This is a genomic window from Cupriavidus sp. C1SS-2L, from assembly GCF_057073735.1.
In genome coordinates this window covers 114,623-172,293 of sequence record NZ_CP172710.1, presented here as the reverse complement: position 1 = coordinate 172,293, position 57,671 = coordinate 114,623, and the positions used below count along the sequence as shown (strand labels likewise).

General features: G+C 61.0%; 48 protein-coding genes and 9 pseudogenes (2 of these 57 running past the window's edge). 26 read left to right on the top strand and 31 right to left on the bottom strand.

All coding sequences use genetic code 11. The features are described from left to right. The 3 genes in view from ACIGJG_RS31495 to ACIGJG_RS31485 are tightly spaced (at most 53 nt apart) and all read left to right on the top strand, a layout consistent with a single transcriptional unit that may run on beyond the window. Nucleotides 1-443: the final stretch of a branched-chain amino acid ABC transporter permease gene (locus ACIGJG_RS31495; RefSeq protein ID WP_483674286.1), read on the top strand. It extends 445 nt beyond the left edge of the window; 443 of the gene's 888 nt are visible here — the last part of the coding sequence; the start codon falls outside the window, past its left edge; it ends in the stop codon at nt 441-443. Between the two features lie 11 nt (nt 444-454). Next, nucleotides 455-1,486, top strand: coding sequence for a branched-chain amino acid ABC transporter permease (locus ACIGJG_RS31490; RefSeq protein WP_011295735.1), 1,032 nt, complete (start codon nt 455-457; stop codon nt 1,484-1,486). Between the two features lie 53 nt (nt 1,487-1,539). After that, nucleotides 1,540-2,556: a zinc-dependent alcohol dehydrogenase family protein gene (locus tag ACIGJG_RS31485; RefSeq protein WP_483674285.1), complete on the top strand. Its 1,017-nt coding sequence runs from the start codon at nt 1,540-1,542 to the stop codon at nt 2,554-2,556. 32 nt (nt 2,557-2,588) lie between these two features. Here ACIGJG_RS31485 and ACIGJG_RS31480 read toward each other — a convergent pair. From ACIGJG_RS31480 to ACIGJG_RS31465, 4 genes and pseudogenes are all read right to left on the bottom strand, one after another. Beyond that, nucleotides 2,589-2,796, bottom strand: a pseudogene (locus ACIGJG_RS31480) (transposase); the annotation flags it as partial. A gap of 371 nt (nt 2,797-3,167) precedes the next feature. After that, on the bottom strand, nt 3,168-4,328 hold the full coding sequence (locus ACIGJG_RS31475) for a CaiB/BaiF CoA transferase family protein (protein ID WP_483674284.1): 1,161 nt from the start codon (nt 4,326-4,328) through the stop codon (nt 3,168-3,170). A gap of 16 nt (nt 4,329-4,344) precedes the next feature. Next, complete coding sequence (locus tag ACIGJG_RS31470; protein ID WP_483674283.1) at nt 4,345-5,319, bottom strand: tripartite tricarboxylate transporter substrate binding protein; 975 nt, start codon at nt 5,317-5,319, stop codon at nt 4,345-4,347. A gap of 28 nt (nt 5,320-5,347) precedes the next feature. Beyond that, on the bottom strand, nt 5,348-6,109 hold the full coding sequence (locus tag ACIGJG_RS31465) for an enoyl-CoA hydratase/isomerase family protein (RefSeq protein WP_011295731.1): 762 nt from the start codon (nt 6,107-6,109) through the stop codon (nt 5,348-5,350). A 22-nt stretch (nt 6,110-6,131) separates the two neighbouring features. Here ACIGJG_RS31465 and ACIGJG_RS31460 point away from each other — a divergent pair, with 22 nt between their 5' ends. Beyond that, entirely contained in the window at nt 6,132-6,845 is a 714-nt protein-coding gene (locus ACIGJG_RS31460) for a GntR family transcriptional regulator (protein WP_483674282.1), read from the top strand. Nucleotides 6,846-7,216: 371 nt separating this feature from the next. Here ACIGJG_RS31460 and ACIGJG_RS31455 read toward each other — a convergent pair whose 3' ends face one another. Then, nucleotides 7,217-7,567 carry a tannase/feruloyl esterase family alpha/beta hydrolase gene (locus tag ACIGJG_RS31455; RefSeq protein ID WP_483674281.1) on the bottom strand — a complete coding sequence of 117 codons (351 nt, stop codon included), beginning with the start codon at nt 7,565-7,567 and terminating at the stop codon, nt 7,217-7,219. A 367-nt stretch (nt 7,568-7,934) separates the two neighbouring features. Then, nucleotides 7,935-8,885: a tannase/feruloyl esterase family alpha/beta hydrolase gene (locus tag ACIGJG_RS31450; protein WP_483674366.1), complete on the bottom strand. Its 951-nt coding sequence runs from the start codon at nt 8,883-8,885 to the stop codon at nt 7,935-7,937. 379 nt (nt 8,886-9,264) lie between these two features. Between ACIGJG_RS31450 and ACIGJG_RS31445 the strand changes: the two genes are divergently transcribed. After that, the gene (locus ACIGJG_RS31445; protein ID WP_483674279.1) at nt 9,265-9,915 is read left to right on the top strand and encodes a TetR/AcrR family transcriptional regulator; all 651 of its coding nucleotides are present in this window, start codon (nt 9,265-9,267) and stop codon (nt 9,913-9,915) included. A 380-nt stretch (nt 9,916-10,295) separates the two neighbouring features. Beyond that, nucleotides 10,296-10,982, top strand: a complete 687-nt coding sequence (locus ACIGJG_RS31440; protein WP_483674278.1) for a Crp/Fnr family transcriptional regulator — start codon at nt 10,296-10,298, stop codon at nt 10,980-10,982. Nucleotides 10,983-11,040: 58 nt separating this feature from the next. Here the strand turns inward: ACIGJG_RS31440 and ACIGJG_RS31435 are convergent, their stop codons facing one another. The 4 genes from ACIGJG_RS31435 to ACIGJG_RS31420 are packed head-to-tail and all read right to left on the bottom strand — an operon-like array spanning nt 11,041 to nt 15,171. Beyond that, nucleotides 11,041-12,243 (bottom strand): acetyl-CoA C-acyltransferase, encoded by a 1,203-nt coding sequence (locus ACIGJG_RS31435; RefSeq protein WP_483674364.1) that lies wholly within the window; start codon nt 12,241-12,243, stop codon nt 11,041-11,043. Nucleotides 12,244-12,250: 7 nt separating this feature from the next. Further along, on the bottom strand, nt 12,251-13,009 hold the full coding sequence (locus ACIGJG_RS31430; RefSeq protein ID WP_483674277.1) for an SDR family NAD(P)-dependent oxidoreductase: 759 nt from the start codon (nt 13,007-13,009) through the stop codon (nt 12,251-12,253). 19 nt (nt 13,010-13,028) lie between these two features. Continuing rightward, complete coding sequence (locus ACIGJG_RS31425; protein WP_483674276.1) at nt 13,029-14,399, bottom strand: MFS transporter; 1,371 nt, start codon at nt 14,397-14,399, stop codon at nt 13,029-13,031. Nucleotides 14,400-14,442: 43 nt separating this feature from the next. Continuing rightward, nucleotides 14,443-15,171: a nitroreductase gene (locus ACIGJG_RS31420; protein ID WP_483674275.1), complete on the bottom strand. Its 729-nt coding sequence runs from the start codon at nt 15,169-15,171 to the stop codon at nt 14,443-14,445. 220 nt (nt 15,172-15,391) lie between these two features. On the opposite strand from ACIGJG_RS31420, the gene ACIGJG_RS31415 reads away from it, so the two are divergent. Further along, nucleotides 15,392-17,050, top strand: a complete 1,659-nt coding sequence (locus ACIGJG_RS31415) for an AMP-binding protein (RefSeq protein WP_483674273.1) — start codon at nt 15,392-15,394, stop codon at nt 17,048-17,050. 123 nt (nt 17,051-17,173) lie between these two features. On the opposite strand, the gene tnpC is transcribed toward ACIGJG_RS31415, so the two are convergent. The 3 genes and pseudogenes from tnpC to tnpA form a co-directional block, all read right to left on the bottom strand. Continuing rightward, the gene (gene tnpC / locus ACIGJG_RS31410) at nt 17,174-18,727 is read right to left on the bottom strand and encodes an IS66 family transposase (RefSeq protein ID WP_483674272.1); all 1,554 of its coding nucleotides are present in this window, start codon (nt 18,725-18,727) and stop codon (nt 17,174-17,176) included. Nucleotides 18,728-18,794: 67 nt separating this feature from the next. Continuing rightward, nucleotides 18,795-19,084 (bottom strand): annotated as a pseudogene (gene tnpB / locus ACIGJG_RS31405) (IS66 family insertion sequence element accessory protein TnpB). Between the two features lie 41 nt (nt 19,085-19,125). Next, complete coding sequence (tnpA, locus tag ACIGJG_RS31400) at nt 19,126-19,497, bottom strand: IS66-like element accessory protein TnpA (protein ID WP_483674363.1); 372 nt, start codon at nt 19,495-19,497, stop codon at nt 19,126-19,128. Between the two features lie 47 nt (nt 19,498-19,544). Here tnpA and ACIGJG_RS31395 point away from each other — a divergent pair. After that, nucleotides 19,545-20,710, top strand: a protein-coding gene (locus tag ACIGJG_RS31395) for an IS3 family transposase (RefSeq protein ID WP_483673311.1) whose coding sequence is annotated in 2 segments (ribosomal slippage) — nt 19,545-19,809 and nt 19,809-20,710 — 1,167 coding nt in all. Because the reading frame shifts where the segments join, the coding sequence is not laid out codon by codon here. Nucleotides 20,711-21,035: 325 nt separating this feature from the next. Here the strand turns inward: ACIGJG_RS31395 and ACIGJG_RS31390 are convergent. Next, nucleotides 21,036-21,227: a cold-shock protein gene (locus ACIGJG_RS31390; protein WP_483674362.1), complete on the bottom strand. Its 192-nt coding sequence runs from the start codon at nt 21,225-21,227 to the stop codon at nt 21,036-21,038. Between ACIGJG_RS31390 and ACIGJG_RS31385 the strand changes: the two are divergent. From ACIGJG_RS31385 to ACIGJG_RS31355, 7 genes and pseudogenes are all read left to right on the top strand, one after another. Beyond that, a pseudogene (locus ACIGJG_RS31385) lies at nt 21,202-21,788 on the top strand (S1 family peptidase); the annotation flags it as partial. The gene ACIGJG_RS31390 and the pseudogene ACIGJG_RS31385 overlap by 26 nt on opposite strands. Before the next feature lie 482 nt (nt 21,789-22,270). Further along, nucleotides 22,271-22,534: an isochorismatase gene (locus ACIGJG_RS31380; RefSeq protein WP_483674271.1), complete on the top strand. Its 264-nt coding sequence runs from the start codon at nt 22,271-22,273 to the stop codon at nt 22,532-22,534. Next, the gene (gene infA / locus ACIGJG_RS31375; RefSeq protein WP_483674361.1) at nt 22,494-22,721 is read left to right on the top strand and encodes a translation initiation factor IF-1; all 228 of its coding nucleotides are present in this window, start codon (nt 22,494-22,496) and stop codon (nt 22,719-22,721) included. The genes ACIGJG_RS31380 and infA overlap by 41 nt, the downstream gene beginning before the upstream one ends. Nucleotides 22,722-22,959: 238 nt before the next feature. Next, nucleotides 22,960-23,229 carry a GTP cyclohydrolase gene (locus tag ACIGJG_RS31370; RefSeq protein WP_483674269.1) on the top strand — a complete coding sequence of 90 codons (270 nt, stop codon included), beginning with the start codon at nt 22,960-22,962 and terminating at the stop codon, nt 23,227-23,229. Between the two features lie 460 nt (nt 23,230-23,689). Next, nucleotides 23,690-23,935, top strand: a complete 246-nt coding sequence (locus ACIGJG_RS31365; RefSeq protein ID WP_483674268.1) for a hypothetical protein — start codon at nt 23,690-23,692, stop codon at nt 23,933-23,935. 532 nt (nt 23,936-24,467) lie between these two features. Continuing rightward, a complete protein-coding gene (locus ACIGJG_RS31360) occupies nt 24,468-24,824 on the top strand; it encodes a response regulator (protein WP_483674266.1) in 357 nt (118 codons plus the stop codon). A gap of 933 nt (nt 24,825-25,757) precedes the next feature. Next, nucleotides 25,758-26,555, top strand: a pseudogene (locus ACIGJG_RS31355) (Fic family protein); the annotation flags it as partial. Between the two features lie 148 nt (nt 26,556-26,703). On the opposite strand, the gene ACIGJG_RS31350 reads toward ACIGJG_RS31355, so the two are convergent. Next, nucleotides 26,704-27,678 (bottom strand): IS5 family transposase, encoded by a 975-nt coding sequence (locus ACIGJG_RS31350; RefSeq protein ID WP_483672899.1) that lies wholly within the window; start codon nt 27,676-27,678, stop codon nt 26,704-26,706. 62 nt (nt 27,679-27,740) lie between these two features. Between ACIGJG_RS31350 and ACIGJG_RS31345 the strand changes: the two are divergent. The 3 genes and pseudogenes from ACIGJG_RS31345 to ACIGJG_RS31335 form a co-directional block, all read left to right on the top strand. Next, nucleotides 27,741-28,328: pseudogene (locus ACIGJG_RS31345) on the top strand (Fic family protein); the annotation flags it as partial. A gap of 275 nt (nt 28,329-28,603) precedes the next feature. Further along, on the top strand, nt 28,604-29,167 hold the full coding sequence (locus tag ACIGJG_RS31340) for a hypothetical protein (RefSeq protein WP_483674265.1): 564 nt from the start codon (nt 28,604-28,606) through the stop codon (nt 29,165-29,167). Next, nucleotides 29,160-31,524 (top strand): annotated as a pseudogene (locus ACIGJG_RS31335) (TOTE conflict system archaeo-eukaryotic primase domain-containing protein). Before ACIGJG_RS31340 ends, ACIGJG_RS31335 begins: the two are co-directional and overlap by 8 nt. A gap of 175 nt (nt 31,525-31,699) precedes the next feature. On the opposite strand, the pseudogene ACIGJG_RS31330 reads toward ACIGJG_RS31335, so the two are convergent. The 3 genes and pseudogenes from ACIGJG_RS31330 to ACIGJG_RS31320 all read right to left on the bottom strand — a co-directional run. Next, a pseudogene (locus ACIGJG_RS31330) lies at nt 31,700-31,837 on the bottom strand (type VI secretion system baseplate subunit TssE); the annotation flags it as partial. A 580-nt stretch (nt 31,838-32,417) separates the two neighbouring features. Continuing rightward, entirely contained in the window at nt 32,418-34,109 is a 1,692-nt protein-coding gene (locus tag ACIGJG_RS31325; protein ID WP_483674264.1) for a methyl-accepting chemotaxis protein, read from the bottom strand. 170 nt (nt 34,110-34,279) lie between these two features. Further along, nucleotides 34,280-34,484: pseudogene (locus ACIGJG_RS31320) on the bottom strand (IS3-like element ISBvi3 family transposase); the annotation flags it as partial. A gap of 232 nt (nt 34,485-34,716) precedes the next feature. Here ACIGJG_RS31320 and ACIGJG_RS31315 point away from each other — a divergent pair. From ACIGJG_RS31315 to ACIGJG_RS31300, 4 genes and pseudogenes are all read left to right on the top strand, one after another. Continuing rightward, nucleotides 34,717-35,691, top strand: coding sequence for a MerR family transcriptional regulator (locus tag ACIGJG_RS31315; protein WP_483674263.1), 975 nt, complete (start codon nt 34,717-34,719; stop codon nt 35,689-35,691). A gap of 18 nt (nt 35,692-35,709) precedes the next feature. Continuing rightward, entirely contained in the window at nt 35,710-36,312 is a 603-nt protein-coding gene (locus tag ACIGJG_RS31310; protein WP_483674262.1) for a lipocalin family protein, read from the top strand. 250 nt (nt 36,313-36,562) lie between these two features. After that, the gene (locus tag ACIGJG_RS31305) at nt 36,563-37,489 is read left to right on the top strand and encodes a fasciclin domain-containing protein (RefSeq protein ID WP_011295986.1); all 927 of its coding nucleotides are present in this window, start codon (nt 36,563-36,565) and stop codon (nt 37,487-37,489) included. Between the two features lie 89 nt (nt 37,490-37,578). Next, nucleotides 37,579-38,190 (top strand): annotated as a pseudogene (locus ACIGJG_RS31300) (TIGR01777 family oxidoreductase); the annotation flags it as partial. A gap of 80 nt (nt 38,191-38,270) precedes the next feature. Here the strand turns inward: ACIGJG_RS31300 and ACIGJG_RS31295 are convergent. The 7 genes from ACIGJG_RS31295 to ACIGJG_RS31265 all read right to left on the bottom strand — a co-directional run bounded on the left by ACIGJG_RS31295 (nt 38,271) and on the right by ACIGJG_RS31265 (nt 46,549). Then, entirely contained in the window at nt 38,271-39,227 is a 957-nt protein-coding gene (locus ACIGJG_RS31295) for a VOC family protein (protein WP_220632059.1), read from the bottom strand. A 61-nt stretch (nt 39,228-39,288) separates the two neighbouring features. Beyond that, complete coding sequence (locus ACIGJG_RS31290) at nt 39,289-40,134, bottom strand: fumarylacetoacetate hydrolase family protein (RefSeq protein WP_483674261.1); 846 nt, start codon at nt 40,132-40,134, stop codon at nt 39,289-39,291. A 39-nt stretch (nt 40,135-40,173) separates the two neighbouring features. Next, nucleotides 40,174-41,163 carry an alpha/beta hydrolase gene (locus ACIGJG_RS31285; RefSeq protein WP_483674260.1) on the bottom strand — a complete coding sequence of 330 codons (990 nt, stop codon included), beginning with the start codon at nt 41,161-41,163 and terminating at the stop codon, nt 40,174-40,176. Then, nucleotides 41,160-42,497: an amidohydrolase family protein gene (locus ACIGJG_RS31280; RefSeq protein ID WP_483674259.1), complete on the bottom strand. Its 1,338-nt coding sequence runs from the start codon at nt 42,495-42,497 to the stop codon at nt 41,160-41,162. The genes ACIGJG_RS31285 and ACIGJG_RS31280 overlap by 4 nt, the downstream gene beginning before the upstream one ends. A 4-nt stretch (nt 42,498-42,501) precedes the next feature. Continuing rightward, nucleotides 42,502-44,001, bottom strand: coding sequence for an FAD-dependent monooxygenase (locus ACIGJG_RS31275; RefSeq protein WP_483674258.1), 1,500 nt, complete (start codon nt 43,999-44,001; stop codon nt 42,502-42,504). Nucleotides 44,002-44,058: 57 nt separating this feature from the next. After that, entirely contained in the window at nt 44,059-45,129 is a 1,071-nt protein-coding gene (locus ACIGJG_RS31270) for a porin (protein WP_011295980.1), read from the bottom strand. A gap of 103 nt (nt 45,130-45,232) precedes the next feature. Next, entirely contained in the window at nt 45,233-46,549 is a 1,317-nt protein-coding gene (locus ACIGJG_RS31265; protein ID WP_483674256.1) for an MFS transporter, read from the bottom strand. 169 nt (nt 46,550-46,718) lie between these two features. Here ACIGJG_RS31265 and ACIGJG_RS31260 point away from each other — a divergent pair, with 169 nt between their 5' ends. Further along, nucleotides 46,719-47,723, top strand: coding sequence for a LysR family transcriptional regulator (locus ACIGJG_RS31260; protein ID WP_011295978.1), 1,005 nt, complete (start codon nt 46,719-46,721; stop codon nt 47,721-47,723). Nucleotides 47,724-48,019: 296 nt separating this feature from the next. Here ACIGJG_RS31260 and ACIGJG_RS31255 read toward each other — a convergent pair whose 3' ends face one another. Genes ACIGJG_RS31255 through ACIGJG_RS31245 form a run of 3 tightly spaced genes read right to left on the bottom strand, consistent with a single transcriptional unit; the run spans nt 48,020 to nt 50,571 of the window. Continuing rightward, nucleotides 48,020-48,913: a beta-keto acid cleavage family enzyme gene (locus ACIGJG_RS31255; RefSeq protein WP_483674255.1), complete on the bottom strand. Its 894-nt coding sequence runs from the start codon at nt 48,911-48,913 to the stop codon at nt 48,020-48,022. Between the two features lie 2 nt (nt 48,914-48,915). Next, nucleotides 48,916-49,677: an SDR family oxidoreductase gene (locus ACIGJG_RS31250; protein ID WP_011295976.1), complete on the bottom strand. Its 762-nt coding sequence runs from the start codon at nt 49,675-49,677 to the stop codon at nt 48,916-48,918. A gap of 42 nt (nt 49,678-49,719) precedes the next feature. Further along, complete coding sequence (locus tag ACIGJG_RS31245) at nt 49,720-50,571, bottom strand: SDR family NAD(P)-dependent oxidoreductase (RefSeq protein WP_245002009.1); 852 nt, start codon at nt 50,569-50,571, stop codon at nt 49,720-49,722. Between the two features lie 190 nt (nt 50,572-50,761). On the opposite strand from ACIGJG_RS31245, the gene ACIGJG_RS31240 reads away from it, so the two are divergent. Genes ACIGJG_RS31240 through ACIGJG_RS31230 form a run of 3 tightly spaced genes read left to right on the top strand, consistent with a single transcriptional unit; the run spans nt 50,762 to nt 55,165 of the window. Next, nucleotides 50,762-52,834, top strand: coding sequence for a hydantoinase/oxoprolinase family protein (locus ACIGJG_RS31240; protein WP_483674253.1), 2,073 nt, complete (start codon nt 50,762-50,764; stop codon nt 52,832-52,834). Nucleotides 52,835-52,847: 13 nt separating this feature from the next. After that, nucleotides 52,848-54,644: a hydantoinase B/oxoprolinase family protein gene (locus tag ACIGJG_RS31235; RefSeq protein ID WP_011295973.1), complete on the top strand. Its 1,797-nt coding sequence runs from the start codon at nt 52,848-52,850 to the stop codon at nt 54,642-54,644. Further along, nucleotides 54,644-55,165, top strand: coding sequence for a gamma carbonic anhydrase family protein (locus tag ACIGJG_RS31230; RefSeq protein WP_483674360.1), 522 nt, complete (start codon nt 54,644-54,646; stop codon nt 55,163-55,165). Before ACIGJG_RS31235 ends, ACIGJG_RS31230 begins: the two co-directional genes overlap by 1 nt. A 244-nt stretch (nt 55,166-55,409) precedes the next feature. Here ACIGJG_RS31230 and ACIGJG_RS31225 read toward each other — a convergent pair whose 3' ends face one another. The 3 genes from ACIGJG_RS31225 to ACIGJG_RS31215 all read right to left on the bottom strand — a co-directional run. Next, on the bottom strand, nt 55,410-56,210 hold the full coding sequence (locus tag ACIGJG_RS31225) for a GntR family transcriptional regulator (protein ID WP_483674252.1): 801 nt from the start codon (nt 56,208-56,210) through the stop codon (nt 55,410-55,412). A gap of 140 nt (nt 56,211-56,350) precedes the next feature. Next, nucleotides 56,351-57,430 carry a Leu/Phe/Val dehydrogenase gene (locus tag ACIGJG_RS31220; RefSeq protein ID WP_011295970.1) on the bottom strand — a complete coding sequence of 360 codons (1,080 nt, stop codon included), beginning with the start codon at nt 57,428-57,430 and terminating at the stop codon, nt 56,351-56,353. 60 nt (nt 57,431-57,490) lie between these two features. Then, nucleotides 57,491-57,671: the final stretch of an indolepyruvate ferredoxin oxidoreductase family protein gene (locus tag ACIGJG_RS31215; RefSeq protein ID WP_483674251.1), read on the bottom strand. The gene runs 3,350 nt beyond the window's last position; the window shows 181 of its 3,531 coding nt (coding positions 3,351-3,531); its start codon lies beyond the right edge, outside the window; its stop codon occupies nt 57,491-57,493.

The window sequence follows — 57,671 nt, the reverse complement described above, 5'->3', positions numbered from 1 at the left end:
ACCGCGTCTGGGTCGTCGTCGCGTCCCTTGCAGCATGTTTCTCCACCTGGTACGTCATCGAACGTACCAAGTTGGGTGCCTACTTACGGGCAGGAACAGAAAACCCGAAACTCGTCGAAGCGTTTGGGGTGAATGTGCCCGTAATGGTGACGCTTACGTACGTGTTCGGGGTTGCGCTGGCAGCCTTGGCCGGTGTGCTCGCCGCTCCCATCATTCAGGTATCGCCATTGATGGGTTCAAACCTGATCATCACGGTGTTTGCTGTAGTAGTGATAGGGGGCATGGGATCGATCATTGGATCCATCGTCACCGGATTGGGACTCGGCGTTATTGAGGGATTCACCCGTGTCTTCTATCCGGAACTCTCAGCCACGGTGGTTTTCATTCTCATGGCTGTAATCCTTCTGGTCAGACCGTCTGGACTATTCGGAAAAGATAACTAACGGAGCGCTCCATGGCTAAGAAACTATTTATTGCAGCGGTCATCGGGATTGCTTTGGTCCTTCCAACTTTCTTTTACCCCGTCCTCCTGATGAAGGTCATGTGCTTCGCGCTCTTCGCTTGCGCATTCAACCTTCTGATGGGGTTCACCGGTCTTCTGTCGTTCGGTCACGCGGCTCTTTTCGGCTCGGCAGGCTACGTGACTGGATATGTGGCCCGCGACCTCGGTATCCCCGTGGAGGGAGCCATCTTGCTCGGCTCGCTAACTTCTGCCTTCCTGGGACTCCTCATGGCAAGTCTTGCGATCCGCCGAAAGGGGATCTACTTCACGATGATTACCCTTGCGCTGGCACAGATGATCTATTTCCTCTGCCTGCAAACGCCGGTTACCGGTGGCGAAGACGGGATGCAAGGTATTCCCCGGGGCAGGCTCCTCGGCATATTCGACCTTGCCAACGACATGACCATGTACTACTTCGTACTAGGAGTATTCGTCGCGGCTCTGGCGCTAATCGCCCGGATTGTCCATTCTCCGTTCGGCCAGATTCTGCGCGCAGTCAAAGAGAACGAGGCGCGAGCGATCTCGCTGGGCTACGATGCTGACCGATACAAGATTGTTGCCTTTGTCCTGTCCTCGGCCCTTACCGGCTTAGCTGGCTCCGTTAAGGCGCTCGTGCTTGGCTTCGAGACTCTCGTTGATGTGCATTGGGGCATGTCAGGCATGGTTGTCCTGATGACGTTGGTAGGCGGGGTCGGTACCCTCTCTGGGCCAGTAGTCGGCGCGGTCGTCATCATGGTCCTTGAAAATAAACTGGGAGAAATCGGCGAGGTACTCGCGAAGGTCACTCACATCGAATGGTTCCAGGCCCTCGGCGAGTCTGTCACGATCATCACTGGTTTGACTTTCATTGTTTGCGTACTGCTTTTTCGCAAGGGCATCACGGGCGAGTTCAACGCCATCATCGCGAGACGAGTTACGCGTCTCAGTAGTTCGAAGGTCCGCCGATCACTCGACACGGTTCAAGAGCCAATCCACACGAGGTAGCAACGGCGAATCTCGGTTTTTTTTCGAAACAAATGTCATGGAGAACTTGTGCGATGCGTGTATTTCAAGTCAGTCAGGACTGGTCCATCGAGAATCTGCAGATGGCTTCCATGCCGGATCGTTGGCCGTCCCCAGGGGAAGTCCGTGTCAAGATGCGGGCAGCCGCACTAAATTTTCGCGACTTGATTATTCCCACTCGGGGCTACGGGAAGCGAATGAAGGAACTCCCACTGGTCGTACTCAGCGATGGAGTAGGTATGATTGATGCCGTTGGCGAAGGGGTCAACCGAGTGCAGGTAGGAGATCGGGTGTGCCCGATTTTCTACCAAACCTGGCTCGACGGCGCACCAAATGCCGAACGAATGCAATCAAGCCTCGGTTGCGAGCAGGACGGGACCATGACTACTCAACTTGTGGTTCCACAGGAAGGAGTATCCCGTGTGCCGGCCTATCTGTCTGATTACGAAGCCGCAACATTGCCCACAGCGGGTGTCACGGCATGGCGATCCTTGGTCACAGAGGGCCGTCTGAAGCGAGGAGACACCGTCCTTTTGCAGGGAACCGGTGGGGTATCGCTGTTCGCACTGCAGATTGCGAAGTCATTTGGTGCCATCGTGATTATTACGTCCTCCAGCGACAAGAAGCTTGCGCGCGCGCGGGCGCTCGGGGCGGACTACCTAATCAACTACAAGACGGATCAGCAATGGTGGCGCACAGTAAGAGATTGTACTGGTGGCGTTGGCGTGGACCATATCGTCGAGGTTGGCGGCGCAGACACACTGGCCCAGTCCGTGCGCGCTGTTCGGACGGGAGGCACAATTAGCTTGATCGGTGTTCTATCAGGATCGGAACCCACAGTCCCGCTTGGACAAATTGTCACGCGACACATCAGACTCCATGGAATCACCGTAGGCAGTCGTGAGGACTTTGAAGCGATGGTGTCCCATTTTGATAGAACCAAACTCCAGCCTGTAGTCGATCGCATTTTTCCATTCGAGGCGCTTCATTCGGCGATGCACTACCTCGCCTCAGGAGAGCATTTCGGAAAGATCTGTCTTCGCATCGACTAGGCAAGATGGGAACACCGCGCATGACGATGGCGGACCAGGGCCTGCGAGAAGAACTTCAAATCGCGGCACAGAACTATGGAACGACGGTGGACATTGCGAATGCCCGTGCTGTTATCCCTGCGGAAGTCTGCAATCGTCTTGAAGTCCGGCGCCAGTCGGCCGGTCAACAACATCAGTTCATATTGCGTCGGCATTCGCGTTCCAAATGACGGCTGGACTGACCCGGTTGAGGTAGCCATAGGCATTCTGAAAGCAGCGTAGCTTCCTTGCGGTCTTCTCCCTCTATGATTCGCTTCATCCGGCCCCCCAAACTGAATGGGTTGATCCAGCTAGGCGATCGGGACGTTTTCCCACACCCTCGCTCGGCAAGAGACGACCGGGTTAGCGGCGGACCGAGATCCCTTCACCACCAGTTCCGACCGCGCCGGAGCCACTCGGAACCTTGACCCGCACCCACGACAAGATGGCCGGGACATGGTGAAAGCAAACAACATCACGGCCGACTGAGGCAGCGCAGGCCGCTCACGTGACTCCATAAGCCGACATGCGGTGCTTCGAGTTATGGCCGGCAGCCCCGCCACACGGAGGTATGACCCTGACTGCCGCGGCTGTCAGCCGGCGAACTCCGCCAGCAGCCGTTCCCGATCCTGATCCAGCGCCGGCGGATTGCGGACCCCCGACAGCACCGCCGCCGCTCCGATCTTGACGGGGTTGCCCGCGATTTGCAGCGCCTTGCCATCGCCAATGCCGATGTCGAGGATCATCCCGCGCGCCTGGACGTGCGGGTTACTGATCAGTTGCGGAACGCTGTTCATCGGGCCATGCGGGACACCGGCTGCTTCGAGGACTGTTTCCCACTCTGACGTGGTGGCATCAGCCAGCCGCGACTCCAGGCAAGCCTTGAGCGCGACATGATGTTCATTGCGCGACGGCACCGTAGCGAATCTTGTCTCCTGTGCCCATTCGCCGCGGCCGAGGGCGTTGCAGAGCTTGGTAAACAAGGCATCATTGCCAACTGCGATGACAATAAAGCCGTCTTTGGTGGCGAACATGTCAAACGGTGTAATCGAAGGATGGCGGGTGCCGAGCGGCTTTGGTACGCTCCCGGTCGCCGAGTAGCGCGCGATCGGATTCTCCAGCAGCGCAACCTGACAATCCAGCATGGAAATGTCGACGCGCTCGCCCAGGCCAGTATGCAGGCGCTTGAGCAGTGCGGACTGGATGCCGATCGTGGCGTACAAACCCGCCCCGATATCGCCAATCGAAACCCCGACGCGTGCCGGGTTGCCGCCCACCTCCCCCGTCACGCTCATCAGCCCCCCCATGGCCTGGACCACCATGTCATAGGCCGGGCGGTTGCGATACGGTCCGGTCTGGCCGAAGCCGGAGATAGATGCATACACGAGGCGCGGATAGCGGGCGTGCAGGTCCTCCCACGTGAAGCCCAGCTTTTCCATGACGCCAGCACGGAAGTTCTCCACCAGCACGTCGGCGGTGGCGAGCATGCGGTCGAGTACCTTGCGGTCGGCAGGGTTCTTGAGGTCCAGCGCGATCGATTCCTTGTTGCGGTTGATCGATGCGAAGTAGGCTGATTCACCATCGACAAACGGGCCAACCTGGCGCGAGTCATCGCCGCCGTCCGGGTTCTCAATCTTGATAACCCGAGCCCCGAGGTCGGCAAGCATCATCGTACAGTACGGGCCCGCAAGCACCCGCGTCAGATCAACCACGGTGATTCCCGCCAGTGGCAATTGGCCACATTCCTTTGTCATAACGTGCTCCGCTTCATTAGTCGATCTTTGCGCCGCTCGAGACCGCCAGGTCGACGCCCATCTTGCCTTCTCGCGCGGCGTATTCCTTGAATTCGGCGACTGAGCCGGACACCGAGACTTCATCACCCTGCGCCAGGAATTTCCGTTTCAGTTCCGGGTCGGCCATGACCTTTGCGGTGGCAGCGTACAGCTTGTCGATGATCGCTGGCGGTGTCTTCGCCGGTGCGAACAGCCCGTACCACGCGGACAGGTCGTAGCCCTTGACGCCGCCTTCGGCAATGGTCGGCAATTTTGGATGCGCCGGCGAACGCTCGCCGGACGTCACGGCGATGGCGATGGCCTTGCCGGTGTCGATCATCGGCTTGACCGACGGTGCCGTGCCGAAGGTCAGTTGCACCTCGCCGGCAGCGACCGCCTGCGCAGACGGAGCGCCGCCCTTGAAGGGCACATGGGTCATCTGCACGCCAGCCAGCTTAGTGAAATACACCCCCGCCAAATGTGTGATCACGCCATTACCGGAGGAAGAGTAATTGAGCATGCCTGGGTGCGCCTTGGCCTGTGCCACCAGGTCGTGCACGCTCTTGATACCGGTGTCCTTGTTAACGACCAGGATCATCGGCGCGGCCACCAGCCGGGTAATTGGCACGAAATCAGAGGGCTGGTACCTGATGTTCTTGTACAGCACCTTGTCGCCGCCCATCAAGCTGGCCGTGGCGATATAGAGCGTATAGCCATCCGCAGGCGCCTTCGATACGAATTCCGCGGCGATGGTGGTGCCTGCGCCCGGTTTGTTGTCGACGATCACCGGCTGTCCCAGTTCGCGGCTCAGTGCATCGCCATATAGACGAGCGGTGTTGTCGGCTCCGCCCCCTGCAGGGAAGCCGATCACCAGACGAATCGGCTTGGTCGGGTAGTCAATTGCGGCCGCATGGGCCGGTAAGGCCAGTACGGTTGCGGCTAACGCCGTCAGGCGGAATACGATCTTCTTCATTACGGTTGTCTCCTCTGTAGCTGTATTGCTACTTTCCTGTGAACCGCGGCTGGCGCTTCTCCTTCCACGCCGCCGCACCTTCCCGAAGATCCGCGGAGGTCTCCGAGCGATGCAGGTCTCGCTGGAGCGCTTCGGCATCAAGCGCGCCACGGGCAATCGCGTTCAGGTGGGTCTTCATGCCGAGCAGCGCGATCGGTGCCATGCCAGCCAGTTGGTGTGAGAGCGCGTCCACGCGGGATGCCAGCATCGACGCATCAACGATTTCCGTCAGAAAACCGATGCGCAACATGTCCTGCGCGTCGATTTTTTCGGTCGTGAGAAACAGGTGCTTGGCCGCGTTCAATCCAAGGCGGGAGACGTAGCGCTCCATGCCACCGCGATAGAAGTGCAAGCCGAGCCGGGCGGCCGGCATGAACATGTCGCAACCGGGTACGCCGATACGAAAATCGCAGGCCAGGCAAAGGTCGGTAGCACCGCCATAGACGCCGCCATTGACGGCGGCGATTGTGACCGGGCGCGCCATCTCGACTGCGTCCATGACTTCCCCGAAGTTCAGCGCGCCTTCGTCGGCCTTGCCAGCGAGCGACCCAATGTCATAACCGCTGCAGAAGTACTTGCCCGAACTGACAAAGCGCAGCACCAGTACGCGCTCCATCTCATTGACAGCCTCGATGTGGTCGCGCAGCGTTCGCAGGTCCCCTGGACTGAGACGATTGGCGACTTCGGGGCGGCGGAAGCCGATCGTCGCAATGGGGCCATCCAACGTCAGCCGAGGCGCGTTATCATCCATCTCACAATATCTCCGTGACCATTTGATATATCTACAAAGGCTACAGATATTTTATAAATGGAAAAACAAGGGTATACCCGTGCAGTCACTACAAGATCAGATTCGAGAACGTGTCGTTTCCGCCATCCAGTCCGGTGCCTTGCGCCCGGGTGCGCAGATCGATGAAAAAGCGTTGGCTGACGAATTCAACAGCTCGCGCACGCCGGTGCGGGAAGCACTGCTGATGCTCGCCGCACAGGGACTCGTTACCATCGTCCCGCGCGCCGGCATGTTCGTGTACAAGCCCAGTGCGGCCGAGCTGGTTGCCATGTTCGAGACGCTGGCGGAAATGGAGGGCGTGGTCGCGCGGCTTGCGACACAACGAATCTCAGCAGCGGGCAAGAAGGTTCTTGAGCAGGCACACAGGGCGGCCGGGCCATATGTAGAGCAACGCGACACGGCGAGCTATATCGAGGCCAACCGCAAGTTCCACGAGGTGCTTTACCAAGCCGCGGCAAACCCGTTCCTGACCGAGCAGATCGTCCAGCTACGGAGGCGGCTGGCGATCTACTGGCAACAGAAGGGCCTGATCAACGACGCGCGCGTGCCGAGTTCATATCGGGAACACGGCTTTGTCATCGAAGCCGTGCTCACTGGCAATCCAGATGGTGCGGCGGAAGCGATGCGCACGCATATCTCCGCCGGGGGAACGGCAATCGCCGACCTAGTGCTGCTGGCGGGCGCCGAAGCGGAATAAGCACATCAGGCACGATGTCCGTGCGACCGGCGCAACCCCCAGGGTTCGGCCGACGTTCGCATAGACTTTCCCAAACAGAAGCAGCGCGTTTCGCATGAGAGCCCCCATCTGATGTCGTTGCTCGCGAATCGACTACTGCAGACCGACGTCCCTTACCGGCCTCGGTCATTCATGTCTAGACGGGTGAATGGCGGACGTCAATCCTACTTTGGCCTTCAAGAACTGCGCCGCCGGGCTCTGTAGCGCATGGATTTGTGACTCCGCTCAGCGCGGAACAAGGGATGAAGTCGAATTACCACCAGATCCACGACATGCATTGGCCCGACGAAACGTCGGGCCAATGTGGTTGCTTTACCTGTGCATTCGATGGTTCAAGCAGTACAGACGTAACTTGTTGCACTGTTCGGGTCCCCCCCGACATACTTTGGCCACGCGGGATACTCGCATACCGGGCGCTTTCTACCGGCAGTTGACGGAGTCACATCGGTAACGATCAGATCATGGGGTTCCACCCCTTTTGTCACCCAATTGTCCAGGGCCGTCAGGCTGTCGTAACCTCCTTCAAATTGGCCGCCGAAGCCATGCGCTGCGCCCGGGAACAAATAGAACTTCAGGAACGATGACAGCTGGGACTGCCCATAGGCTGCAAGCAGGCGGTTGTACAAGTCGACGGACATTTGCGCAGGAATGAACTGGTCCGCCTGGCCATGTTGCAGGATCAACTTTCCGCCCTTGTTTTTGAAGGCATCGAAATTGACGCTCGTTCCCGTCTATCAACTGACTCACCGCTTGCGTCCGCGCGGTCAGGGCGCCGGGATTCGTGAACCCGAAGGTAAGGATGTTCAGGCTCGCGTCGCGAGCAATTGCATACTTCACCAGGGCGTTTGGGAAGGCATAGAAGAACGATGCCTTTGCCACATCAGCCGTGGCCGGATCCGCAACGGCGTCCGCTGATGAACCCAGGGGCGGAGACAGCGGCCCTCAGAAGTCGGCGCCAGCAAGTACTTTGTAGGCCGGGATGGTTCGAATACCATTCGCGAAATCGAAGCTGGTGGTGAGCGGCGTGGCAATTGTCGCCACGGTATTGAGTTATGCATCCGACAGACACGTGTCTCCAGTGTCTGCACCGCGTGGACAGCGCAGTGTGGCCGCGTCAAATCCGCACGCGCCTGGATTGCTAATGACGCCGACCGCTATCCCATCAAGGGTATCGCACTGCGACATGACCGCGTCTCGCAAGACCTTGCCCTTAGCGGCATTGATAAACCCGCCAGGTGAGAGGGAGGCTTGCGAAATTCGCCCCATCTGGAACGAGAGACCAAGCAGCCCGGACGCAGGGTAGCTGGCGATGACGCCATCGTAATCAGACGCATACTTTTGGGCGGCAACGAGTCCCATCCGACCTCCTCCAGATCCCCCAATGAAGTAGCTCTGGCTCGCGGATTGCCCATATCGCGCCTTCATCAGAAACGTCGCGACGTCGTGTGTCTTTTTTATGTGGTTTCCTGCATAGTTTGCTAGTGCCTCATCGTTTGACGCGAAGGTCCCGACGAAGTCATTGCCTGCCTGGTGGCCAGCATCGCTACCGTAGGTAACATAGCCTCGAGCCAGCGGGGCAAGGACACCGCTCGGCTCCCCATACGGCGAGAATCCCGATGCGGCGAAGCCAGTCGTGTCAGGAATGACTCCATCAAGTCCACCACCGCCAAAGTGGAGCGACTTCCCGTTCCATGCCGTCGGAAGGTCAACTTCGAATTGGATGTCCGGTGCAGAAGAGTCAACGGAATGAAAGCCGCCCAGTACTTTGCAGAACTCACCGCTCGTATTGCCGCTGTCGCTCGCGGCGACCAACGTTGCAGAAGTTATCGTTGCCCCCGTAGAGGCCAAGCCAATATTTCCGGCTGGAATGGCAATGCCCTTCAACTCGCCGCACAGTTCCGCCGGTGACTTTTGCGCAGTCGTTGGGCCAGGTGCACCGGTTGATGGGGCGCCCTCTTCACCCCCACATCCAGCCAGCGAGATCGTCAATGTTGAGATCACGGTCAAAGCCGCAACGCCACGCCAAACCTTATCGCGAGCATGACATGATTCATAGTTGTGTCTCCTTGCCATGTTGTACGCAGTGCTCCGCGATCCGATGCACTTCACTGACAACCCCGATCGGCCATCGTGCATCGACACTTCCATCTGGATTGCCTACTCCAGTGATCACAGAACCCACAGCAGGAACAGTAACGATCGTCGCGCGAAGATTGTCTTGCATAGGACAAAATTGTACGTGCGTCAGGAAGCAAAGCAGGATCAACAGGGACAACGGAGTCGCGTCGTGGGCATGGAGAGACAGTGCGTGGCATAATCGGCGTACCGCAATCGCGTGGACCGCGGTCCCACGCGGAAACAGAACTACGGCAGATTCGACATGCAAGATCTTCCGAATGGCCACCGGGTCCGGATCCGACGCCGTGGCGCCGACAAACATCCCCTTATTCTTAAAGCGGCACGCGAACTTGTGGCGCAATCAGGCTTCCGCGAAGCGCAGATGACTGCGATCGCGGATGCTGCCGGCATCGCGATAGGGACGCTTTACCGCTACTTTCCCTCCAAAACGGAGTTGATGGTCGAAGTCGTCAAATCGACGGCGCAACGCGAAGTCGAAGTGGTAGCGGGAATTGCGATGCGAGACGGCGCCGCCTGCGAAAAGCTTGGCGCGGCCGCCTGGACCTTTGCCAGCCGGGCGCTGCGCGGTCGACGACTGGCCCATGCGCTCGTCGCTGAACCTGTAGAACCCGACGTAGAGTCAGCGCGCCTGACTTATCATCGGGCCCTCTCCCGAGTCTTCAAGACAATCATCGAACAAGGCATCACCGAGAAGGCATTCCCCGCTCAGAACGCCGCTGCTTCAGCAGATTGCATCGTTGGCTGCCTGTTTGAAGGCCTCGTCGTGCCGCTAAGCAATGAGGCCGCTGAGGCGTCGACGTCCCTGAGTGCGCATGCCACCGCGATCATCACATTCTGCCTGCGCGGAGTTGCGGGGCAAATGCTGTCCTTCCTTCCCCCGAGCGCCGCGTAGTAACCCAGGGCCGCCCACCTGGTTTCCCGCAAATAGGAATCCACATTGCACTTAAGAGTGCCGCGCGGCCGATGACGAGCAGCGTAGCGCACTTTTAATAGTCTTAAAACCGGGAAATTTCCTGCCTCTACTGAGCATTAAGGCTTGACATGGGCCGTTGAGCCGCTTAGCCTTAAGTGGAATCATGATTCTCTTAAGCTCATCCTATCGGCGAATCGGCGCTCCGCAGCCGAACGCGACGCAAGGTTGACTTCTGTTCGTGCACACCGTACGCAGCGAAGAGCCTTCCCACGGGCAACCAAAGAGAACTCGCTATGCAATCGCTATCCCACGGCTTCGGGAGACAGATTTCTCGGCCGCCGCTGCCCGCTGAGACGACCATGCGCGCGACGCTCGCGTCATTCTTTGAGAATTCCGCTTGGTTCGATCGCCTGACGGACCAGGAAAAAGCGCGCGTCATGACGGACTCCTTTGAAAAGCACCTGATCGCCGGAGGCACGGCCTGTCACCGCGGCGCCCCGGCGGATCATTGGCTCGGCGTTGTCGAAGGTATTGTCAAAGTAGATACTGCATCCGCATGCGGAAGAGCCATTACTTTCGCCAGCGTGCCCGCGGGCGCATGGTTTGGCGAGGGTGCTGTCCTCAAGGACGAACCACGACAGTATTCGGTAGTGGCATTGAAAGACAGCCGGATCGCCTATGTACCGAAAGCGACGTTCCTCTGGCTGCTCGAACAGAATCACACATTCAGCCGATATGTTATCGATCAGCTCAACGCACGTTGTGGCTACTATGTCGGCCTGGTGCACAACCTGAGGCTCCACGAAGCAGCAGGTCGTGTGGCGTTCTGCCTCACCGAATTGTTTCACCGTCAACTCTACCCATCGACCGACCGGACCCTGGCGCTGTCCCAAGAAGAAATTGGACGGCTCACGGGACTGTCGCGCCAAAACACCAATCGAGCACTTCGCGAACTTGCTGATGCAGGCATGGTTGCAATGGAATACGGCGCGATCCATGTGATCGATCTTGAGGGACTTCGGCAATTCGCCCACATGGGCGACTAACACACGTTTGCGACAGCAGTAGTGCTGCATCGCGTCGGAGATGCAGCACTACCGATGATCAAGCCATCTCAATGGCGACGGCGGTCGCCTCACCACCGCCAATACACAGGCAGGCGATCCCTCTACGGCCGCCAGTTTTCTTAAGCGCTGCCAACAGCGTGACCAGGATCCGCGCACCCGAAGCGCCGATGGGGTGACCCAAGGCACAGGCGCCACCGTGGATGTTGACCTTGTCCCGGTCCAGCCGGAGATCGCGCACGGCCGCCATTGCGACAACCGCGAATGCTTCGTTGATCTCCCAAAGATCGACTTCCGATGCGGACCATTCCAGTTGCCCGAGCAGCTTCTGGATCGCCCCGATTGGCGCAGTGGTGAATGTCGCCGGAGTTTGCGCGTGTGTCGCGTGACCGACGATCCTCGCAATCGGTTGCAGCCCCATCGTCTCTGCGACGGATTGCCGTGCAAGAACCATTGCGGCAGCCCCATCCGAGATCGAACTCGAGTTTGCAGCCGTCACCGTCCCGTCTTTCCTGAAAGCAGGCTTCAGGGTGGAAATACGGTTCAGATCAGCCTTGCAGGGCTGCTCATCACTTCTTACCTGCACCCGCCCCTTGCGACCCTCCAACGTGAGTGGCACGGTCTCCCAGTCAAAGTCCCCGGCATCCATTGCGGCTTGCGCACGCAGCGTGGACGACACCGCCCATTCGTCTTGCGCATCTCTTGTGAATCCGTACGTAGCAGCACAGTCCTCCGCAAAGGTTCCCATCAAGCGCCCGCGCGTGTCTTCGCTGTAATGGTCTTCAAGGCCATCGAGGAACATATGGTCCAGGACCGTCCCGTGACCCAGTCGATACCCGCCTCGAGCCTTCGGCAACAGGTAGGGCGCATTGGACATTGACTCCATGCCGCCCGCGACCATGATGTCATTGGTCTTTGCCACAAGCAGGTCGTGCGCCAACATGACCGCCTTCATACCGGAACCGCATACCTTGCTGATCGTGGTGCACGGCACGGCGAGACTCAGGCCGCCGTGAATGCCGGCCTGCCGCGCCGGAGCCTGGCCGACACCAGCCGGGAGCACGCATCCCATGAGCAATTCCTGGACAGACGCTTCATTCAGGTTCGCGCGCTCCACGGCCGCACGAATGGCAGCGCCTCCCAACTCCGGGGCCGTCAATGGGGACAACTCTCCCTGAAAGCTGCCCAATGGCGTACGCGCTGCAGACAGGATAACGATGGGGTCGATGTTTGAGTTCAAAATGATTCCCTCACTTTGCTGCCATACGGATGGCACCGTCGAGTCGAATGACCTCACCATTGAGGTACGAGTTGCCAATCACATGCTTGACGAGATCCGCGAATTCCTCCGGCTTGCCCATCCGCGGAGGAAACGGTACGGACGCACCGAGCGACTTTTGCACTTCATCCGGCATGGCCAATAGCATTGGCGTAGCCATGATCCCCGGCGCAATCGTGACCACACGTATCCCGAAGCGCGCGAGTTCACGCGCCAGCGGAAGCGTCATTGCCACCACCGCGCCCTTTGAAGCTGCATAGGCGCTTTGTCCCACCTGTCCGTCAAAGGCGGCAACAGATGCCGTGTTGACGATCACGCCGCGCTCCCCATCGCCTGTTGCCTGCTGTTCCGACATCAGGGCGGCCGACAGCCTCAGCACATTGAACGTGCCGGCAACATTGATCTCCAGCACGCGCTGGAATGAGGCCAGCCCGTGCACGCCGCTCTTGCCAATCACCTTCTCAGCGGGCGCCACGCCCGCACAGTTGACGAGTCCTCGCAACGGTCCAAGCGACTTGGCATAGTCGAAGATTTGCTTGACGCTTTCCTCGTTCGTGACATCGGCCCGGACGAAGATGCCGCCCACTTGCCTGGCAACAGCCTGTCCTGAGTTCGCGTCGAGATCGGCCACCACCACTTTCGCCCCTGCCTCCGCCAGCGCCATTGCGGTGGCAGCCCCGAGGCCCGATCCGGCCCCCGTCACTACGAATACGTTGTCCTGAATATGCATGTCTGCGGAAATGCCCGGTTCATTGGTTCATGGAAGGTCGCGCGTCATGCGAAGACAGGGATGTCTCCTGCAATGGCCGCGTGGATGCGCTTTGCCTGTGGTCAATGAGAATGACCGCCAGCGTCCCGACCAGGCCGGCAAAGCCAATGGCCAGGAAGTTCTGCTCAAGTGGCAACTTCATTGCGACGAGCGCACCGATCAGCACAGGCGCGGCGACCGCGCCAAGCCGGCCGATGCCAGAAGCAAAGCCAACGCCGGTGGATCGGATGGATCCCGGATAAAACTCGCCCGCATAGGCATAGGCAAGCAACTGCGTGCCCAGCGTTGAAGCGCCGACGATGAACACGAGAACGAACAACAACTCGGTGGCCTTCGTGTAGCCCATCAGAGAAAGCGATACGGCCCCAGTGGCGTAGAACGCCACCAGCACGTTCTTGATGTTGAAGCGATCACCCAGCCAGCCGCCGCCCACTGCGCCGCACACAGCGCCAATGTTGAATACCAGGACAAAGTTCAATGCGGATCCAAGGCTGTATCCGGACATCGCCATCAGCTTTGTCAGCCAAGAGCTCAGCGAATAGACCATGAACAGCCCGGTAAAAAAGGCAACCCAGATCATGAGCGTGCTCAAAGCACGGCCGCGGGCAAAGAGTGCGGCCACAGGCGCATTGGAAGCCATGGCCGCCTGAGGCAATACCAGTCGGTCATCCGATGTGATCTGCAGATCGGGCGCGAGCTCCCGAACCACCGCGCAAAGGGACTCCTGCCGCTGCTTTCTCGCGAGGAATGCCATGGACTCCGGCATCGTCCACAAGATGAAGGGAATGAAGAACACAGGAAGGCCCGCGACGAAGAACACCGCCTGCCATCCATGGGCCTCAATCAGGCTCTTGCCTGTCAGCGCCACCAAGATTCCGCCAATCGAGTATCCGGCAAACACGATGGTTACGAGCCGCGCCCTCAGCTTGCCGGGGGCGAACTCTCCCATCTGAGCGGTGACTACAGGAAGTACCCCTCCAATGCCGAGGCCCGCCAGAAACCGGGTCACACTGAAGGTGATCGGGTCGCCCGTGAGCCCCGCTGCAGCAGTGAAGATGCTGAACAGGCCGATACACAGACACATGGACAGCTTTCGGCCGATCCTGTCGGCCAGCGTGCCCAGATAGATGGCACCGAACATCATGCCGAATAGCGCCGAACTCGCCATGAATCCGGCTTTCGTTGCTTCGACTCCCATCTCCTTCATGATGGAAGGTAGTGCAGCACCGACCACTGCAAGATCGTATCCATCCAAGACAAGTATCAGCACGCACCAGAAGAGGATTCTCCGGTGAAATCCCGATAACTTTGCGGTGTCCGCGACCCTCTGTACGTCAATCTCTTTTGTCATCGTCTCCTCCATTCGTGATGGTTAATTCATTCTCGAAAAGGCGTTATTTCTCGTGAAACGTGGTGAAGCTCGCAGCGGGCTCACGTTCCGAAGCCAGCGTGTTTTCAATACGCTCCTCATCGGCATATCCCAGACTCATCCCGACCACGAACTTTTCGTGCGCCTCAAGTCCCAGTTCCTGTTCGATGATCCGGTGATATTTCATGAACGCTGCCTGGGGACACGTGCTCAGCCCGTAGGTGCGGGCCACCACCATGATGTTTTGCAGGAACATGCCGTAGTCGAGCAGGCTTCCTTCGCTCATCAGTCTGTCGACCGTAAAAAAGAGACCCACAGGTGCGCCGAAGAACTGGTAATTGCGCCCGTGCTGCACCTGCATCCGCGACTTGTCGCCCTTTTCGATGCCCAACAAGCTATAGAGTCTCCAGCCCACTGCACGCCGGCGGTCGACGTACGGCGACGTCCACTCCTTTGGGTAGTACGCCCACTCATCGGCGTGCATGGCTGCCACTGCGGGATCGTCATCAATCTGCTTGATCGCCGCGCAGACGCGGTCCTTTGCGGCCCCCATCAGCACGTGCACTTTCCACGGCTGGATGTTCACGCCCGTTGCAGCGAACCGCGCGGTATTCAGGATCGCCTCCACGGTATCCGCCGTGACTGGCTTCGGGAGAAACGCGCGCACGCTACGGCGCGTCGTAATGGCCCATTCAACCGCCTGGCGCACGGCGAGAAGTTCATCGGGAGGGGGGGTCAATCTGTTCGGGTTCACGCTGACGCTCTCTGCTGAAGTCGGCCAGGTCGGCCATTCGAGTAGAGACTAGGTTTCCCGGTGAACGACTACTGTCACATAGCCGACAATTTCGGCTTATTTCGTCCCTGATGCCACGCGGCTCGGCACTGTCCTGTACAAGACAGTGTTGCGAGCGAAATTGCCCTACCGTTGAGATTCCGCGCTCAGCGCAGACTCATAGAACCGGTAGGAGATAGTCGTGAGCAAGAACATTTACGAAATCGGCCTGGAACGAACCAACGCAAACCACGTACCGTTGACACCGTTGCACTTTCTGGATCGGTGTGCAGAGCAATATCCGGACAGGGACGCCATCATTCACGGTCACTTGAGGCAGTCTTGGAGCACGACCAGGGAACGTTGTCGGCGTCTGGCTAGCGCGCTGGTCAAGCGGGGGATCGGCAAAGGTGACACCGTATCCATCCTGGCCCCCAACACTCCCGCGATGGTAGAGGCCCATCATGGTATTCCTCTCAGTGGCGCCGTCCTGAATGCCATCAATTGCCGGCTCGATGCGGACGGTGTGCGATTCATCCTCAGGCACGGCGAAGCCAAAGTCCTGTTTGTGGACCGCGAGTTTTCCGCGGTGGCGGCAGCAGCGATCGATGGACTGGATAGCCCTCCGCTGGTTATTGACATCCTCGACCCCTTGGCGCCGGCGGGAGAGTTGATTGGCGAGCTCGAATATGAGCAGCTTCTTCAGCAGGGTGATCCGGCTTTTCCGGGGCTCTATCCCGAGGATGAATGGGTCGCCATCGCTCTGAACTACACCTCAGGCACAACCTCCGATCCCAAAGGCGTTGTTCCCAGCCATCGCGGCGCGTACCTCATGAGTCTGCTGCAGCTTACCGACTGGGGAATGCCTCGCGGCCCGAAGTATCTCTGGACGCTACCGCTGTTCCACGCAAACGGATGGTGCTTCGCGTGGGCAGTCACCGCGGCAGCGGGTACCCATGTGTGCCTGCGAAAGGTGAACGCCGCAAACATCTTCCACGCCATTGAAGCGCACGACGTGGACCATTTCTGCGCAGCGCCAATCGTGCTAGCTTCTCTGGCTACCGCAACCGATGACGAGCGTCGCTCGTTCTCACATCCTGTGCGTATTCGTACTGCCGGATCGCCTCCTCCGGCCAGTGTTCTCAAGGCTGTAAGCGAACTCGGATTTGACGTCGAGCATGTGTACGGGATTACGGAGGCCTCGGGCACGCCCGTCAGTTCGTTTGTGAACCCGGCATGGGATGACATGTCGTCGGACGAAAAGGCCCGCTTGATGGCGCGCCAGGGAAATCGTGCGGCTGCGCTGGAAGGACTATATGTCGCGGATCCTGACACGATGAGTGCTGTGCCGCGGGACGGCAAGACTCAGGGCGAACTCATGCTACGTGGCAATATCGTGATGAAGGGGTATCTCAAGAACCCCGATGCCACCCAGCGCGCCTTCAGTGGCGGGTGGTTCCACACCGGCGATGTGGCAGTGGTGCATCCGGACGGATACATCCAGATTACCGATCGGTCGAAAGACGTCATTATCTCGGGTGGCGAGAACATCTCGTCCGTCGAGGTCGAGGATGTCTTGCACCAACACCCGGCGGTGCTGATTGCCGCGGTTGTGGCCCAACCTCATCCCAAATGGGGAGAATCGCCCTGCGCGTTCATCGAACTCAAGGATGGCGTAGGCGAACCAGCCGAGCAGGAAATCATTGCCTTTTGTAGGGCCCGTCTGGCGCATTACAAATGCCCTGTGCGCGTTGTATATGGACCGCTGCCAAAAACCGGAACCGGAAAGATTCAGAAGTACCGGCTACGTGAGATCGCTTGCAGCCGCGATGCCATCACTGATCTGGCTCGCTCACAGTAAATCCATCCCTCCTTTCATCACGTGATTGCTTCCAGCACTCGAGCAGATGACCCTTCTCCGCCGTCGCAGCCATTCGGTAGCCCGCTGGCAAACTGACCCTGTCTCGCTTTCACGTACAGCAACTCATGCAGCCATGCGCAGGGCTTCGTAGTCGACCGGCGTAAGGAAGTCGATCGAAGTGTGCAGGCGCCGCCGATTGTAATAGCCTTCGATCCAGTCGACGATATCCAGGCGCGCTTGCGCCCTGGTTTCGTAGCGTGTTTGATGGATTCGCTCGACCTTCAGAGTCTTGAAGAAGCGACGCCCTGCCCGAAGCGAGCCGGCGAACAGCCAGTTGGCCCGGCCGAGGGCAATCGGACGTATCTGGTTTTCGCACCAGTTGTTATCGATCGGGACCTGTGGATCGTCAAGGTATCGCGTCAGGGCAGTCCATCGCCGTAGACTGTAGTCCAGCGCCTTGGCGATAGCAGATCCATCGCTCACGCGAGTGCGTTGCCCAGTCATCCACGCGTGGAGTGCGTTGGCAATCGGCCGCGCTCGTTGTTGCCGGATTTCCAGCCGCAATTGCGCAGGAAGCTGCTGCACTTCCCGCTCGATCTCGTAGAGTTCACCAATGTACTGCAGGGCATCCTGTGCAATGTGGCTCTTGCTCGCCACGTGGAGGTCGTAAAACTTACGCCTCGAGTGTGCCATGCAACCCAACTCGGTAATCCCCTGGGCAAACAGCGCCTTATAGCCGGTGAAGTCGTCGCAGACGAGCTGGCCTTTCCAGTTGCCAAGGAAGTTCCTCGCATGCTCGCCCGCGCGACTGTCGGCAAAGTCGTACACCACTGCGCGCAGATCCTCGAAGGCCCCGGGGCAATAAGTCCACAGGTAGGCGCGCTGCGTCTTGCCCTTGCCGGGACTGAGCATGGCCACCGGCGTCTCGTCGGCATGCAGCACGCGATGTTGCAGAATCTGGTCCTTGAGCGCGTCCACCAGCGGTTGCAGATGCACTCCGCACATGCCGACCCATTGCGCGAGCGTGGACCGAGGAACGGCCAGGCCTGCGCGCTCGAAGATGCGTTCCTGCCGATATAGCGGCAAGTGATCGTTGTATTTGGCTACCAGGACCTGCGCAAGCAATCCGGCGGTAGGGATTCCCTTGTCGATCACCTGTGCCGGCACCGGGGCCTGAGTCAGCGTTTCGCATTGGGCGCACACCCATTTACCGCGTATATGACGCTCGACGGTGAACACGCCGGGCGTATAGTCCAGCTTCTCGCTGACGTCTTCGCCAATGCGCTTGAGCTGACAGCCGCAACCACACGTGGTCGACGTTGGCTCATGGCGAACTTCGACACGCGGCAGACTCGGCGGCAGTGGCGCACGGCGCGGTTTGTTCGGCGGGGGCTCGTTCTTCGGTTGGCTGGCGAGCTGTTCGAGCTCGTGCTCGATGGCGATCAGGTCTGCGTCGATGGCTTCGTCAAGCAAGCTCTGTTGCTCGGTTGGAAGCTTCTCGCTACGAGCGGCGAACTTCCACCGTTTCAGCACAGCCATCTCATGCGTGAGCGGGGCGATGCGGGTATCTTTGAGGCGCAACTCGCTATCCCGCGCCCGCACTTCTGACATCAAATCCATGGCCAGCGCCCACAGTTGGTCTGCGTTCATGCCCTGGAGTTGTGCGGTGTCGATCATGCCGGCCATTGTGCCGTGCCCGACATTCCACGGACATCGGCACCCGCACCGATTGCAATCGCGGTCGTTACACGACTCGGATCACTCCATCCTGACCGATGCGCTGCCATGGCAATCCAAGGACCAGGCCGGCCAACTGTTCGTGCGTCAGCGGGTATTGCTTCGATTCACCGGAACGTGGCCATGCGAACTGCCCTTGATTTAACCGGCGAGCCGCCAACCAGATGCCATGCCGTCGTGAACCAGGACCTTCATGCGATTGGCCCGGCGATTGGCAAACAGGTAAGCATGGTGCGGCTGCGCGGCGCCGAACACCGTGATCACCCGGGCGAGCGCCGTGTCGAAGCCGGCCCGCATGTCCAGCGGATCGACCGCCAGCCATGCCTCGTCAATGCGGATCACGCCAGCCACTCGCGCAGCCAGGCAACACATTGCGCCGCTTCTGATGTCGGCCAGCTTACCGTGATCGACTGGTCTGCGCGACGCACTTCGACGCGGATCTCGGTTGGGCGCACGTTCCTCGTCTCGAGCGGCACTGGCATGAATGCCGGAGTCGTTGCCGCCTGGCCCGCCACGTCACCACCGACGATCAGGGCCGGCACATTCCCTTCGGCCTGATCAACCCACCGCCTGAGCAGGTTCGCGTTGAGCTTGTGATGCAACGCAATTGCTGCAATCGAAACTCCTGGTCCCTGGCATGCTGCAACCACCTGCGCCTTGAATTCTCTGCCGTAGCGGCGGCGACGACTGAGGTAGCCTGATCGAGACAGACACGCCTGGTCCTTAGATTAAGATCGTGGATCAGGAGCGCGCGAAGATGAGCAAGGCAAGACAGACGTACACGGAAGAGTTTCAGGCAGAGGCCGTGAGACTGGTGCTGGAACAGGGGCTGACGCTGCAGTCGGCCGCCCAGCGTCTTGGGATTCCGAAGGGCACGTTGACGAATTGGGTGTTGAGAGCCAAAGCGCCTGGAGCAACAGCGGCACCAGGAGGCGTGACAGTGGCGGAGCTGGCGGCGGAGAATGCGAGGCTGCGCAAGGAGCTGGCAGAAGCGAAGCTGGAGCGCGATATTGTAAAAAAAGCCGCAGCGTACTTCGCCAGGGAATCACTGCCCGGTACGCGTTCGTGAGGCAATGGCGAGAAGTGTATCCGGTGAAGATGATGTGCCGGGTATTGGGAGTCTCGCGCAGTGGTTATTACGACTGGACGCACAGACCTCACGGGCTCAGTCCGGAACAGGAGCGGTTGCATCTGGCGATCCGGGCGGCCCACAAGCGCACGCGTCAGACGTATGGCACGCGGCGCCTGCAGCGAGAACTGGCTGGCGATGGATTCATGGTCGGTCGTGACCGGCTGGCCCGACTGCGCAATGAGATGGGGATTCGGTGTCGGCAAAAGCGTCGATTCGTGGCGACAACGCGCTCGGCACATAATCTGCCAGTGGCGCCCAACCTACTGGAGCAGAAGTTTGAAGCCGACAGGCCAAACGCCGCGTGGGTGACTGACATCACGTATATCGCAACCGACGAGGGGTGGTTGTACCTGGCAGGAATCAAGGACCTGTACACATGCGAGATCGTGGGCTACGCGATGGGGCCCAGAATGACACAGGAACTGGTAGGCGAGGCGCTGTTCCGGGCGGTGCGTAGCAAGCGGCCGCGGCCCGGCCTGATACATCATTCGGACAGGGGTAGCCAATACTGTGCTCACGGCTATCGCAGGTTGCTGGCGCAGTTCGGCATGCAGGCATCGATGTCACGCAAGGGAAATTGCTACGACAATGCGCCCATGGAAAGCTTCTGGGGCAGTCTGAAAGCAGAGCTGGTGTACCACCATCGGTATGCCACCCGGATGGAAGCCATGGCCTCTGTTCGTGAGTACATTGAAATTTTTTACAATCGCCAACGGCGGCATTCCAAGTTGGGGTATCAAACGCCAGGCGAAGTCGCTGCAAGCTACCTCAATCGACTAGCTGCAGCATGAACCAGACGTGTCCGCTCTAGACAGAACACCTCAGACGACGGCCCGCCGGCCCTTCTTCTTCGATAGTGTCCACGTGTCCACCTATTCGTTAAGTGGACACGATGCTCCCAAGACCCTCACTGCAATTCAAGACGGTTTGCCCGGACGCTTACCTTCAATTAGGTCGCGTTCCAGAAACTCATCTCTTTTTATTTGCTCTTCCACTCGCGGCGCGATCGAGTTCTCGCTCGAGTCTGCTACAAGCTGGTCAAAACCAAAACCATCGAGCAAAGAAAAAGCCCCCCGGTTTCCCGGCGGGGCTTCTCGCGCGCTTTGGGCGGATGCTTCAGACCGGCTCGATCTTGGTAGCGGCCGGACCCTTCTGGCCAACACCAGCCACATAGCGCACTTTCTGGCCTTCCTGGAGCGACTTAAACCCGTTTCCGTGAATTTCAGAGAAATGGGCAAACAGGTCGTTTCCGCCTGCATCAGGCGTAATGAAGCCAAAACCCCAGCATTTCCCCGACCGGATCGAGATTGAGTTGCATGTCAATCCGAACAACGTGGCCGAATCCATTGGCTTCTCAATTCCGCTGTATCACGACGGCAAGAGTATGTGGCGCGATGGGCTCGATAGCGGCGGCGGCATCGACGTGGCCGTGATAGAGCTTGACCGTACTGCGCTGCCGCCGACAATGGTCTATCGGGCCTTTACGCCCTCCCACCCTTTACCGTGCCACGCGACCGCATCGAAGCAGGCACCCCGTTGCTGATTGTTGGTTTCCCGCTGGGTTTCCACGACACGCTTCATCATTTGCCCGTCGTGCGCCAAGCAGTCATCTCATCCTCGTTCGGCATGCGCTTTCAGGGGCATGGCTACTTCCTGACCGATGCGAGGACGCATCGCGGTACGAGTGGAGCACCGGTTGTCATGCGCATGCCCAGGACCGATTCATCCACGCGCACACTGCCGTGGATGCTGCTAGGTACCCATTCGGCGCGGGTGGACGTGGGCTCGCGGGACTTTGAACTGGATGAAGCCCTGGGCTTGAATTCCGCCTGGTATGCCGACATCCTGCTGCCTCTTACCGAGCGATGATCCGGGAAGACGATCGAGCTTGCAGGATTCTACGTTTGAACGGATTGACCGCGGGGCCGCCGTAGTACCTATGTGAATTGGGTACATCGCAAGCAAAGATATCCAAAAGTGGTATCATTCGCTTTCGTCGATACCATCGACGCCAAATGCGCTGTCCGCAAGACATTATCATTAGAAGAGTATCAGCGGCAGCACGGGCGTACACCCGAATTTTTCGCGGCAACAACCGGCCGCAACCTTTTCCGACCCGCGGCACGTCCGCTCCGCAGCCACTGCGCATGTACCAGGCGCGCTCGCTGATGCAAGAACGGTCAATTTCACACCAGTTTCTCCACCTGCGCTAGAGCGCGGGACTCGACACTGATTTTTCCAATGGCAACCGATTGCGGGGACCACGCGCGCACCGCTCCCACAAGGGAACACCAGACGCGCCCCCCCCCGAAACGAGCGCCTTCCGAACAGGCAACAGTTTGAATCACAGCATGACCCCGTTCACCGTTTCGGTGTACCCCATCCAACAAGAGCCCGGCGTATGGTTCGCGAATTACATGATCTCCGAGTACAAAGACGGCGCTGAGCGCATCGTCGCCAACGTCTCGATGCGCCATGCCACACATCACAACGAAGCCAAAGCCCGGCAAGCCGCCCGTCGCGCAGGGGAAAGCGCAGTCGCGCGCATACGGTTGCAACCATCCGCGCATCGGCATACGGCACTCGCTTCCACGTTGCCGCGTAGCATTCGATAAGGTTTCCGAAGTCCTCCCGGATAGCCGTTTTCGCGTCACCCTGGAGAATGGCTTCGAAGTCTGGGCCTATTCGTCCGGGCGGCTCAAGAAGAATCGCATACGAATTCTCGCCGGAGATCGCGTCACGCTCGAGATGTCGCCATACGATCTGACAAAGGGTCGCATCAACTATCGTCACAAGGTCTGAGCGAATGCTGTTGCCGTATTCCTAATCTGAGCTGGCATGGTGCAGAGGTTCCTCCAGACAGACACCATGCGAGCGCGCGGCTTCCCGACGCACCGTCGCTCGCTATCCCGCATTCCCAATACCATCGCGTTTTTGCAAGCCAATTTCGGGGCTTATGGGACGCTTTGACTTCGTAGCCGAAAGTAAATCGGACACGCCGCTGTCGTGAGCGTATGCTCGGTGATGAAAGGAGACCAACATGTCTCAGAACAACAGCATCTACAAAGGCTTCAGGCTATCTGCGAGCGTACGTCGTGCCTCCAGTGGCATCCCCGGTGGCGACTCGGTTCAGCCGCGCTTCCTCGCTACCGTAACCATCATGCAAGTCTGTTCAGGAATGGGTTCCCGAAGACAGCTGCCACCGTTGCTCGAGCATTTCGCAAACGCGCCGCACGCTGCGATCACGCTGGCCCTCTCGTCCGCCAGGGACGCGATCGATGGCCTGTCTACCTTCGTCAAGGCGAGGTAATCCGTCGGCCATGTCGCGGGCTTAGATTAAAAGTGTGGTGGCATGACATTTTGCATGGATTCTCCGAGCCCACGTAGGCGTCTTCAGGAGTCACCGTCCTAACGCCTTGTGACTGTCGCCGTTGTCTCCCGGCCTGGCGAGGCGTCACGCCCCCCTATGCCGGGAGTCTTGACAAGCCCTACCAGTCTGCGGTTGACGTTTCGTGTACCTCGCGATGGAAGGGGACAAGGTGGGACAGAGACCGCTGGCGGTCGGATGGCGCAGACGCCGAAGTCCCGGACAGCAAGTGGGACGAATTGCGTCATGACGAGATTGCACCGGATAGAGGAGATGATTTTTGTCGTGAGACTACACCAGCATGTCTCGGGACGGTGCCACGCCGTCAAAGGATTAACACAATCCGTTTCTCAGCGGCGGGCCGGATCGCGCGTTGTGTGCCACGCCTTGCGGCGCTGAGGATATGACCCGAAAAACGATCGCGCCCCTACCGAGGGGCCAGTACTGGACCACGCCCCACGCGCCCTTTGCGCTGGACGGTCCGAACGGCCACGATGAAGTGTTTCCTGGCGCCCACTGCGTCAGCGACGGCAAATGGGTCACCTTCTATAAGAACGGGGAAGAGGTATGGGCGTGCAATGCCATGTATGCTGCCGCCCATTTCGACGTTCCGCCCCTTTCCAGTGCCTGCGCGTCGACGGCCGACTGAGGGACCCACGACCCCGACCGGCAGGGATACCCGCCGCATCTGACATAAGCGCCGCCCAACAGCAATTGCGCGACAGAAATTTCACGGCGGACGGCGACCCCCTCCCCTGCTGGCGCCCTTGGTTGTTTGGCTTGTTTGCTGGCGGTTAATTGCTATTCGGATGGTGCTCTCAGGATGTCGCCAGAGGCGACGCGCTTACCCACACGGCGAGAATGCGATCGATCTGGCCCACGTTGATCGTTGCCATGAGCCAAGTCCTCGGTGGGATCGCGCTCGCCCAGCCGGAGGCGTTCGACTTCCTGCACCTGGTCGGCGACCATTTTTCGACGCTGCGACACGCTTTGCCGCGCAGGGACGGCGCTTACCGGCCTACCTGCTCCACGTCGCCGATTACGAGTCATGCCAGAATGCCATGTCGAAGATCCAGGTCGAGCTCGGGTCCATCGCAGGAGGCCCCAACGACGCCGTTGCATCCGCGGCAACCGTTCGCTATGAATAGATGAGAAGCCCCAACTGGAAATCGGAACCCGTGTTGCAACGTGCGCTCATTCTCGATGACGATCCCAACGGTGCTTCCGCACTCTGTGAACTGTTGCGGCAATCCGGGTGGGACGCCCAGTGGTTCGACGACGGCGAGGCGATGATGCTGCTTGCCGCGGGCTATCAGCCGCAATTGATTGTGCTCGATCTGGACATGCCCCGAATCACTGGTTTGGAGGTCGCCCGGCGCCTGCGTGCACAACCTTGGGCACAGCAAGCCGTGATCGTCGCATTCAGTGGCGGGCGCGGCGACAAAATGCCAAGCGAAGTCATGGAGGCAGGCTTCGATCATTTCTGCCCCAAGCCGTACCGTCCGGAGTACCTTGAATTATGGGGCCGCGCGACGTAGCGGCTCGGCTTGAGGGACCCCTGGCCGTTGGTTCGCCGGGCGCGCCAAGCCCGCCGAAAGGCTAGCCAACGGTGACATTTCGCACGCGTTTCGGTCAATGGATCATGACGCCGACAAGCGGATCTTCTTGAAGTCGGTCGCGGCGACGAGCAGCGGCTGGTCGCAACCCGGCGCGACCATGGCCGCCACCTGCGGCGCCATGTAACGCAGCAGCCGCACCGCGAGCGCGCCGTGTAGCTATACCTGGCCGCATACGGCTCCCTCACGCTGATGGGTAAGCTCCCGCGGCCGGCACGGGGCTGGTATCGCAGATCGATGCCGGATGCATCAACCGGTTCTCCGCCACCGGAGAGCTGGTCGACGTCTATCGGCTGCCCGTCGCGCCCCGACCATGTGCTGCTTCGGCGGCGCGGACCACCGCACGCTCTTCGTCACCTCACTTCGCGAGGACGACGGGAACGACGCGCTGCCGGCCGGTCGCATGATCGCCTTCAACGTTCCGGTAGCGGGGCTTTGGCCCTGCTCGATTGCAACCTCTTCGCTGTGCAGGTACGCGCTCGTGGTTGTCGCGCACAAAGCGCAGGTCGCCCTGTTAGTCAGTCATGTGCGAACCGGCGGTGTGGCGCAGCCAGTGCACGTGCACTGAGCCCAGCCTGCTTACCGTGCGCGTAGCCGCCCGGAGCGCCGGCCCCTACGCCCCCGGCGGGCCGAACTGGCCGACGGGGGATGCGCGCCATGAAGCCACGCAGGAGCAGCCCCCATCAACTGGGGATGGCGAAAAAATGGTGGCCTACTTGTGATTTTCATTATCGTGAATATATGGGATCACCCTCGATGCCCTAATAAGTCGTCACACCCCGCCCATTTGTGGCGCAGTTTACAGAACTGCGCCACAATGACGCCATCCCTCAAGCGAACTGCGCCACGACCCACATGTCCTCTGCCCACGCCTTGCTAGAAAGCATTCGGAAAGCCTCCGCGGGATTGATGCTCAACGAATTGCTGGCACAGCATCCCGACGTTGCGCGGCGGACAGCACAACGCTGGATCAGCCAATGGATCGATGGCGGACAGATCAGGGCGATCGGCGAAGGGCGCGCCGGTCGTTATTTCGTGGCAAAAACGACAGAGGTTGCCACGACCGCCACGGATCGGGACCGTTTCCCGGGTTACATCCCGATTTCCGCAGACAGCCGAGACATCGTGGCGTATATCGATCAGCCCCAGGAAGCGCGCAAGCCCGTGGGTTACCAACGCGACTTCCTTGACGCCTATCAGCCCAATGTCACACGGTATCTGTCGGAATCGCTTCGGCGTCAGCTACACAAGATGGGCAAGACGGCCCAGGCTGATGCCCCCGCTGGAACCTATAGCAGGGCTATTCTGAACAGGCTGCTGATTGACCTGTCATGGGCATCGAGTCACTTGGAGGGGAACACCTATTCCCGCCTGGACACCCGTGAGCTGATCGAGCACGGGAAGGCGGCGCAAGGCAAGGCGGCCATTGAAACCCAGATGATCCTCAACCACAAGACAGCCATCGAACTGCTGGTGGAGAACATCGGTACGGTCGGTTTCGACCGATATACCTTAATGAACCTGCATAGCGCCTTGTCAGAGAACCTGTTGCCCAACCCTGCCGACGAAGGCAGGATTCGCCAGCACGCCGTGGACATTGGCCAAAGTGTTTATCGTCCCCTGTCAGCACCACAGCAAATTGAGGACGCACTAGGGCTACGCTGAACAAGCTGGGTAAATTGAGTGACGCAAGTTGATCAGGAGCCCGTTCGGCCGGAAAAATAGCTGTGGCGATGCGAATTTGCCTTCACGCGCCCCCAATTGGGGTGTGTTGACGGGGCGCCCGCCCCGCATTCGCCCTTTATGGGCGGACTGCTCCCATCAGATGCCCTCGACTCAAGTAGAGATTGGCCAGCGCCAGCGCCGTGAAGGCACGGCCGGCGTTCTTCTTCAGGCCACGGTAGCGGACTTTCGTGAAGCCCCACAGGCGCTTAACCACGGCGAAGACATGTTCAACCCGGGCCCGGATCTTCGATTTGTTACGGTTCTTCCCGCGTTGCACTTCGTCAATCTCCCCGTTCCTGCGGGTCCGCTGATTGGTGAAGTCCTTGGCGTGCGGCGCCTTCGATGCGATCAGCTCCTGCTGACTGGCGTATGCGCTATCACCGTAGACACGCCGCTCCTGCCCATGCAGTAGCTGGGGCAGCGCATGCTTGTCGTGAACATTGGCCGGCGTCACCACCGCGGAATGAGCCAACCCGCTCTGACTATCCACGCCAATGTGCAGCTTCATGCCAAAGTACCACTGCTGGCCTTTGCGGGTCTGATGCATCTCGGGGTCGCGCGACTTCTCTTCATTCTTCGTCGAGCTGGGCGCACCAATGATCGTGGCATCGACAATGGTGCCGGTCTTCAGCTTCACGCCATTGGCTTGCAGGCTTCGGCCAACCTCCGCGAACAGCCGTTCGGCAAGCTGATGTTTCTCCAGCAGCCGCCGAAACTTCAATACCGTGGTGGCGTCCGGCACCGGCTCACGACCCAGGTCAATTCCTACGAAGCGGCGCAGGCTGGCGCTGTCATACAGGGCCTCCTCGCAAGCCAGATCTGCCAGGTTGAACCAGTGCTGCAGAAAGTGGATGCGCAGCATCCGCTCCAGACCAATGGGCCGCCGGCCATTGCCAGCCTTCGGATAGTACGGCTCAATCGCGGCGCACAATGCCGCCCACGGCACGATCTGCTCCATCGTCGCCAGAAATTCCTCACGTCGCGTTGGCTTGCGGTGTTGCTCGAAACCTGCGCATTGGTCTGCACCCGCTGCCAACGTCATCTGCTTCATGTTCTTCTCTTTGCGCTCGTGATTCTTCAAATAACGCGCCTTCTCACGAACCGGAGGACTTGATCAGCATTGCCCTAGATGTCCTGCTCGATAAAGTGAATCAAATTGCCGATCCCTTTGAACAATCATTCTTCGTGCTGGTGCACTTGCCATACCTGCAGCCATTCGCGGACGTCAACAAACGCACCTCGCGCCTAGTGGCCAATCTGCCGCTGTTCCGTGCAAACCTTTGTCCACTGACGTTCCTGGATGTGCCGGAGCAAGCTTATAGTCGCGCCATCCTTGGCATGTATGAGATGACCCGCGTCGAATTGCTGCGTGATCTCTACGTTTGGGCCTACGAGCGCTCAACGCAAGAATACCTGGCCATCAGACAGGATCTGGCGGAACCCGATCCGCTACGGCTTGCCTGGCGGGATGTGATCAAACAAACGATCCGGGACGTCGTGCTGCAACCCGATCAGGATGCGCTATCCGTGATTCGGCAGGTCGTCACGGCAACAGTGCCAGAGGTTGATCGTGACAACGTGCAAGCGCTGATCGTGGAAGAACTCCGACGGCTGCACGAGGGCGTACTGGCCCGCTACGGCTTGCGCCCCTCGGAGCTTGCAGCCTGGAAGGCGTCCCTGGTGGTAGGGCCTCCCAACTGATTACATTGCCGCCAAGTGAACAAACTCTACACTTTGCATCCTCCCGATAGGGATCGCGGCGTGGAAGCCTCTCCTGAAAAAAGGGAAGCCCGCGCAAATTCTATGATACCGAAGCCCGGTGCTGCCACTGGTCAGCAGCTAAACGACGCAGGGAGCGGCGAATGAAGGCGCGGCCAGCCCTGCCTTGTCGGACGTGCCGCGCCGAAGCGAACCGGTGTACGACCGCGCTGCTACCAGCGAAGCGGGCGCGGATCTTCCACAGTAGGAGCCTGTCAATGCCGAACGTAAGCCCAAAGGCCGCCCGCAAATTATCGCCATCCTGGAGCGATGTCAAAGCCAAGCTGGCCGACTTCGACCGTGCCGGCCTGATCGGGCTGATACAGTCCCTGTACGTAACAAGTAAGGACAACCAGGCCTTCTTGCACGCCCGGTTTACGCTGGGCCAGGATGTGCTGAAGCCATACAAAGTGACCATCGACCGCTGGCTGTGGCCGGATCTGTTCAAGAACCAGGACACCTCAGTCGCCAAGGCGAAGAAGGCGATCTCGGAGTACAAGAAGACCAATGGCCGGCCGGAAGGCATGGCCGAACTGATGGTGTTCTATTGCGAACGAGCTTCCGGCTTCAGCGCTGACGTTGGCTACCAGGACGACGGCTATTTTGATGCTTTGGTGCGGATGTTCGAGCAGTCGCTGCAAATGATCGCTACCTTGCCTGATACACAGCGGCGGCCACTCTGGTCACGCCTTGCCCAAGTGCGCCGCACCAGCGACAATTTCGGCTATGGAGTAGCCGATGACATGGACGCATTGCTGGCCGAATATGGCGTCGATGGCTGATTGTGATGCGTTTGCCGTGCTGCAAGCCGAGAACGCCCGCCTGATCGCGTTACTGGAATCGCATGGCATCGACTGGCGCTTGCCGGCGAAGGAGGCCGCGCAATGCGTTCAGGAGGCAGAACAGCGGCATCTTTCCACGGTCGACAAGGTGGCGCTGTTCCGCCGGCTATTTCGCGGCCGCACGGATGCCTACCCGATCCGCTGGCAGAGTAAATCCACCGGCAAGTCTGGCTACGTGCCGGCTTGCGCCAACGAATGGCGCGCCGGCGTTTGCGAGAAGCCGCGCATCAAATGTGGCGACTGCGGCAACCGATTGCTGATCCCGCTCTCGGACCAGGTCATCTACGACCATTTAGCCGGCGAGCACACGGTGGGCATCTATCCGCTGATGGAAGACGACACCTGCTATTTCCTCGCCGCCGATTTCGACGAGGCCGAGTGGCGGGACGATGCCCGTGCCTTTGTGCAGTCCTGCGGGGAACTCGGTGTGCCGGTCTCGCTGGAGATTTCCCGTTCCGGCCAGGGCGCGCATGCCTGGGTCTTCTTCGCCGGCAAGGTGTCGGCGCGCGATGCACGCCGCCTGGGCACGGCAATCATCAGCCACACCTGCTCGCGCACCCGGCAGCTCAAGCTCGCCTCCTATGACCGCCTGTTTCCCAACCAGGACACGATGCCCAAAGGTGGCTTCGGCAATTCTGATTGCCCTGCCACTGCAGAAGCGACCGCGTGAGCACGGCTGCAGCGTGTTCGTCGATGCCGACCTTCATCCCTATCCCGACCAGTGGGCGTTCCTAGCGTCAATCCGGGCCATGGTACCGCACGACATCGAGCCAACCATATTTCGTGCCACGGGTAGTGTCCACCCGTTGGATGTCACCTTCATCGGCGATGAGGACTTGGCCACGCCATGGAAGCACGACACTTCGGCGGCAAAGAAGCTCACAGGCCAGATGCCGGAGTCGTTGACTGTGACATTGGCCAACCTGATATATTTTGAGAAGGCGCAACTGCCGCAGCCGCTGGCCAATCGCCTGATTCGACTGGCGGCATTCCAGAATCCCGAGTTCTATCGGGCGCAAGCGATGCGGATGTCGGTGTGGGACAAGCCGCGTGTGATCGGCAATGCTGAAAACTATCCGCAGCACATCGCCATGCCGCGCGGCTGTCTCAATGCCGCGCTGGAACTGCTGCGCGACAACGGCATCCGCTGTCATCTACGCGACGAGCGCTACGCGGGTGAGCCTATCGATGTTGACTTCGTCGGCGCGCTTCGCCTCGATCAGGAGGCCGCTATTGCCGGGATGTTGCAGCACGATGCGGGCGTGCTATGCGCACCGACCGCCTTCGGTAAGACGGTAACGGCGGCAGCCATGATCAGCCGCCGCGGTGTGAACACTTTGGTGCTAGTACATCGCACGGAACTGCTCAAGCAATGGCAGGAGCGCCTGCAAGCCTTTCTGGGGGTCGGCAAAGGCGTGGTTGGCACCATCGGCGGGGGCAAAGCCAAGCCTTCCGGCAAGATTGACGTCGCCGTAATGCAATCTCTGTCACGGCAAGGCGAAGTCAACCCGCTGGTCGAGCACTACGGCCATGTCATCGTCGATGAATGCCACCACATCGGCGCCGTGTCGTTCGATGCGATTCTTAAACGGACCAAGGCGAAGTACGTGCTCGGCCTGACCGCCACCCCGGTTCGACGTGATGGCCAGCAGCCCATCATCTTCATGCAGTGCGGGCCGATCCGGTACACGGCGGCGAAGCCAGCCAGCGCGCCTCACGCCTTGGAAGTTGTACCGCACACATGCCCCTCGCGCATCGAGCTGCCGACCGCGTCTGGCATTCAGGATGTGTTCCGGCACTTGGTCCACGATCAGGCCCGCACTGACGCCATCGCTGCGCAAGTGCTCGAGGCTTTTAGGCAAGGTCGCAAGATTTTGCTGCTTACAGAACGCACCGAACATCTCGACGCCATCCAGGCTGCACTGGGCGGGCAGATTTCCCCCCTCTTCGTACTGCACGGGCGACTGTCGAAGCCGAAACGCGCCGCATTAATCGCGGCGCTCGACGCCCTACCAGCCGACGCACCGCGCGTCTTGCTGGCGATCGGCAAGCTGGTTGGTGAAGGGTTCGACCACCCTCCACTCGACACCCTGGTGCTGGCAATGCCCGTGTCGTGGCGGGGAACCCTGCAACAGTACGCGGGCCGCCTACACCGCGAACATGCCGATAAGACCGACATACGGATCATCGACTTTGTCGACACTGGTCACGTGGCATTGCTGCGGATGTGGGACAAGCGTCAACGGGGGTACCGGGCGATGGGGTATCGGATGGTCGGAGGGGCCGGGACAGAGTGATTATTTCCCTGCAGCTGGGGCCCTACGAGTGCTTCTTCGCCGATCCGCCGCGCGCCTACATCAGCGGGCCCGCCGCGAGGTCGGTGCCAGCCTCCGCCGCGGCGTCGGTTGCCGCCAGCAGCTGTTCGCTGCCGGGATTCGCGGTCATCAGGCGTGAAGTGACGAGGTCGTCGCGGCGGCGGCTGTTAAGAATGCGCTGGATGTTGTCCTGCACCGAGAGGAAAGCCTGTGCTGCCGCATCGAATTCGTCGACCGCGAAACCATTGGCAAAAAATCCCGTCACCGTCTCGAAGAGCCCCGGCCCGCCACGCATCCCCCCTCGCTGCCGCCTCGCTGCCCACCACCGCTTCCTCGAAGCCCAGCCCGATGCCTTCGTCCTCGAAATACAACAGGTAAACCGCATTCGGCGCCTGCCGGCCTTGACGCGCAGCGGCTACGCCCGCTCGGACAGGCCGGACAGCCATTGCTCGTGCATGCGATCCACGTGCGCCAGATCGACCCGAGATCATGCCTCCGCTCGCCCGCGGCCTTCGAGGCGATTGAAACGGTGATACCCTGGCATGTCGCGTCACCGAAGCCGAACAGCTCGCCCAACCAGAGGTGTTCGACTTTCTGTACCCTGGTCGGCGACCATTTTTCGACGCTGTGACACGCTTTGCGGCGCAGAGACGGCATTTACTGGGCTACCTGCTCGGCGTCGCCAACTACGAGTCATGCCAGAAAGCCATGTCAAAGATCCAGGTCGAGATCGGGTCCATCCCAGGAAGTCCCAACGACACCATTGCATCCGCGGCAACCGTTCGCCATGAAGTAACCGTCAGCGGAACCCGTGTTGACCCGGGAGTAATGCTCCGGCAAGTCGTTGGCGTTGTGAGGGCTGCGGATGCTATGGCTCACGGCCGACGATCTGATGTCAGAACTGATAGCCTCGGTCCTGCCAGTACTGCCAATCGGCAATGGCCTTCTGCGTCATCTCGTCGCTCGCCAGTGGCACGAGTTGCGCTGACCTTCGCGACCACGCCGTCGAGCTTAAACTGGCTCATGGCGTGGGTCAGCTGTTTGGCCTGATGTCGCAGGCTCTCGGCCGCTGCGGCGGTCTCTTCCACCAGTGCGGCGTTCTGCTGCGTCATCTGGTCGAGTTGCTGTACCGCATCATCTACCTGCGAGATTCCCTGGGACTGCTCAGCGGCTGTGTTCGTGAGTTCGCTGATCATTTGGCTGACGCGCTGCGCCTGGGTAACGATCTCGTGCATGGATATGCCGGCCTCGTCGACCTGCTTCGTGCCGGCCTCGACCTTTTCGACGCTGGCGCCAATGAGGCTCTTGATTTCCTTGGCCGCTTGGGCACTGTGTTGCGCCAGGGTACGGACCTCGCCGGCCACCACCGCGAAGCCGCGTCCTTTCTCGCCCGCCCGCGCGGCTTCCACAGCGGCATTGAGCGCCAGGATGTTTGTCTGGAAGGCGATGCCGTCGATGACGCCAATAATGTCGGCGATCTTCCTGGACGATTGGAAAATATCCTGCATCGTGCCCACCACCTGGCCGACCTTGTCGCCGCCCACGCGGGCCGCTTCGGCGGCCTGCGAAGCCAGTTGATTGGCCTCGCGTGCGATCTCGGCGCTGGTCTTCACAGTGCCGGACAGTTGCTCCATGGACGCCGCCGTCTGCTGCAGGTTACCGGCCTGCTCTTCGGTGCGCCGACTCAGATCGGCGTTGCCGCTGGCGATCTGCGTAGTGCCGGTGGCGATGCTGTCACTGCTGCTGCGCACTTGGCCGACGATCTGGGACAAGCTGGACTGCATTTCACCCAGCGACGCCAGCACGCTGCCGCCCGGTGCGGCTGAGGCTCCGACCACCGGCGAGAGGTCGCCTTGCGCCACGCGCTTGGCCACTTCCCCAAGTTGTGCCGGCTCCGCACCGAGGGCGCGTGTCAGACTGCGGGGGATCAGCACCCCGGCCAGCACCGCAGCAGCAAAGGCCACCAGGCAACCCACGAGCAGCAGGTTGCGCTGCATCGCGTAGTCCGTGGCAGCCTGGGTGACGAGATCTTCTGATTGCTTGCTCGTGAAGTCACGATAGTCATGCGCCGCACGGATCAGCGCGGCCAGCAAGGGCCGGCAATCCGCATTCATCCTGGCGACGGCCTCTTCGCGCTTGCCTTGCGACGCCAGTTCGACGATACCTAGCGCCACGGGTGAATATTTCGTCTCCACCTCGGCAATCTTGGCCACCAGAGTGCGAGCCTCCTGGGAGACGCCAGGATCGGCCGCCATCTTCGTCAGCTTGGCGATTCGGGTCTGCACGTCGTCGTGTACCGTCGTGACCTCCGCCTTGATGGTCTCGCGGTCCTGCGGCGTGGCGGCGTTGACCAGGTCACGCGCCAGGATGGCACGACGCTCAATGGCCGTGCGAACTTCGTAGGACAGCAGCAGTTGAGCGTTGAAGCCCTGAACGAAGCTCGCAAAGCGATCGTTCGCGTCGTTCAGCGACTTGACCGCCAATCCTGCGACCAGGGCGATCAGCACGGCCAGCGTGGCGAAGGCAAAGGACAGTTTAGCTCGGACTGTCATGTTCTTGATGTTCATTTCGGCTAATGGCGTTTAAAACAACGTTGGTAATGGCGAACTGCGATGCTGAGCTGCCGGCCCAGAATCACGCCAACGACCTCGCCTTGCTGCGCGACATGGCGCAGTTGCGGTACGCGTCGGCACAGCTACCTCTCGACTGATCCTGCCTCGGTTCCACGTACAGCAGCTCATGCAGCCATGCGCCGGGATTCGTAGTCGACGGGGGCAAGGTAGTCGATAGAGGTGTGCAGGCGTCGCCGACTGCAATAGCCAACCATCAGGGCCTCTCTCCGTGGGCGCGTTGTCCCAGGCGTTGGCACGCCGACTCATCGAGACTTTCATCTCGAATGCGCTAGCTATCGCCCGATAGGCCGAGCTAGCGTACTGGCTGCCGCGAAAGCCTAGCTCCCTGGGGCCGGGGTGGTCGTAATCGAACTCGCCGAGCACCTGCGCCGCGTCGATGTTACGCGCCGGGTTGAGCGACAGGCCCGATCCGATGACTGCGACTTCCATGGCCTTGTTCCGTAGTGGTTGCTGGTGCAGCCCGCGCACTGCCCTTGTGCAGCAATATACTAGACAAATTCATTTTTGTCTTAGACAATTAAGACCAAAGAGTTCATTGACCATGAATACCCTGACACAACCCACTACCCTGACATCGTCTGGATCCCCTGATACCGGTCTGCCGATTGCCTCCGTCGAGCAAGAGACCGGACTGGGCAAAGACACCTTGCGCGTATGGGAGCGGCGCTACGGATTCCCCACGCCTTCGCGCGATTCCTCGGGTGACAGGCTCTATAGCGCCGCGCAGGTGCAGCAGCTCAAGTTGATCCGCAGATTATTGGATGCCGGCATGCGGCCGAACAAGGTAGTGGGCCTGGACACTGCGCAGTTACAGGCTCTACTGACCCAACACACCCCTGCCTCGCCAGAAGTTTTGTCCACGACAAACTTGTCGAACAACGAGCCCGATGCTTTGCAGGATGAGTTGCTCAACGCGATTGCCACGCATGATCCCCGGGCGCTCCGGCACGGGCTAAGCCATGCCCAGATGCGCATGGGTCTGGCGCCTTTCGTGACTGATCTGGTGGCACCTCTGACGACTGCGGTGGGCGATGCCTGGGCCCAAGGGCGCTTCGAGGTTTTTGAGGAACACCTGTACACCGAAGTGCTCACCGGCGTGTTGCGCCATGCCATCGCCTCGCTGACGCTGAAACCCGTTCCCCAAGGTCCAAAGGTACTGCTCACCACCCTGCCGCAGGAGCAGCACAGCCTGGGGCTGCTGATGGTCGAAGCGCTTTTGGCGCTGGAGGGCTGCGCATGCGTTTCCCTGGGCACGCAGACGCCGGTGACCGACATCGTCCAGGCCGCGCAGGCACATCAGGCGGACGTGGTAGCCCTGAGCTTCAGCAACGTCCACAAGGCGGCAGTCGTGCATGCCAACCTGCGCGAGCTGCGCGTGCAACTGCCGAGTGCCACTGCGCTGTGGGTAGGCGGCGCGTGCAACGCCCTGTACCAAAAACCGCTTGCGGGCATCAGCGCCGTACAGCATTTGTCCGGCTTGCAACCGTTGGTAACCCAATGGCGCCAGGCCCACTGAATTCGCGGAGGGCTTCGCATGCTCATCTGTTCGCGCACGCATCGCAAGGCGTTTTCTTACCTTTCACGCGGCCAGCGACTGGGCTTGCTGGCACTGCTGCTGGCGTGCACTGCCCTGGTGGCGGTCGGTTGCGCCAGCACCCGCCCTCCGCCGAACGTGAAGGCTGTCACGCCTTTTGACTTACAACGCTACGAGGGCCGCTGGTATGAACTGGCACGGCTGGACCATGCTTTCGAGCGCGGCATGACCGATGTATCGGCCACTTATACCGCGCTGACTGACGGCAGCGTGCGCGTGGTCAATCGCGGCTATGCACTCACCACAGGCCAGTGGCGCGAAGCCATTGGCAAGGCATCGTTCACCGGCGCGCCCACCACCGGCTCGCTCAAAGTGTCCTTCTTCGGGCCGTTTTACGGCGGCTACCACGTGGCCGCGCTGGATCCGGACTACCGCTGGGCGCTCGTGCTGGGGCCAGACACCAGTTACTGCTGGATTCTGGCGCGCGACAAGCAGCTACCTGTCGCGCAGCGCGATGCCATCGTGGCGCGGGCGCGGGCGCTGGGTGTCGATACCTCGGCGCTGGTCTGGGTGACGCACGAGCGCCGGGACCCGGCACTCTGAGCGGAGGCTGGCCATGGCCGACACCGTCGTCTGCTCCAAGCGCGGCTTGCGCGTGCCCGACCATGCACCGCTGGTGCTCACCCCGCACGACCCGGTGCCGTCCTTGCACGTGCTGGAGCCCAGTCGCTGATTCATGACCGTCCTTCAAACAGGCAGATGCAGTGTTCGATTGATAGACAGGAGGCAACAGATGAGGGAATGAACATCACTTCCACAGTGTTTTGTTTCTTGGAAATCAAGGAGAGGCACCATGTCAATTTGGATGAAGAAGTTGCTGACTGTCCTGACTGTTGCGTTCATTGCCGGCTGCGGTGGCGGCGACGATCCACCCGGAAACGTTATTCAAGTAGCGCAGAGTGACAGCAGATTCAGCATTCTGGCGGAAGCCATTCAGACCGCAGGGTTGACCGATACCTTGGCTGCACCGGGGCCGTACACCGTTTTTGCGCCAACGAATACCGCATTTTCAGCGCTGCTGGGCGAGCTTGGCGTCAGCAAAGACCAGTTGTTTTCCAACAAGGCGCTGTTGACCGCGGTCCTCAAATATCACGTGGTTGCTGGCCAGGTAAACAGCAGTTCAGTGCCGCTGGGCAAAGCCATTAATCCAGTCGGCGGGGGCTATTTCAAGATTGACAAGACAGGTTCAGACCTCATCATCACGGATGGGCGCAATCGCAAAAGCAAAATCGTTCAGGCGGATATTGCGGCATCCAATGGCGTCATCCATGCCATTGACGAGGTGCTATTGCCAGCCGATAAAACTGTTGTGCAAACCGCAATCGCCAATCCGGATTTCAGCATTCTGGTGGAGGCTGTGACCGCCGCAGGCTTGGCCGACACACTGAGCGCGCCCGGGCCCTTCACGGTTTTTGCACCGACCAACGCGGCCTTTGCGTCGCTGCTGACTGAGCTGGGCCTCACCAAGGCGCAATTGCTGGCCAACACGGCGTTGCTGACCAAGGTACTGACCTACCACGTGGTCCCAGGCCTCGTGTTGAAAGCCGACGTGCCGGTAAATACGCCAATCAAGACGGTCGAGGGTGAAACCTTCACGGTCAGCCCGGCTCTCGCCATCACCGACCAGCGAGGGCGTCAGGCGAACATTGTGGCAACCGACGTGCTGGCATCCAACGGTGTCATTCATGTGCTGGACAAGGTGATTCTTCCTGCGCCTTGAGCGGGTGCGCGGTGCACGGGGCGCGACCACGCGGCGTGCACCGCTGCCGGGGACCGGTAACCCCCGCAACATTTGAAAGGAAGAACTCCATGCGCATTCTGCTCACCGGCGGCACCGGCCTGATCGGCCAAGCCCTTTGCCAGCACTGACAGCGCCAAGGCCACGCGCTCTGGGTCTGGAGCCGCGACCCGCAGAAGGCACAGCGCCTGTGCAGCGGCGCGCAGAGCATCGCACCGTTGCAAGCGCTGGACGGCAGCGCGCCGCTGGACGCCGTGGTCAACCTAGCGGGCGCGCCGATTGCCGATCGCCCGTGGACCCAGGCCCAGCGCGATGTGCTGTGGCGCAGCCGCATCGACCTGACGCGCACCTTGGTCGACTGGATGGGCCAACAAGCCACATCACCGCGCGTCCTCGTGTCAGGTTCGGCCGTCGGCTGGTATGGCGACGGTGGCGACCAATGGCTGGCCGAAGACAGCGTGCCGGGAAACGCCGACTTCGGCAGCCGCCTGTGCGTTGCCTGGGAACAAGAAGCTGAGCGAGCGCGCCAGTGGGGCGTGCGTGTGGCGCTGCTGCGCACCGCGCCGGTGCTAGTGGCACGGGGCGGCATGCTGACGCGGCTGCTGCCGCTTTTTCGACTGGGCTTCGGCGGCCGGCCGGGCAACGGCCAGCAGTGGATGCCCTGGATCCATCTCGACGACAAGGGGCAAGGGTCCTCGACGCAAATTCGCCGTCGTCACACAAATTGCGGAAGACCCGCTTTTATTACACTTCACGGCTGTCGCTAGCGTGCGGAAGCGCCCGGCGCTTCCGTATTGCGGATGAAGTCGGAGGGCACGTCAGGACCCCACTGGTACAGCGAGTCCTCGGGCGCGAAGTCGCCGGCGAGCCACGGCTGGCCGGGGGCGACGAAGTCGATGTCGGCCGAATACTCGTTGAACGAGCCCCACGGGTCTTGCACGTAGTGGAAGTAGTTCGAGCCAAGTACGTGGCGTCCCGTGCCCCAGCCGTGCGTATAGCCTGCCGCGGCCATCTGGGCAGCGCCCTGGCCGACCATGTCGACGTCGCGCACATCCCAAGCGGCGTGGTGCCAGCCGCGTGCGCTGCTCTTGGCGAAGGCCACCAGGTGGTGGTCGCTGCCGTGCGGCGCGTGGGTAAAGGCGATGATGTCGAGTGACTTGTCGGACAGGCACAGGCCAATGGCGCGCCGGTAGAAGTCAATCGCGCGCAGCACGTCCGGCGTGAACAGCAGCACGTGCGACAGGCGGTCCGGATGCACGGTCGCTACCTGCGAGCGCGTCACCGCGCCGCGTGCGTCGGCGCCGGCACCCACCGTCACGTGCGGCGCCTTCGCGCTGGGGCTGGTCTTAGGCCCGACCTTCACCTGCAACAGGTTTCCGTCGAGGTCGTGAAACCAGATGCCACTGTCGACCGCGCCTTCCGGTGCGTGGGCAGGGGCGGCGCCGGCTGCCTCGATTTGCCGCGCCAGCGTCTCGAAGTCGCGCTCGTAGCCATTGAAACTGAGGTAGGCAAGCGACTTGGCCGCCGCAGGCAGGATGCGCGCCCAGCGATGCCCGTCAGCGGCGCGCAACTCCAGTTCGTCGTCGTTGCGGACCTCGCGCACGTCGAGGCCGAACGCACGATAGAAACGGGCGGCATCGGCAAGCGACGGGACGTTGAGTGCGAAGTGGTCGATGGAATGTACGGCCGCGTTCGGGCCTGCCAACTTGGCATCGGGCATGGCTGTCTCCGGGTTGCCGCCGGTTGGGGAGTTTGCCCCGCCGGCGGTCAATTCTTGAGGGTTACATTGCTTCGTCGACGATGGGATTCGACAGCGTGCCGATCTTCTCGACGATCACTTCGCACACGTCGCCCTGCTTCATCAGCAGCTTCGGCTCGCGCGCCCAGCCGATGCCGGCCGGCGTGCCCGACACGATCACGTCGCCTGCTTCGAGCGTGATGGCTTGCGAGATGATCGCGATCAGGGTTTCGACGTCGAAGATCATGTCGTCGGTGCTGGCCGACTGCACCACCTGGCCATTCAACTTGGTCTGCAGCAGCAGGCCGCGCGCGCCGGGCGGCAGTTCGTCCGCGGTGACCAGGTCGGGGCCGAACGCGCCGGAGCCGTCAAAGTTCTTGCCGACCGTCCACTGCGGTGCCTTGAACTGGTACTCGCGCACGGAGCCATCGTTGAACAGCGAGTAGCCCGCCACGTGCGACAGCGCGTCTTCCTTGCGGATATGACGGCCACCCTTGCCGAGCACCACTGCCACTTCGCCTTCGAAATCGAGCCCCGCGCAGTCGTCCACGGCCGGGCGCACCAGCGGCTGGCCGTGCGCGACCAGGCTGGTGTGCACGCGGAAGAACAGTGTCGGATAGTCGGGCTGATCGTACGGGCTTTCCTTGGTGTGGTCGGCGTAGTTCAGGCCCACGCAGATGATCTTCGGCGGACGTGACAATGGCGGCAGGTATGTGATACCTGCGGCGCTGACCGTTTCCCCGCTAGCCTCGTCGCGGCCGTATGCGTCCAAATTGATGCCGCGCGACAGCAGGTCTTCCAGCGTGGTCTGCCCGAGGACACGAATGACTTCGCCCTCGCGAATGCCGAGGTACTTCTTGCCATCTTTGAAAAACGAAACATAACGCACTGCGATCTCCCGATTGATACTGGGGTATTGCCTGCACCGTCAGGTTGACGTGGGGCTGGCATGTTGATGGAGCCACGACTTGAAGGTGTGGCAGATGGCGTTGTTGGCGCGGCGCGCCGACGCGGAGGCCTCAAAGAAGCCGAAAAACGGATGGAACATGTCATCGAAGCGAAGTAGGCAGACAGGTACGCCCGCCGCTTCAAGTCGGGCCGCATAGCGCGTGCCTTCCTCGCATAGGGGATCATGACCGGCGACCGCCACCACCGCCGGCGGCAGGCGGTGAACATTGACGGCATGCATCGGCGACGGCGGGAACCTTCCGGCCAGTGCGGCGCGTTCACCCATGTACAGCCGCGAGATGTCGCGCAGGTCAGTGGGAGACAACATGGGGAATTCGCCGCGCGCGGCTTCGAGCTTCTGCGTGTCGCGGGCCAGGTCGACCCCCGGCACGATCAGCAGCTGCGCCGCCAGGGTTTCGCCTTGGTCGCGCAGCAGCAGCGCAGTCGATGCGGCTAGGTTGGCCCCCGCGCTCTCGCCGGCCACGGCGATCCGTGCGGGATTTCCGCCAAGCGCGGAAACGTTGCGGATGGCCCATGAGGTGGCGGCCAGCGCATCGTCGTGCGCAGCGGGAAAGGGATGCTCGGGTGCCAGCCGGTAGTCGACCGAAACGACGACGGCATCGAGATCGCGACACAGCTTGCGCGCAATATCGTCCATCAGTTCGACGCTGCCCAGCACAAAGCCCCCGCCGTGGAAGAAGACCACGGTTGCTAACATGGCGGACGCTGTGCGGGGACGGTAGACCCGGACCGGGACGCGCTGGCCGTCATGGACGGCGATGCCATCCTCGATGGCCCCCACCTCCGGCAGCGGCGTGCGCGCGCGCGCCGCGAGGACGGCCGAACGCATGCGCTCCCTGGCGTGTTCCGGAGACCCGGAGAACGGAGCGGGAGCACGGGCCTCGCGCATTGCCGCGACGATGGCCGCCAGTTCCGGATCGAGCGGGACGGACATGGTGCGCGTCTTCATCGCAGACCGAGCACGTAGTGTTGAGATGCTGCTGCGCGGTGGCGCAGCATGTCCACGTCGACACCGGTCATGCGTCCATGGCGCTTGACCGTGCGGCCCGCTACGAACACCGTATCCACATTTCCCGGATGCGCCGCCAGCACCACCGCGCCGACGGCATCCGACACCGGCGCGAGGTTCAGGTCATCGCCGCGGATCATGACGATGTCGGCCTGCTTGCCTGGCGTCAGCGAGCCGACTTTGTGGTCCAGGCCGTTGGCCCTGGCTCCCGCCACGGTCGCGAACTCCAGCACATCGCGCATCGACAGCGTCGCCGGTGCATTGGCCACACGCGAATGGTTGCCGCCCATCCAGGAACGGTAGTAGGCAAAGGCATGGCGCATCTGCGTGAACATGTCACCCGAGCATTTGGTCTCGGTGTCGCCGCTCAGGCTGGGCCGGATACCAACCGCAAGCATCCGATCCAGCGGGAGGTCGCCAATGCCCTGCGCATTCAGCTCGCAATGTACGCCAAGCGACGCGCTTACGCCCGCGTCAGCCATCATGGCGATCTCATCTTCGCCAGAGCAGCAGCAATGCACGAAGGTTAGGTCATCGCCCAGCACGCCCGCTTCATGCATCTGCGCAATGCCCCTTGCGGTCCCGTTGCGCGCATAGGCGCCCATATGGATGGATGAGCGGATGCCCAGCTCGCGCGCCAGGCGCAGATCGCAAAGCCAGACCTCGCGGCACGCCATTTCCGGGCCACGTGCCGCCATCGCGAGCGTCAGCAGTTGGTCGTCGGACGAGAAGTAGCGTTCCCGCAAGCGGCGAATATCCTCGGGGTGGCCGCGCTGGCTGTCGAACATCCATGAGGCGCCTTCGACCAACGGCCAGCCGTGCGCGAATATGCCGCGGATGCCGGCATCGCGAAGGCCAAGGACCGCGGCATCCGCGTGCTCGGGAGAGTTCTGCACGTGCGACCAGTCGAGCATCGTGGTGATGCCACTGTCCAGTGCGGACACCGCGCCCAGCATGGTGCCGATATAGACATCATCCGGCCGGAATGCCGCGCCGGTGGCCCCCAGCATCTCGGCGAAGTAGATCTGCGGATCGATGTCGGCATAGCGGTGCCTGACGCAGCTCTGCCAGGTATGGCGATGCGTGTCGACAAAGCCGGGCAGCACGATCATCCCGGCCGCGTCGATGCGCTGGGCCTCGGGGGCCTCGATGCGCGGGGCCACGGCGGCAATCCGGTCGCCTTCGATCAGGATATCACCCTGGCGTAGATCTCCGACCGCCGGATCCATGCTGAGAATCCAGCCGCCGGTAAGTAGCAGTCGTCGTTCGTTCATCGCTTCACCGTTTCAGCCATTTCGCCAGTTGCGCTTCCGCCTCGGCAGCCTGCGCGACGTCCGTTGCCGCCCAGGCCACGTAGCCGTCCGGGCGCAGCAACAGTGCCTTCACGCCTTCCATCGACGCGGGAATCCTTGCCGCGCGCGCGGCAAGCACGGTGACCGGCCATCCGGACAGGTTCAGCGCCGCGAACTGCCGGCTGAAACCCTCCAGGTCGAGCAGTACGAAGCGGCGTTCCCTAAGCGTCTGCGTCACCGCCACGGCGCTGCCGTCCGGCAGGAGCAGGTCGAGGTCCGGGCACCGCTGCCCCGTCAGCGAATGACTGCTGGGCGCGCGCGGATAGGGCGCCTCCAGGCCGCTCAGCTCCAGGACCAGCTTGCGCTGGACATCGGGCAGCGGAATGATGTGTTCCTGCATGCGGCGCTTTAGCGCCACCGCGTCCGGCTCGAAGTTGAACTGAAGCGCGCACTGCGCCTTGACGCTCTCGAGCAGGGCGTGCATGACCGGCAGCCGCTCCGCGTCATAGGTATCAAGCGTGGACGGATCCGCCACGCCGTTGATGACGTTGGCCAGCTTCCAGCCCAGGTTGAAGGCGTCCTGCAGGCAGAAGTTCATGCCTACGCCGCTGGCCGGGTAATGGATGCGTGCCGATTCCCCAACCAAGAAGACGCGCCCCTTGCGCAGGCTGGACACCATGCGCATCTGGTCGTCGAAGCGGGATGCCCAGCGGAAGGCGCGAATGCCGTAGTCGGTGCCGTGCACATCGCGGATGCATTGCAGCGCTTCTTCCAGCGTGACTGGCTCGTCCTTCGGCGCGTGGCGCCGGTCGCGGTGGACGATATTGAAGCGGGTGACCCCGTCGCCGAACACGTAGCCGCGCACCCAGCCCATCTCGTTGTCGACGTTGACGCGGCCGCCGGGCCAGGGGGCATGCAGCTCCGCATCGATGACAATGCCGCGGAAGGTGCCGGAGTGCCCCTCGAACGGCAGGCCGAGCCGGTTGCGCACGACGCTGCGCCCGCCATCGGCGCCGACCGCATAGCGGGCATGCAACGTGGCGACGGTGCCCGCCACATCCAAGACATCGATCTCGACTGCGTCGTCTGACTGACGGACGTCGAGGACTTCCATGCCTGTCCGAATCTCCGCCCCGCATTCCGCGGCCCAGGCCCCGAGGATTTCCTCGGTGTGGTTCTGGGGCAGTCCCAGCGTGAAGCCGAAGCGTGATTCCAGATACTTCCAGTTGATCGGATGGAAGCCCGCCCAGATATGCGAGGGCCGGAACGGATAGTTCGAGATCGCGCGCGTCTTCTCGATAAACCGATGCGCGATGCCGCGCGCATCCAACAACTCCAGGACGCGGGGCATGATGGTGCCGGCGCGTGACTGGACACCATCGGTGCGGCGCTCCAGCACAAGCGTCGTGACACCAGACCCGGCCAGCTCCGCCGCCATGGTCAGGCCGGAAGGCCCGCCGCCCACTACGATCACATCCCACTGCATTGCATTTTCTCCTTCAACGGCATTGGCCGAAACCTAGGCGAAGCCCAGTGATTCCACTCAGAACAGATGGGTCATGCCAGCTTCCAGCACCATCTGGCGGGAAGACGTGGCAGGCGGCTGGTTGCGCATCACCGCAAGTTGGCCGGAGCCGGCAACCTGGAGCACACCAAGCACATAGACGCTGGTACGCTTGGACAGGGCGTAGTCGAGATGCGCGTGAAACTGGTTCCACTTGTACGGATCGAGGGTGGTGTAGGAATAGCCGCCGCCAACGCGCAGTTGTGCGGTGACGTACTTGAACGCGCCCACATCGATCGACTGAGCGGTCTCCCTAACGCCCGCGGCTTCAAGGCGCGTATAGCTGTAGTTGCCCATTACGCGCCAGCCGTGGTCGACATAGGCAATGCCAGCGCTAGCCGTGTTCTGGTTCTGCAGAATCGCGGCGGTGGGATTGCTGCTGAAATCGATCCCATACAGTCGCGTGATGCCCAGCTTCTGGCCCGGTGCGTAGGGCACGCCGTTGACCGACTCCCAGACCACAGCACCCTGTATCGGGCCGCTGGAGTAGCTGACCTCGGCGCCGACAGCGCGCCCGGTATTGGTTGCAGAGCTGGCGTTCCCAAACGCGTACATGGCGCCGAACTGCAGTCCGCCGAACAGCGGTGACTTGTACTTGACGGTGCTGTTAAGCGCGTTGCCCACGGTCCGGTCCAAGTTGCCGGGGTGCGTGGCCAGCAGCGACGTATAGCGCTCCGAGGTGAAGGGGACCAGGTCGGCCAGGAGGTCATAGGTGGAACCCAGCGTGATGGTCCCCAGGGCGTTGGAGCTCACTCCGACATAGCTCTCGAACGGCGTGGAGTTACCGGTATCCAGGAACACATACTTGCTGATCCGGAAGATCGCGGCCATGTCGCTGTCAATGGCTTCCTTACCGGACATGGCGATAAAGGGCACGGCATGGGTACCGCTGAGCTGGAACTGTCCGCCCCCGCCGGGGCCGGCATTGGTGGTGTAGGACACGCCGGTCCCTAGCAGGCCCGACAACGTGACCGACGATTGGGCCCTTGCGGGCAGGGGGCCGGCCGCCAACATGGTGGCGCTGACCAGCGACAAAGCTGCCTTCCTCATTCCTGAGTCTCCGAGTCTTCTTTATCGATATTTCCGGGCGCACGCCGCCCTGCGCGGCCGTCGGTTGACAGCCGGCTTCTTCAATCCGTCTATGGGATGGGTACTAGCGGGAGGGGATTTGCGCAGGGGTGGCAGACAGCCCGCCTTCCGACTCGGCGTGCAGCAATGACCGGTACATCCAGCCTGAAGCCGCCACCGCCAGCACGCCGGCACAGGCAAACACCAGGGCCATGCCATGCGCCAGGGCATCCGAGCGGGCGTCGAATACATGCTTGCCCGCCAACGCGATCAGGGTGGGCGAGAGGCCCTGCCCGATCAGCCCATTGAGCACCAGCACGATCGCCATGACCAGCCCGACCGCGGTGGTAGGCACCGTCCTTGCCACGATGGTCGATGTGACGGCCATGAAGGTCCATGAGAACAGCACGACCATGGCGTCCAGCAGCCAGAAGGCACTCGGCGTGCCAGCCACGCAAAGCATGACCCCGAGGCAGGGCACGGCGATGCTCACGACCATGCCAACCAGCGCCACGCCGGACAGCCGATTGGCGCAAGCGCGCGCATCCATGGCCAGGCCCGCGAGCCACAGGCCGAGCGGCCCCATGGTGAGTAGCAAGCCGCCCTGGATCAGCCCGATCTCGCCCATGCCAAGCTGGAAGCGGCGAGCCACGATGGTCGGGATCCACGCACCCAGACCGTAGGTGATCATGGCATTGCAAACCGCAAAGGCCACCAGCGGCAAGAACAGGGACTTGTTGTCGGCGAGATGCCGGAGCGCGGCCCTGGTGCTCGGCTTGCCGCCATGGGCTTCGCTCAATGGACGGCCCGGATCGCGACACAGGAAGATCAGCAGGCCCACGGGAAGCCCGGCAATGCCGATCAGGAACAGCGTCATCTGCCAGGGCGGTACCGGCCCGATTAACGGAATGGTCCGGATGCCTGCCGATGCGATCCAGTGGAGCATGGGGCCGCCAAGCACAAGGGATAGACCGGTGCCCAGCATCAGGGCCATGGTGTACACGGACAGCGCTCGCGCGCGCCGCTGGTCGTCAACTCCGTCACGGATCAGCGAGTATGACGAGGGCGGAATCAGCGCCTCAGCACCGCCCACCACAATGCGCGCGACCACCAGCGTGATGAACGCGGCAGCCGCGGCATTGGCGGCCACTGCGATCGACCACACCAGCACACCCACCGCCACGATCACCCGGCGGTTGTGGCGATCGGCCAGCCAGCCCGCCGGAAGCCCCACCGCGATATTCGAGATGGCGAAGGCAGCGCCAATCAGGTAGCTGATCTGGAGATCGTTAACGCCGAACTCGCGCTGGATGGGGCCGACCATCAGCACAAGAATGTTCTTGTCGATCTGCGCCAGCATCGTCACCAGCGTCAGGGTGGCTACCAGTCCCCATTGGGACATCGCTCTGGCGGGCTCTCTAAGAGGCTCTCGAATCACTGTCTGTCTCCGTTTCTTTTTCGTTGGTCCCGGCCTGCGTCGCCGTGTGGGTCGGATTATTGGCCCGATGATGACATTTACAAAATTTATTGTTTAAATTCGGTACATCCATTCGGTAAATCAAAGATCGCCCATGCGCTTCAACAAACTGGACCTGAATCAGCTCGTGGTGCTCGACGCCTTGCTTTCGACGCGTAGCGTGGGCAAGGCCGCGGAGCGGCTGTTCCTGAGCCAGCCCGCCACCAGCTGCTCGCTCGCCAGGCTGCGCGAGTATTTCGAGGACGACCTGCTGGTGGCCGTCGGCAAGACTCAGGTGCTGACGCCATTGGCCCTGGGGCTCAGGAAGCCGGTGCGTGATGTACTGCTGCAGATCCAGACCATCACGCGGGCGCGGCCGTCCTTCGACCCGGCCACGTCGACGCGCCGCTTCATCATCGAGTCGTCCGACTACGTGATCAGCGTCTTTTTGTCACAGGTGATCCGGCGCGCGGCTGAAGCGGCCCCGCTAATGCAGTTCGACCTGCGCGCGATCAGCCCCCAGACGCCCGAGCATCTGGAGAGCGGCGAGGCCGAGCTGCTGATCGCGCCGGAGTTTGCCATGGTGCCGGGGCACCCGTCCGAGCCGCTGTTCGAGGACACGTTCTCTTGCCTCGTCAGCGCCGACAGCACCGTCGGACAGGATGGCCTGACGGTCGAGACCTACTTCGATGCGGCCCACATCGGCGTGGAATGGGGCGGCGGGCGGCGCGTGACCTTCGATTCACGGCTGATCGCCACGGGTAAGCGCACCCGGCGCCAAGACGTTATCGCACCTAGCTTCACACTTGTCCCAGCGCTTTTGTCCGGCACGGACCGCATTGCGACCCTGCCCACGCGGTTGGCCGAACAGATGGCCCAGCGATTTGGCCTGCGGCGCGTGACGTGCCCGATCGACCTGCCTGCATTCTCCGAGCACCTGCAATGGCAGAAGTACCAGGAGAGCGATCCGGCCATTGTCTGGCTGCGGGAATTGTTGCGCGAAACCGCTCGTGAAATGGTCGCTGCGGAATGGGAACCCCGTGCCCGGCTGCCAAGCGCGGGGCCGCGGGCGCCGGCTGCTAAGAAGCGAGCAAGGAAAGAAGGACCGACTACGACCTGAGCAAGCCGGGCGGTGGTCCGGGTAGGCAAATTGTTGCTACTAGCAAGGTCGTCTTCGGTGACTGCACAGTGGAGCGCCTCCGGATCAGCGTCGCGCGGTCGGTAGGTGTGAGGCCACGCAGGACAAGCACCGCATTGGCGGGAGCCAAAGTACCTAAGGGCCTGTTCACCTTCCCGGCCTTACGACAAGTCCGCCTCGGGCAAGGGAATCACAGATGGGCCCCTCGCCTGCTGGCCACATAGGTTGTAGATCTTGGTTCGGGGCAGGAGCATTGGTTGCCTCCCGCCCCTAGTCTTTTATGCAGGTCGAGACAAGCCCATGATGTCACGAGCTTCATCCGGCGTCGCGACCGACATGCCCAAGTGCTCGATCACCGTGCGCGCGCGCTCGACAAGCTGACCGTTGGTGGCAAAGACGCCACGGCTCAGGTACAGATTGTCTTCCAAGCCAACGCGCACGTTGCCGCCAAGCAAAGCTGCCTGCGCCATCATTGGCATTTGATCTCGTCCAATACCAAAGGCCGCCCATTGAGCATTGGCTGGAATGAGATTGCGCTGATAAATCATTGTCTCCGTGCTGGCGGGTGCACCCCACAGTACTCCCAGCACCATCTGGAAGAGCGGCACGCCGTCAATTAGACCCTCTTCAATCAGCTGCTTGCCGAACAAGATGTCGCCTGGACTAAACACCTCCAGCTCAGGCTTGATACCCAGTTCCTGGAAGCGCCGGGCCATCGCACGCAAGGTTCGGGTGGTATTCAGGTAGACAAACTCAAGCTTTCCTTCCACCTGGTTGCCGGTCGTAATATCGAGCGAGGCAATTTCCGGCAAGCAGTCTTCGAGATGCTTGACTCGCTCAGCGACCGGGACTACGTCACTTTCAGGTAGCGCCTTAGATTCGTCTTCGGGATCCGGTAGTAGGAACGCGCCCAGCCCACAGGTGAGATTCAGCACAATGTCGGTACCCGAAGAGCGTACTCGGTCAACCACCTCCTTGAACAGCACTGGATCACGACTGCCGCCCCCCGTCTTGGGGTCGCGCACGTGAATGTGCGCGACAGAAGCACCGGCCTTCGCCGCCTCCACGCAGGCATCGGCAATCTGCGTCGGTGTAATCGGCATCGATGGGTGCTTGGGATTAAACGGAGCGTTTCCTGTGACGGCACAGGTAAGAATAACTTTGCGTGACATTGTCAGATCTCCCATTCGACGTTTCCGCTGACGGCCAGTAGCTCGCCGGTAATCTTTGACGCGGCATCCGACGCGAGAAAGAGAACAGTCTGCGCGAGGTCTTCTGGCTGAACCTTGCTGCGCAACGATATGTACTTCAGATAGTCCGATTCCACCTCTTCCGCGGCACGCCCGGATTCCTGTGCAATGTTGGCGACGATTCGTTGCATCCTTTCGTTGTCGATCATGCCTGGCAGAATCGCGTTGCAACGAACATTGAACGGTCCAAGCTCGCGCGCCGCGTTCAATGTGAGCGATTCGACTGCGGCTTTAGACACGACATACGGCGTACGCATTGGCAGTCGGGTGCGGGTCGAGCCGGTCGAGAAATTGATGATTGCGCCATGTCGGCGCCGTTTCATGGCAGGAACGACACGCTTCATAAACTGGAACATCGCGCCAACATTGACGTCGAGTGTCTCGCGCCACGCCTCGTCGGAGATATCTTCGATTGCCGCCCTCGGCCCCGCGATGCCGACGTTGTTCACGAGGACTGAGATGTCGCCGAAATGGCGTTCGGCGTCCCGCACTACTTTCGCAACTTCATCGGGTCTGCCTACATTGGCGACCGTTCCAGTCATGCCGGGGTTAGCGCGCAGGGTCTCTGCAAGTGCGTCCTCGCGTACGTCACAAATATGCACAAGCGCGCCTCGAGCACGGAACAGCTCCGCGATAACGCGACCGACACTGTCGGCGCCGCCCGTCACCAGGACTCTTTCTTTCATTGAACAAGTACCTTTTTATCGTTGATTCAAAGAGCCAGCGTGTCACAGTCCTGCGGATATGCCTTCATCCATCAATATGCAACTGCCATGCATGGCGCGCGCGGCGTCGGACGCTAGGAAAGCGATGGCGCCTGCAATGTCCTCCGGCTCAGAGAAAGTTCGCGTACTCGGCGTACGCGCGGTCATGTAGTCGCGCAGGCCTTGCATGGCAGCATCATTGCGAATGTCTTCGTTGATGGCGGTGGCCGTGTTCCCTGGCGCCACGCAATTGACATTGATGTTTTCGCGGCCAAGTTCGCATGCCAACGCACGCGTCGCGAGGATGATGCCGGCCTTGGTCGCACAATAGATGGCGTAAGTGCCAAACCCAGTCACCCCTGCGACCGACGCCACATTGACGATTCGCCCGCCCCCGGCAGCCTTCAGCACTGGCACCACAGCATCAATGGTGTTCCATGTGCCCTTCAGATTCGTGTCGATCATCTGATTGACCTGCTGGGCGTCGGAACTGCCAGCCGGTGTCGGCTTGAAGATCCCCGCGGCATTCACCAGGACATCGATCCTCCCGAACATGTTTTGGACCTCAGCGATAAGCCTGCGGGCTGCTTGAGGGTCACGGACGTCGCATGTAAAGCCTGCAGCATCGCCACCGTTGCTGTTGATGGCCTCCGCGACGTTGCCAGCCTTCGCACGGTCCGAACTGGCGACCACGGCGATTCGAAAGCCATCTGCCGCGAGCCGCCTTGCGGCAGCCTCGCCAATACCTTGTGAGCCGCCAGTGACGATCGCGACTTTCGCTGTGTTGTGCATTTCCTGCTCCTCTGTTCTGAATTCGTCGGCCGCCTTTGCGACGGGATCGTTCTCCAGAACAAAAGGTAGCCGTTTCGTGATCACAAATCAAATGTATTTTTCGTATTGACTCAGTTATTCGCGATTTTTACCTTGTTTTGTAGGTGTTTACCCTTACTTTTGCGGTTTGCCGCCCATTGCTCTTGTGATCACAAACATCGATAAATATACTGAACTCGCTGGCGGCGTCACAGGGCCCCGACGCCGCGCCAGGTTGGCTTACAGGAGACGATTCATGCGTTTTGCAGTAGACACGGGCGGTACCTTCACCGACCTCATCGTTGAAGATGAAGTCGGGAATTTGCATATGTTTAAGTCTCCGACGACTCCGTCGGACCCCATCAGCGGAGTCCTGGATGCCCTGCAGGTTGCGGCCGATGGTCTCGGGCTTTCGCGCGATACCATGCTGGCGCGCGGCGAGATGTTCATCTACGGGACCACGCATGCGATCAACGCCATCATCACTGGCAATACCGCTCGTACCGCGCTGCTAGTGCCCTCTGGTCACCGCGATATCTTGACTTTGCGCGAGGGTGGTCGCCTGGAGCCGTTCAACTTCACGGTGGCGTATCCCGATCCGTTTGTGCCGAGGGCGCTTACTTGGGAGGTCCCCGGCCGCATCCTGGCTGACGGCACCGAGTTGGAGCCGCTGGACGAGGCCGCGCTCACCCGGTCCCTCGATGAAATGCGACATGCAGGCATCGAAGCCGTTGCGGTATGCCTGCTATGGTCGATCGTGAATCCTGCGCACGAGCTTCGTGTCGCCGAGCTTATCCAAGCCCACCTTCCCGGCGTGCCCTTCACGCTATCGCACCAACTCAACCCGATTCCCCGGGAATTCCGCCGCGCTTCGTCCAGCTGCATCGATGCGTCTCTCAAGCCGATGATGCGTGCCTATATGCATACGCTGGTGGACCGACTCAAATCAGCGGGCTTCCCGGGACGCGTCGTGGTGGTCACCTCACAAGGCGGAGTCATGGATGCGGACCACGTCGCGGACGCGCCAATCCACCTCATCAATTCCGGTCCTTCTATGGCCCCAATTTCCGGTCGCTATTTCGCGCAAACCGACGAGGACACGGGAACGGCAATCGTGGCCGACACTGGTGGCACGACCTACGATGTCAGCCTGGTGCGTCGGGGCAGAGTGCCATGGTCCCAGGAAACCTGGATCGGCGCCCCCTATCGCGGCGTCATGACGGGATTCCCCTCGGTGGACGTAAAGAGCGTGGGCGCAGGCGGTGGCTCCATCGCCTGGGTAGACGGTGGCGGCATGCTGCACGTCGGCCCCAGCAGTGCCGGCGCCGTGCCGGGGCCTGTTTGCTATGGCCGAGGCGGCACGTTGCCGACTGTCACGGACGCCTCGCTCGCGTTGGGTTATATCGACCCCGACTTCTTCCTCGGCGGCACCATGAGACTGGACGCGGTTGCTGCACGTGAGGCAATCCAGACCCATATCGCTACGCCCCTGGGCATGTCAGTGGAAGCTGCTGCAGCCTCCATCATCAGCATTGCCACCGAGAACATGGTGCAGGCCATCTGCGACATCACCATCAACCAGGGTATCGACCCAAGCGAGGCCGTCCTCATCGGCGGCGGTGGTGCAGCTGGACTGAATTCCGTACTGATTGCGCGGCGCCTGAGCTCACCGCGCCTGGTCATTCCGCAAGTCGGTGCCACCATGAGCGCTGCCGGCGCCATGATGTCCGACCTGACCTCTCATTACCACGCCACCTTCTTCACGCGAAGCGACGCCTTTGACTTCGCTGGCGTGCGGGAAGTGCTGAACGACCTCACCAGTCGTTGTCAGGAGTTTATCGATGGCCCGGGCAAGGGCTCTCTCGCTCAGACCGTAACACTCTGGGCAGAGGCTCGCTATCCGGAGCAGGTATGGGAGCTTGAGGTTCAGTTGCCTCCGCATGGCATACATACGGAGACGGGCATTGCCGCGCTGGTCGAAGGCTTTCACCGGGCCCACGAGGAAGTCTTTGCTATCCGCGACGCGGGTTCGCCCATTGAGATCGTGGGCTGGCGAGCGACGGTTGCCTGTCGCATCCGCGCGCAGGAGGGCGGCACGCTTGCCAACTCGATCGCACGCCCGATCGCAAACCCCGTTCGCAAAGCCTATTTCGAAGGCTCAGGCTATGTTGACACCGCGGTGGTCCGCTTCGAAGCACTCGATTCCTCGGAAACCGTCCGCGGCCCGGCAATCATCGAGTCGTCATTTACCACTGTCGTGTTGAACCCCGGGGCGAGCGCCACGCGTCGGGCCAGCGGCAGTCTTTCTATTCTTCCCGGCCGCGATTAATCAGGAGCTACTCATGCAACGAGACACGATCGAACGTCCCGCCACGGATGGCGTCCAGCTCGCATTAATTACTAACCGGCTTGAGGGCGTCGCCCGCAAGATGGCCAATACACTGCTTCGCAGTGGTCGGTCAGGCGTGCTCAATATCGCGCGGGACTTCTCCTGCTGCATCGTCACTGCGGACTGCCAACTACTGGCGGCAGCCGAAAGTCTGCCCATTCATGTGCTAAGTGGTCCAGACATGATGAGCGCGACGATGAAGCAGTTCCACCCGGTGCTGCGCCGTGGCGACGCCTTCCTCCACAATTCGCCCTATCACGGCTGCTCTCACCCGGCCGACCACACCATCCTGGTGCCGGTGATTGACGACCAGGGCATTCACCGCTTTACGGTGGTGGCCAAGGCGCACCAGGCCGACTGCGGCAACTCGGAGCCCACCACTTATATGGGCGGCGCCCGCGACATTTACCATGAAGGAGCCCTGATCTTCCCTGCGGTCAAGGTGCAGCAGGACTACAACAGTATCGAAGATATTGTGCGTATGTGCAAAATGCGCATCCGCGTGCCTGAACAATGGTGGGGCGACTACCTGGCAATGGTCGGTGCTGCCCGCATTGGTGAACGGGAACTGCTAGCCCTGGGTGAAGAACTCGGCTGGGACCGACTGGAGCGTTATGCAGTCGACTACCTGGATTACTCCGAGCAACGCATGATCAGCGCCATTCAATCGCTGACTGCTGGACGCGGGACGGGCACCAGCACCCATGACGCGCTATTCCCCGGCATGCCGGAGGAAGGCGTAACGATCCGTGCCCAGATCGACGTGGATCCCGCCAATGGCAAGGTGACAGTGGATCTGCGTGATAATCCGGATTGCCTTCCATGTGGTCTCAATCTCAGCGAAGCGTGCGCACGGACAGCAGCAATGGTCGGCGTCTTCAACAGTATCGAGCACACGGTGCCCAAGAACTCCGGATCCTTCCGCCGCATCGATATTCGTTTGCGCGAGGGTTGCGTGGTTGGCATCCCCCTGCATCCCACCTCGTGCTCCGTCGCCACCACGAATATGGCCGATCGCGTCGCCAATGCCGTGCAGACCGCCGTCGCCGAAATGGCAGATGGCGCCGGACTGGCGGAATGCGGTGCCGTGATCCCCCCGGCAATCGGGGTGATTTCGGGCATCGACCCCAGCACGGGTCATCGCTTTATCAACCAGTTGTTCCTTGGCTTCACCGGCGGCGCCGCGGGGCCAACCGCCGATGCATGGCAGACAATCGGACACGTCGGTAACGCGGGGCTGTGCTTCCAGGACAGTGTGGAGCTCGATGAAATGCGCCACCCGCTATTTGTTCGCTCTCGCAGCTTTGTGCCTGACAGCGAAGGTGCCGGTCGCTACAACGGTGCGCGGAGCATGTTTGTTGAGTTCGGCCCGCGCGGCTGCGAGATGGACATCGGCTATGTCAGCGACGGCTCTGTCAACGGCCCGAAGGGCGTCCGTGGCGGTCTCGCCGGCGCTAACTCCGGCCAGCAGCGACGCCTGCAATCCGGCAGCCTCGAACCCCTGCCGGCCGGCGGCGTCGTCACGCTGCGCGACGGCGAGACTATTCTGTCGTTTTCCTGCGGCGGCGGCGGCTACGGCAGCCCGCATACCCGCGACCCTGAGCTGGTTCGCAAGGACGTGGCCGAGGGTTACTTGAGCATTGAGCGTGCTCGTGACGTCTACGCGGTTGTCGTCGACCAAGACGGTGCCCTGGATAGTGCAGCGACGGAGAAATTGCGTAACGACGTCTCGACGCGGAGGGCGGCGTGATGCTCGTGCGTTATGGCAAATCGATACCGTCCGTCGGCCAATCCTGCTTTCTTGCAGCCAATGCGACCGTGGTCGGCGCCGTGATACTGGGAGACAACAGTTCCGTATGGTTCTCGGCGGTACTGCGTGCGGACGTGGAGCCGATTACCATCGGGGCACGGACCAACCTGCAGGACGGCGTTGTTGTGCATGCCGATCCAGGGCATCCGGTCATTATCGGAGATGGTGTAAGCGTCGGACATCAGGCCAGCTTACATGGATGCAGCGTCGCGGATGGGGCCTTGATCGGCATCGGCGCCACGGTTCTGGACGGGGCGCAGATCGGTGAGCAGTCACTGATCGGTGCCGGTGCCCTGATTCCTCCCGGAAAAGTCATTCCGCCGAGAAGCCTGGTCCTGGGTACACCAGGCCGTGTCGTGCGTACATTGACCGATGAGGAAGTCAGGGAGCTGGCTTGGGCAGCGGATGAATATGTGAGGCTCGGCATGGCCTATTTGCAGGATGCAAAGCAGGTCTCATAGGACCCAAGCAAGGTATGGCGGGCCACGGAACCCGCCATACTGAGTACGTCATGCCAGCGCTTGACTCAATAACGCCGGGGCCCTGCCTCGGCGTTTGCGTTCTGCAGCAGGCTGCCATGATCGGCGCCTTATCCGCCAGAAAACTTCACATGAATTACTTGCAGGGGCGGAGAGCGGATCTCATAGAACCCAAGGCATGGCGGGCCACTGGAACCCACCATACCAAGTACGTCATGCCAGTGCTTTACTCAACCGGAGCCGGGGCCCTGCCACGCCGTTTGCGTTCTGGAGCAGGCACCAGGATAGGTGTCCCATCCGCAGAGAAAATCTGCGTCTTGTACCACTTGGCCGCATCGATGATATCGGACTGGACAGCGTCGCTAGATGCTTGTGGATCGCGCTTGGCCAGTGCGGCCAGAATATTGAAGTGGTGCATGATGCCCCGGTCATGCAAGATCTCGCGGGTCGATTGCATCTGCTTCATGACAGCCGCAAGGTATGGCCCGCTCTGAAGCCAGAGCATTTCAATCAGTGAAACCAGCAACTCCGAATGGGAGGCTCGGTAAATCGTAAAGTGCAGTTGCTCGTTTGCCTCAACCGCAGCCGGCACGTCGCCAGCATCCACCGCGTGACTGTAGTCTTCCGCCGCAGCCTTGATTTTGGAGAAGTCCGCCTGCGTCATGCGCTCGGCGGCTAGCCAAGCAGCGCGCCCTTCGAGCGTAGCACGCGTGTCAATGAGATCGTCCAGGCGTTCTATCGACACTTCCGGGACACGCAGTGTCCGATTCTGCTGTAGTTCCAGGGCGCCCTCGGTCACCAAGCGGCTTACGGCTTCGCGGACCGGCATGGTGCTGGTCCCGAGCAGGACGGCAAGACCGCGAATGGTCACCGAACTCCCCGGCGAAAAACGCCCTGCCCGCAACGCGTTAGCCAGTTCGGCATAAGCGCGTTCGCGAAGTGCAACATTGGTCAGGCGGGAAACCGCCGGACTGTCGTCGTCGAACTCGTCCTTGTCCTGGCGCCCCTGTTCGCCCAGCCCGCCCATGAGATGCTCCTGTGATCTCTGATAGTGGAAGCGCCCTAAAAACGGCCGTCGAGGGTCTCGATGCGCTTTTAGGGCCTATTTGTGATCACAATTATAGGCGATGCGACATAAAAATGTCGAATCGACACGGGCCAATCATTTCAGGATGCCAGCTTCTCCAGCGCCCATCGGTCAGCCGCACGTGACAAGGGCTCACCAGCACTGCTGGCGCGTACGAACAGCGAATCCACTCGGTTGGCGATGCGTAGTACCTCCGCGTCCACATCCGCTTCAGCAAAGCCTCCCTGGTATTCACGGACGCAGCTGATAATGCCGCCCGCGTTCACGAGATAGTCGGGCAGATACGCGATGCCACGCTCATGCAATGCGTCGCCATCGCCGTTCGTGGCCAACTGGTTGTTAGCCGCCCCTGCTACCAAGCGCGCACGTAGGGCAGGAATGCTCTGCCGATGCAGCGTCGCCCCTAATGCGCACGGGGCCAGGATGTCGACGTCCTGCGTGGCGATGTCATCCACCGCAACAACGACGGCATTGAATGCCCTACGTGCGGCAGCAGTGCGGGAGTCGTCAATATCTGCAACCACCAGCTTGCAGCCAGCTCGGTGAAGGCGCTCGGCCAGCGCCCAACCTACAGCGCCAAGACCCTGCACCGCGACGCGGAGACCACTCAACTCGCGGGCGCCAAACACGTGCGACGCGCCACGCTCTATGGCGGCAAATACGCCGAGAGCCGTCTTTGGAGAAGGATTGCCACCGAACCCATCTGGACGCGGAATACCCGCCGCATAAGGCGTGACTTCGCGAACCGCAAGCATGTCGGCCACCGAGGTGCCGACATCCTCTCCCGTGATATAGGTGCCGGCAAGGACTTGCACCGCCCGACCAAAGGCCTGGTACATGGCATTACGCTCATGCTGCCCATCACCGCGCAGGATGACCGCCTTCCCACCTCCGAACGGCAGATCGGCCATCGCGTTCTTCAAGCTCATTCCCCGCGACAGGCGCAAAGCGTCTTCCATGGCTGCAAGGTCCGACCCATAGCTCCAGTAGCGGCATCCCCCGAAAGCCGGACCGCGCGCCGTACTATGGATGGCAATGATTGCCCGTAGTCCGGTCTTCTCCTCCGTGACCAGCATGACGCGCTCATGAGGCGTGGCGTCGCCCAGACCAAAAAGGCTTACGGAATGATCATCCGCGCGTGAAACTTCATTTGCGTTCATTGGGAAAGGTAGTAAGTGGTATAGAAAGAGTGCCGACCGAAGCCGACACGCATCGTCGCGTCATCCCTCACTGCGTCCGAGCTTCTCACGAAGGCGTTCGAACTCCGACCTCGCATCGTCGAAATGACGCATCTTGATGTGCCCGAATCCCCGGACCTTCTCGTACAAGCGAACCAACGCGACAGCGTCATCCAGAGTCTTCGGCGACAGTCGCTCGAGGACCGCATCGACATCCCGCTCG

What these genes read in the sequence shown, in the direction of transcription:
- ACIGJG_RS31365 (WP_483674268.1), top strand. Translation starts at nt 23,690, where the DNA reads ATGACCCGAAAAACGATCGCGCCCCTACCGAGGGGCCAGTACTGGACC.
- ACIGJG_RS31280 (WP_483674259.1), bottom strand. Translation starts at nt 42,497, where the DNA reads ATGAACGAACGACGACTGCTACTTACCGGCGGCTGGATTCTCAGCATG.
- ACIGJG_RS31340 (WP_483674265.1), top strand. Translation starts at nt 28,604, where the DNA reads ATGCCGAACGTAAGCCCAAAGGCCGCCCGCAAATTATCGCCATCCTGG.
- ACIGJG_RS31285 (WP_483674260.1), bottom strand. Translation starts at nt 41,163, where the DNA reads ATGAAGACGCGCACCATGTCCGTCCCGCTCGATCCGGAACTGGCGGCC.
- ACIGJG_RS31485 (WP_483674285.1), top strand. Translation starts at nt 1,540, where the DNA reads ATGCGTGTATTTCAAGTCAGTCAGGACTGGTCCATCGAGAATCTGCAG.
- ACIGJG_RS31470 (WP_483674283.1), bottom strand. Translation starts at nt 5,319, where the DNA reads ATGAAGAAGATCGTATTCCGCCTGACGGCGTTAGCCGCAACCGTACTG.
- ACIGJG_RS31430 (WP_483674277.1), bottom strand. Translation starts at nt 13,009, where the DNA reads ATGCATATTCAGGACAACGTATTCGTAGTGACGGGGGCCGGATCGGGC.
- ACIGJG_RS31380 (WP_483674271.1), top strand. Translation starts at nt 22,271, where the DNA reads ATGACCCCGTTCACCGTTTCGGTGTACCCCATCCAACAAGAGCCCGGC.
- ACIGJG_RS31445 (WP_483674279.1), top strand. Translation starts at nt 9,265, where the DNA reads ATGCAAGATCTTCCGAATGGCCACCGGGTCCGGATCCGACGCCGTGGC.
- ACIGJG_RS31465 (WP_011295731.1), bottom strand. Translation starts at nt 6,109, where the DNA reads ATGGATGATAACGCGCCTCGGCTGACGTTGGATGGCCCCATTGCGACG.
- ACIGJG_RS31235 (WP_011295973.1), top strand. Translation starts at nt 52,848, where the DNA reads ATGCAACGAGACACGATCGAACGTCCCGCCACGGATGGCGTCCAGCTC.
- tnpC (WP_483674272.1), bottom strand. Translation starts at nt 18,727, where the DNA reads ATGATCGACACCGCACAACTCCAGGGCATGAACGCAGACCAACTGTGG.
- ACIGJG_RS31270 (WP_011295980.1), bottom strand. Translation starts at nt 45,129, where the DNA reads ATGAGGAAGGCAGCTTTGTCGCTGGTCAGCGCCACCATGTTGGCGGCC.
- ACIGJG_RS31255 (WP_483674255.1), bottom strand. Translation starts at nt 48,913, where the DNA reads ATGTCACGCAAAGTTATTCTTACCTGTGCCGTCACAGGAAACGCTCCG.
- ACIGJG_RS31265 (WP_483674256.1), bottom strand. Translation starts at nt 46,549, where the DNA reads ATGTCCCAATGGGGACTGGTAGCCACCCTGACGCTGGTGACGATGCTG.
- ACIGJG_RS31425 (WP_483674276.1), bottom strand. Translation starts at nt 14,399, where the DNA reads ATGACAAAAGAGATTGACGTACAGAGGGTCGCGGACACCGCAAAGTTA.
- ACIGJG_RS31250 (WP_011295976.1), bottom strand. Translation starts at nt 49,677, where the DNA reads ATGAAAGAAAGAGTCCTGGTGACGGGCGGCGCCGACAGTGTCGGTCGC.
- ACIGJG_RS31440 (WP_483674278.1), top strand. Translation starts at nt 10,296, where the DNA reads ATGCGCGCGACGCTCGCGTCATTCTTTGAGAATTCCGCTTGGTTCGAT.
- ACIGJG_RS31220 (WP_011295970.1), bottom strand. Translation starts at nt 57,430, where the DNA reads ATGAACGCAAATGAAGTTTCACGCGCGGATGATCATTCCGTAAGCCTT.
- ACIGJG_RS31325 (WP_483674264.1), bottom strand. Translation starts at nt 34,109, where the DNA reads ATGAACATCAAGAACATGACAGTCCGAGCTAAACTGTCCTTTGCCTTC.
- ACIGJG_RS31225 (WP_483674252.1), bottom strand. Translation starts at nt 56,210, where the DNA reads ATGGGCGGGCTGGGCGAACAGGGGCGCCAGGACAAGGACGAGTTCGAC.
- ACIGJG_RS31370 (WP_483674269.1), top strand. Translation starts at nt 22,960, where the DNA reads ATGTCTCAGAACAACAGCATCTACAAAGGCTTCAGGCTATCTGCGAGC.
- ACIGJG_RS31295 (WP_220632059.1), bottom strand. Translation starts at nt 39,227, where the DNA reads ATGCCCGATGCCAAGTTGGCAGGCCCGAACGCGGCCGTACATTCCATC.
- ACIGJG_RS31315 (WP_483674263.1), top strand. Translation starts at nt 34,717, where the DNA reads ATGAATACCCTGACACAACCCACTACCCTGACATCGTCTGGATCCCCT.
- ACIGJG_RS31475 (WP_483674284.1), bottom strand. Translation starts at nt 4,328, where the DNA reads ATGACAAAGGAATGTGGCCAATTGCCACTGGCGGGAATCACCGTGGTT.
- ACIGJG_RS31230 (WP_483674360.1), top strand. Translation starts at nt 54,644, where the DNA reads ATGCTCGTGCGTTATGGCAAATCGATACCGTCCGTCGGCCAATCCTGC.
- ACIGJG_RS31240 (WP_483674253.1), top strand. Translation starts at nt 50,762, where the DNA reads ATGCGTTTTGCAGTAGACACGGGCGGTACCTTCACCGACCTCATCGTT.
- ACIGJG_RS31275 (WP_483674258.1), bottom strand. Translation starts at nt 44,001, where the DNA reads ATGCAGTGGGATGTGATCGTAGTGGGCGGCGGGCCTTCCGGCCTGACC.
- ACIGJG_RS31310 (WP_483674262.1), top strand. Translation starts at nt 35,710, where the DNA reads ATGCTCATCTGTTCGCGCACGCATCGCAAGGCGTTTTCTTACCTTTCA.
- ACIGJG_RS31350 (WP_483672899.1), bottom strand. Translation starts at nt 27,678, where the DNA reads ATGAAGCAGATGACGTTGGCAGCGGGTGCAGACCAATGCGCAGGTTTC.
- ACIGJG_RS31490 (WP_011295735.1), top strand. Translation starts at nt 455, where the DNA reads ATGGCTAAGAAACTATTTATTGCAGCGGTCATCGGGATTGCTTTGGTC.
- ACIGJG_RS31260 (WP_011295978.1), top strand. Translation starts at nt 46,719, where the DNA reads ATGCGCTTCAACAAACTGGACCTGAATCAGCTCGTGGTGCTCGACGCC.
- ACIGJG_RS31305 (WP_011295986.1), top strand. Translation starts at nt 36,563, where the DNA reads ATGTCAATTTGGATGAAGAAGTTGCTGACTGTCCTGACTGTTGCGTTC.